Source organism: Methylotenera sp. (assembly GCF_036401095.1).
Lineage (GTDB): Bacteria > Pseudomonadota > Gammaproteobacteria > Burkholderiales > Methylophilaceae > Methylotenera.
The window spans coordinates 173,015-230,685 of sequence record NZ_DASWWA010000003.1 but is presented as its reverse complement, the minus strand read 5'-3'; the positions used below and the strand labels follow the sequence as shown (position 1 = coordinate 230,685).

Here is a 57,671-nt window from a genome sequence, read left to right as displayed (position 1 = left end):
GTGACTTGAGGCTGAATATCTTTTGCATTCAAAGTAACGGTTGCATCAAACTGCGCACCTTCATCACTGTGTAAAGTGTTCCAGTACGCCACCGCAGCATCCCATTGCTCAGCTTTAGGTGCAAATGGACGACCTTTTACATAGTTGATTGTTGTGTCATCTACAGCCACCATACCAGCACGTGCACCGGCTTCAATCGCCATATTGCACAAAGTCATGCGACCTTCCATGCTCATATTGCGAATCACAGACCCAGCAAACTCAATCGCATAGCCATTGCCACCCGCTGTACCAGTTTTTCCAATGATAGCCAGCGCTACATCTTTAGCGGTTACACCCTTACCTAGAGTGCCATTCACCACCACGTGCATGGTTTTAGATTTTTTCTGTACCAAACATTGTGTCGCCATCACATGTTCAACTTCAGAGGTACCAATACCATGCGCCAATGCACCAAACGCACCGTGCGTACTGGTATGAGAATCACCACATACTACAGTCATGCCCGGTAAAGTAGCTCCTTGCTCAGGCCCAACCACGTGCACAATGCCCTGACGAGAATCCATGAACGGAAAGTAAGCTTTTGCACCAAATTCGCGAATGTTGTCGCTCAAAGTTTCTATCTGCAAACGTGCTACTGGGTCTGCAATACCAGACAAACCTTTATCCCAACCATTGGTTGGCGTGTTGTGGTCTGCAGTTGCCACGATAGAGGAAATGCGCCAAGGCTTACGCCCAGCTAAACGCAGGCCTTCAAACGCTTGCGGACTTGTCACTTCATGCACCAAATGACGGTCAATATAAATGAGCGCCGTGCCGTTTTCCTCGGTCACAACGTGGGAATCAAACAATTTGTCGTATAACGTTTTTGCCATAGTTCTCTGCTTTTAAGTACACAATAAATAATGCGCTTACTTAATCCCTAAAATTACCAAACTGCAACGGAAAGTCCGTCACATTCTTTTTCACAAATGCAATCGCATCTTGCAAGATATCTCGCTTGGCGCCATTCACACGCACGGTATCACCCTGAATGCTCGCTTGCACTTTCATACCGGAGTCTTTAATCAGCTTGGTAATACGCTTAGCCAAATCACTATCAATACCAGCGCGGATTTTCATCTCTTGCTTGACTTTATTGCCCGATACTTTTTGGACATCTTTATGATCCAGACGTTTAGATGAGTCAGGCTCTTTCTTTTCCATCGCTGGCAATAAAATGTCTTTAACCTGATCAAGCTGAAAGTCATTGTCGCCAAACAGCGTAATTAGGCTATCTTTTTCGTTCAACTCAACCTTAGCTGAGCTACCTTTAAAGTCATAGCGATTGGTAATTTGCTTACCTGCGGTATCAATCGCATTCTTCAAAGCGACCATATCGACTTCTGAAGAAATATCAAATGAAGGCATACATTATCCCTAATATTATTTTCTAACTAAAGTAAGATTAATCAATTGTACGCAGCCCTTATTAATAGCCACATACAATCAATTTAAATTACTCAAAGTGGCAAACGTAGTCTAACGTTTCCACTGTTTCGATATCAAATGATGAATTACCTGGCACAGTGAACTTCTCGCCTTCACCGTATGTTTTCCAGTCACTTTCGCCTTGCAAGCGCACTTTACACACGCCGGCATTAATTTCCATCAATTCAGGAGCAGCCGTGTTAAATGTAAGTGTGCTAGGGAAAATAACACCAATCGTGCTGCGCGTTCCATTTGGGAACATGACCGTGTGACTAACGCACTTGCCATCAAAATAAACGTTAGCTTTCTTTTTAACACTGACATTATCAAATTGTGCCATTTGCTTTAGCTTTCAGAAAAAAATCAAAACACTATTATCGCAGAAAAGCCTTGCCAAACCAATAAATGACTCGCAAATGCTTACTACGTGTAAGCGCTTTGCTAAGCACCAAGCAAAACAAGCTGCAATTATTGACGATGCGCTTTACCGACACACCCAAACACTGACTATTGGATAAAGTTCTGGAACTTTAGGTTCACTGCCACTTGTACGTAAATTATTAGCCCTTGAAATTTACAACGCCTAAGCTAGGATGGTAGCAATATTATCCATTTCAGCTTTAAGCGCTACTTTATCCCGCTCGAGCGCATCTAGTGGCAATGCAAAAAAAGCTTGGATGCGGGCACGTAAAATACTGTAAGCCTTTATAAAGGCAGCATCAACTTCTTCGTCTGTACCAACTGCATGTGCAGGGTCTTCCACCCCCCAGTGCGTACGAAGTACTGCGCCCAAATAGGCGGGGCACGCTTCACCCGCAGCGCTACCGCACACTGTAATCACAATATCGGGTGTAGCAGGCAAATCTTCCCAAGACTTACTAAAATATCCTGCTGTCGAGATACCTTCACGCGCCAACAGCGCAAGCGAACGTGGATGCACATATCCTGCAGGCTTGCTACCAGCACTCATCGCATGCCAACCGGCTGGCGCAAGATGATTAAAAGTCGCTTCACCCAGAATTGAGCGACATGAATTACCAGTACATAAAAACAACACATTCATTTCAAGATTCCCAGCTTATCAAGCAAAATTACAAAGCCTAGTTAGCCTCATACCAATGACGGCTACGATTAACAATACGCACCACAGACAACATGACTGGCACTTCAATCAGCACCCCCACCACAGTAGCAAGTGCTGCGCCTGAGTTAAAACCAAACAGCGCAATTGCAGTAGCAACCGCCAACTCAAAAAAGTTAGATGCCCCAATCAATGCAGACGGCCCGGCTACACAATGCGCTACTTTAAGCTTCTTATTTAGCCAGTATGCAAGCATAGAGTTAAAGTAAACTTGAATAATAATAGGTACCGCCAGCAAAGCAATGACCAACGGCTGACTCAGTATTTGCTGCCCCTGAAAGCCAAACAACAGCACCAAAGTAACAAACAAAGCAATTAATGAAATAGGATGCAATTGCTTAAGCACCAACGCTAAAGTAGCAGGGCCCTTTGCTAGCAAATATTGACGCATCAACTGACTAACAAAAACTGGCACCAAAATAAAAAGCAGCACAGACAAGAACAAGGTTTCCCATGGGATGCTTATGCTAGACAGCCCCAGCAACAGTGCAACCAAAGGTGCGAACGCAAACAACATGATGACATCATTAATCGCCACTTGAGATAAAGTAAACTTTGGCTCACCGTCACACAAGTTACTCCATACAAACACCATCGCAGTACATGGTGCCGCTGCCAGCAATATCAACCCTGCAATATAGCTATCCAACTGCTCAATTGGCAGATAGCTTGCAAACAAATGGCGTATAAACACCCATGCCAGCAGTGCCATTGAAAATGGCTTTACCACCCAATTAATAAACAAGGTGACGCCAATACCCTTGCTATGCTGCAATACATCACGCATTGCGTAAAAATCCACTTTAAGCAACATAGGGATAATCATCAACCAAATAAGGCCGGCAACGACCAAATTCACTTCCGCCACTTTTACATCACCTACTGCTTGAAACAGCTTTGGACTAAGCTGCCCTAAACCAATACCAACAATGATGCACCCCAACACCCACCAGGTTAAATTACGCTCAAAACTGCCAATTTTGGGGTTAGCGATTAAAACTTTAGACTCTTGTATCATTATGATTTGTTTCTGCGTGATATAAATTGAACCTGTTGCGCAACAGGGGCACAACAGGCTGAATCTGACTGGCTATGCGCATCATTAAAAGTAGGCGCACTATCTAGCGTGTGATAAGTTTCCCAAGCAATGCCGGACGGATCTTGCACCCAATGCTTATCGGATTTTGCGTAACAGCAAGTGGCACCCTCCTGCGTTAGTACGCTTAATTCCGCCGAATCAAACCTAGCCTTCATTTCAGACAATACCTCTTCGCCATCTACTTGAATACCGACATGATCCAAACCTACCTTTGCACCACGCTGACTTATCGCAAAATTTACCAAAGGGTCTTCTAACATCCATTTGGCATAATCAGACTTTATAACCGTCGGCTTTTCACCAAACAAAGTATTATAAAAACTGATACTTTTATTCAGATCTTCTACCGACACATGTAAATGCATACGTTTCATGATTGCAACTCCTTCTCTTCAACACCGCATGCCACATCAAGGCAACACGAAGCCTGCCCTGCGCAACAATTTTCCGTTAAATAGGCCAGCAGCCCATTCATGGCATCATAATTAGCAATGTAATAAACATAACGCCCCTGCTGACGCGAGCTTAAAAGCCCTGCACGACTCAACTCTTTTAAATGAAAAGATAGCGTACTTGCGGGAATTTTTAGCCGCTCCCCCACTGCGCCTGCAGGCAAGCCGCCCGCTCCAGCCTGGACTAAAAGCCTAAAAATATCCAACCGCGCCTCTTGCGCGATAGATGCCAACTGGGTGACTGCTAATTTATTATCCATATTTCTATATTTTCATAAATATAGAAATAATGTCAATTATTTTTAAAACAATACTGTGATAAATCCCGCTTAAATAAATCTATTTAGTAAATCTCAAAATAAACAGATGAGATATTTAAATGGATAAAGGGAAGTTGACCATGTAGCAATCAATATAATTATTAGGTAATATGAACCCGAAATGTGTAAAAACATGGATTCAATTACACCGGAAGCTCAATGACTTGAAAACTCCTAGCCTCCCACACAACGAAGTAAACCGACTTGAATTTCTGAAAAGTCTCAACATTCTCGACTCTCTACCAGAGCAAAGCTTTGACGAACTAACCAGCCTTGCATCAGACATCTGCAAAACGCCAATTGCCATCATTACGCTACTTGATGAAACCCGCCAATGGTTCAAGAGCAAGGTTGGCTTAGCTGCGACAGAAACACCGAGAGACGTTTCATTTTGCGGGCATGCCATACTTGGAGATGGCATATTTGAAATCCCCAATGCTTTAGATGATGATAGATTTAGCGACAACCCCTTAGTAACTGGCGACCCTAACATACGTTTTTATGCTGGCATCCCCCTCATCAGCAGTAACAATTACGCACTTGGGACACTCTGCGTCATTGACCGCAAAGTTCGTGAGCTATCTCAAGAACAGCGCAACTCACTTAAAAAACTAGGTAATTTAGTAGAAACGCTAATCGAGACGCGCATCCAAGCTAAAAAACTGGAAGAAATGAGCGTAGCACTATTTGATAAAACAGCGTTTCTAAACACATTATTATCCAGTGCAGGCGCATCTATCATTTCAACCGACCTTAATGGGCTAATCACCAGCTTTAATCGAGGCGCGGAATACATGCTGGGGTACAAGGCCGAAGAAGTGATCGGCCTAAAAACACCCGCTATATTTCATGATGCCAATGAAATGCATCAACGTGCCAATGAACTAAGCCGGATTTTAAATAAACCGATAGCAACCAGTTTCTATGTGTTTATATCGGAAGCATTACAAAGAAAATCAGAAACTCGTGAATGGACGTACATTCGCAAAGATGGCACCTCGCTACCTGTGAGCCTCACCGTCACCCCCATGTACGATAGTGCAGATGTATTGTTTGGCTACCTAGGTGTTGCGCATGACATTAGTTTGCGCAAACAAGCAGAACAAGCAACCAATTACATGGCCGACATATTGGAGCGCACAGGAGAGCTTGCCAAAGTAGGCGGATGGGAATTAGATATTGCCAGCATGCGAATTACGCACTGGACGACAGAAGTCTTTCGCATCCATGAGCTAGAGCCACCACAACTCCCCTCAGTAGAGCAAGCTATCTCGTTTTATCCGCCAGAATCAAGGCGCGAGTTGGAAGCTACGATTGAGCTTGCTATTAAGACAGGTAAACCATGGGATATGGAATTGCCACTCACTACAGCTAAAGGCCACCAAATTTGGGTGCGCACCCAAGGCTCAGTCGTTATGCAAGACGGAAAAGCCGTTAGCCTGATTGGTGCGTTTCAAGATATTACTGGGCAAAAAACGATTGCAAATGCATTAAAGGCAAGGGAAAAGAGCTTTGATGACATCATTGAGTACGCTCCCATTGGCATGGCTATCTTGTCACTAGAGGGTAGATTCACGCGCATCAATCAAGCACTGTGCAATATCGTTGGTTATAGCAGCACAGAGCTGATGCAACTCACCTTTCAGGAAATCACTTTCCCGGATGATTTAGAAGCTGACTTAGAACGTGTGAGTCAGTTAGTTGAAGATAAAATCAACACCTATCAAATAGAAAAGCGTTACATCCATAAAGATAAAAGAATCGTATGGGTTCAGTTATCGGTGAGCATCTCTAGAGATGAAGACCGCACGCCTAAATACTTAATTGCACAAATTGAAGACATTACCGAACGCAAATATCTGCATGAGGAAGCAGAGCAATTTGCATATCATGACCCGCTGACCAATTTGCCCAATCGCAGAATGTTACTAAGCAGACTGCATCAAGCATTGATGCAAACCGAGCGCTACGATCGATCAATGGCGTTACTGTTTCTAGATTTAGATCACTTTAAGAACATTAATGATTCATTAGGTCATGACGTAGGAGATATGTTGCTGAAAGAGGTAGCCAATCGATTACTAAAATGCGTGCGCTCTCTCGATACGGTTGCGAGACAAGGTGGTGATGAGTTTGTAATTATCCTTTCAGAAATCTCACACATTGAAGATGCTGAGCTGGTGGCAAACAAAATCATCGCAAGCTTTAAAGAGCCTATTTTGGCGAACGGACATGAAATCATCATGAGCACCAGTATTGGCATTGCAGTTGGCGCTCACAACAAGCCAATAAAACCAGATGAGTTAATGAAACACGCAGATAAAGCCATGTATGAGGCTAAAGGCGCTGGTAGAAACAGATATTGTTTTCACACTTAAATTTAATAGCCAACCAGCTATATGCAAAAAACGAACGATATTCAGTCTTTAGTGCAATGAGTGATATAACTACAGTTCAAATATAAAACAAAGTTGTAACAATTTGTAAATTTCGGTAATAATTAGCTCTAATATAACAAAGGGTAATAAGAACTATAATCATAGTTACCCAGAACAAGGGCGAGATGTTTCAACAATGTGCTAATTTATTTGATACAGTTTTTGAAGACGCAAGCATCGGTATCTGTATAGTCAACTCGCAAGGTCAGTTTAAGAAGGTCAACAACTATCTTTGTCAAATTCTAGGTTATGGTCAGTCAGAATTAAATAACATCTCTCTTGATGAGATTACCTCCAACAACTCATCCGATACTAAGTTAGATTTTAATCAACAAGTCGCTAGGTCAAACGCAACCCCATCATCGATTCAAAATGCATATATCCATAAAAACGGTACTACAGTTTTTATGGAAGTAATTATCTCTTCTATCAAAAATCTTAATGAACAACCGCCATACTTTATTGTTCACATGATTGATATTACCGCGCGAAAAACTAACGAAATTAAATTGCTGGAAAGTGACGAAAAGCTGCGCACGCTTTACGATCTATCTCCATTAGGAATTGCGCTAACAGACATAAATGGAAACTTCGTAAACTCCAACAGCGCTTTTAGTCGCATATGTGGATACACTAAAGCTGAGTTAAAAGAAACTAGCTATTGGTCACTTACCCCAAAGCATGATGAACTGAATGATGTCGCTCAACTTGAGTCTTTAAAAAAGACCGGCAAATATGGTCCATATGAAAAAGAGTATATAAGAAAAGATGGAACCCAAGTTTCTGTTCGTCTCAATGGAGTAATGCTAACAGATTCTAAAGGCAATGATTTTATATGGACTTTCATTAAAGATATCACTGAACAAAAAGTCTTGCAAAAGAATCTTTGTCTCGCATTTACAGCTATTGAAAAGAGTAAAAATGCTTTTTTCTGGATTGGGTCTAACGGAGATGTTAGATTAGCAAATGACTCTGCATGCAATAGTCTTGGATATACTAAAGATGAACTGATAGGAAAGTATATTTGGGATTTTGATCCGGATTTCTGTCAAGAAATGCTTGAGCCAGTCTTTGATGAAGTAAAACTAAATGGGTTGGCAACTTTCGAGTCACGCCATCTTCGCAAAGATGGCTCCACTTTTCCTGTAGAAGTAACGGCTAATTACTTTACATTTGAAACAGAAGAATTAGTTTTCTGTTCAGTGCTCGACATTACATGCCGGAAACAAGCAGAACGGAGTCTTTTACTTACGCAGTTCGCCATGGATCATGCTTCTGTTGCGGTGTATCAACTGGATGCAGATAGTAAGATACTGTATGCGAACGCAGAGGCATGTCGAACCTTGGGATACACGGCCGAAGAATTAAGGACGATGACCGTGCCTGACATAGACACTCTTTATAACAAAGATGAATGGCCGGGGCATTGGAGAAGTTTGAGTAACTTAAAATCTCTATCTTTTGAAACAATCCAAAAGCGCAAGGATGGTAGCACTTTCTCTGCTGAAGTTTCAGCAAACTACATTGCATACGATGACATGGAGTATAACTTTGCGTTTGTTCGTGACATCAGCGAGCGAAAACTAATAGAGAAAGAGATTCAATTAGCTGCCACCACATTTGAATCTCAAGAAGCGATTATCGTTACCGACGCAGAAGAAAATATATTACGCGTCAATCAGGCCTTTACTAAGATCACAGGATTTTCCTCAGAAGAAGTCGTAGGCAATAAGCCCTCTATGTTTAGCTCTGGATTTCACGATGAAAAGTTTTATCAGGTCATGCATGAAAAACTCAAGAACGAAGGTTTCTGGCAAGGGGAAGTTTGGGATAAACATAAAAACAATCACATATATCCAAAACTACTTTCAATCTCGGCAGTTAGTGATGTATCAGGGAGTATCAGCCATTATGTAGGAAGTTTTCTCGATATAAGTGAGCGTAAGAAAGCTGAAGATGAGATTTATAAGCTGGCTTATTATGACTCACTCTCACAACTTCCTAATCGACGCTTAATGATTGAAAGGCTGGACCACGCACTAGCAGCAAGCTCCCGCAATGGCCAGCATGGTGGATTGCTCTATCTGGATATCGACAACTTCAAACATCTTAATGACACTAAGGGGCATCATTATGGCGACCTACTCGTGACTCAAATCGCAGATAGACTCAAGGCTTGTTTGCGCGAGGATGATACCGTTGCTCGTTTTGGTGGCGATGAGTTTATCGTCATGATAGAAAACCTCGGTGAGATATCTGATTTGACTGCATTTCATATACAAAAAGTTTGCGACAAAATAGTTGAAGCTTTCAATGCACCATTCTTGCTAGAAGGCTTTGAATATTACACATCAGCAAGCATTGGGATGACTATGTTTCATGGTAGAGACAGCGATCGTAAAGAGTTGCTCACCCAAGCTGATATGGCAATGTATGAGGCCAAAAAATCTGGCCGAAATACACAAAGGTTTTTTGACCCCCTGATGCAGCAAACACTGGATACTCGCGTAGCGTTAGAACACTCATTACTGAAAGCATTACCAAATAATGAATTTAAGCTTTACTACCAACTTCAGGTAGATCATGATGCTCGTCCAATCGGTGTAGAGGCACTAATACGCTGGGTGCATCCGGAACGTGGCCTCGTTCCGCCTATGGAGTTCATTCCGCTTGCAGAAGAGATTCGTCTGATTGTGCCAATTGGAAAATGGGTACTTGAAACAGCATGCTCTCAGCTCAAGGCTTGGGAAAATTCGGATATTACCAATTCTTTATCTATAGCAATCAATGTCAGTGCGTATCATTTTCAGCAGAGTAACTTTGTAGATGAAGTTAGAACCATTTCTAATCGTTATGGTGTTTCTCCAAATAAACTTAAATTGGAACTCACAGAAAGTATAGTGCTTGGAGATATGCAGGATGCAGTTGTTAAAATGGAACAGCTGAAAGCGCTTGGGTTTATTCTATCCATGGATGACTTTGGTACTGGTTACTCTTCTTTAAGTTATTTAAGAAGACTTCCTTTTAATCAACTTAAGATGGACCGCAGCTTTATCATGAACGCACTTGAAAATGCTAATGATAGTTTTCTAATTCAGATGGTGACATCTATGGCTGAGCAATTTGGTATGGATGTGATTGCAGAAGGCGTCGAGACAGAGCAGCAACAGCAACATTTAATAAAACTCGGCTGCAAAGCATTCCAAGGTTACTTTTTTGGCAGACCAATGCCTATTAATGAATTGGAAGCAGCGCTAAAAAGAAATAATTAGCCAAATATTATTTTGAGAGCTACCCAATACTTATAGCTTACGGAACCCATCCGCCAATGAGTAAGTGCTGTGCATAGCACCTTGATGCATACTACGCACAGCAGTCAACGACTCTAAGCCGCGGCACGCAGCGCCTTGGCAGCGGCCACCATATTCCTTAATGCAGGCAACACCTCTACCCACTGCCTAGTTTTCAGACCGCAATCCGGGTTAACCCAGAGCCGCTCGGCAGGCACTCGCTCGGCAGCTTTTCTAATTAACTGAATAATGTGCTCTTGCGTTGGAATATTAGGCGAGTGAATATCGTACACACCAGGACCAATCTCATTCGGGTAGTTAAAGTTGTCAAAAGCATCCAGCAGTTCCATATCGGAACGTGAAGTCTCTATCGTAATTACATCCGCATCCATATCTGCAATCGCCGCGATGATGTCATTGAACTCTGAATAACACATGTGCGTATGAATCTGTGTTTCATCCTGCACACCGTTGGCTGCAATTCGGAATGATTCCACCGCCCAATTCAGATACTCCTTCCATTGTGATTTACGTAGTGGCAAGCCTTCACGCAAAGCCGCTTCATCAATTTGAATCACGTTGATGCCTGCTTTTTCCAAATCTAACACCTCTTCGCGAATCGCCAACGCTAGCTGATAGCAGCTCACCGCGCGTGGCTGGTCATCACGGACAAAAGACCAGTTAAGGATAGTCACCGGGCCGGTCAGCATGCCTTTCATAGGCTTTCTGGTCAATGACTGGGCGTATTTAATCCACGCTACGGTCATGGCTTGCGGGCGGCTAATGTCACCAAACAAAATTGGTGGTTTAACGCATCGTGAACCGTAAGACTGTACCCAGCCAAATTGGCTAAAAGCATAGCCGTTTAATTGCTCACCAAAATACTCCACCATGTCGTTGCGTTCAGCCTCGCCGTGCACCAGAACATCCAACCCCAGCGCCTCCTGCTCTCGAACACTGCGCTCGATTTCCGCTTTCATCGCTAGCTGATAATCAGCATGATTAAGCTCTTGAGCTTTGAATTGGCTGCGTGCCTGACGGATTTCTGCAGTCTGCGGGAATGAGCCGATAGTCGTGGTTGGGTACTTAGGTAAATTGAGCAATGCAGCCTGTTTAGCGGCACGCTGTGCATACACGCTCTGACGCTGACCAAGCTGCGGCGTTAACTTACCTAGTGCCTCTCTAACTGCAGGGTTATGCACAAGTTGTGAATGACGACGTGCTTCAACCGCTGCATGGTTAGTTGCCAATTGCTCTTTAACTGCCTCACGACCCCGATTTAAAGCAATAGATAAAATATACACTTCTTCCAATTTTTGCTTTGCAAACGCCAACCAAGATTGAATTTCAGCATCCAGTTTTTGTTCGCTATCCAGATCTACCGGCACATGCAGCAAAGAACATGATGGTGCAAGCCACAAGCGCTCACCTAAACGCTCTGCCAGCGGCTCCAGCCAATCTAATGTGGCGGTCAGATCAGCTTTCCAAATATTACGGCCATTCACTACGCCTATAGAAAGCACTTTATGAGAAGGCAGCATACCAATCAAAGGCAATATTTCGTGCCGACCATTGATGGCATCCACATGCAGGCCAGCAACCGGTAGATTGGCTGCCAAATACTGGTTATCGGCCAATTGACCGAAATAAGTTGCAACCAGTAATTTAACACGACAGCTCTTTAATTGATGATATGCCAAGTTGAAAGCATGTTGCCAATCAGCATCCAGCTCAGTGACTAAAATAGGCTCATCAATCTGCACCCACTCAATGCCATGTGCCGCTAAAGTTTCTAACAAGGCCACATACACTTGCACCAATTGTGGCAACAAAGCTAAACGGTCGGAGTTATCTTTAGCCTTACCAATAGCGAGATAAGTCACTGGGCCAATAATCACTGGCTTTGCTTTAACATTCTGCTCTTTTGCTTCTGCCAACTGCTCCAGCAAGTTTGTAGCATCCAATTTGAACGTCGTTTCTGCTGTGAACTCAGGCACGATATAGTGATAATTGGTATCAAACCATTTGGTCATTTCACCAGCCGCAACACCACCGCAACACTGTTCGTGATCATGATCATAATGTGCTGAGCGACCACGTGCCAGACGAAAATAATTGTCTAACTGGTCACCATGAAAGCCACTTACACGCTCTGGTAAGTTACCCAGTGTGAAAGACATATCCAACACTTGGTCGTAAAATGAAAAATCCCCTACTGGCGTTAAATCCAACGCAGCTTGCTGTCTCCAGTGACGCTCACGTAGTTCTTTACCAATCCCATTCAATTCATCACGCGTGGATTGACCCTTCCAGTAAGACTCAAGTGCAAACTTCATCTCTCGTTTTGCACCAATGCGCGGAAAACCAAGATTGTGTGTAGATACCATCATAATTCCTATAATTTTGAAAGATGCTGAATTCTATAAAGAGCAATTCATGAAGTAAAATGGTAATATTTCAACAATCTATTAATTTAATTCATACATAAAATGTTAGAACGCATCCATTTAGCCATTATTCGTGAGGTTGATAGACAAGGGTCATTGACTGCTGCTGCCAATACTTTGTGCTTAACACAATCTGCATTAAGCCATTCAATCAAAAAGTTAGAACAGCAGCTAAACACAGATATCTGGTTACGTGAGGGGCGCAGCTTACGACCCACGCAAGCTGGGCAATATTTGCTGGCTGTAGCTAATCGAGTATTACCGCAACTCTCATTAGCGGAGGAACAACTGCGCCAATTTGCCCAAGGCGAACGCGGTACGCTGCGTATTGGCATGGAGTGCCACCCCTGCTATCAATGGCTACTAAAAGTAGTGTCGCCCTACTTAGAAGCTTGGCCAGACGTAGATGTTGACGTCAAACAGAAATTTCAATTTGGCGGCATAGGCGCACTGTTTGGTTATGAAATTGACATGTTAGTCACGCCAGATCCCCTGTATAAACCAGGACTGCATTTCGAGCCGGTATTTGATTATGAACAAGTATTGGTTGTTAGCCGCGACCATAATTTAGCCAAGCAAAGCTATGTAAAACCCGAGCAATTAAGCCATGAAACACTGATTACTTATCCTGTAGAAATCAATCGATTAGACATTTACAACAAATTTCTCCATCCTGCAGGCATTCATCCCAAACGTCATAAAACGATAGAAACCACGGACATTATGCTGCAAATGGTTGCCTCTAACCGTGGCGTTGCAGCTCTGCCGCGATGGCTCGTAGAAAAATATGCGCATGAAATAGCGATTGCACCGGTGCAACTTGGGCAACAAGGTATTGCTAAACAAATTTTTCTAGGTGCACGCGAAGCTGATGTGAATATCGACTACTTGAAAGCGTTCTTTCAAACAGCTCGCACTGCCATTTTTTAAAAAAATTAAATAAAACTCCAAACAGCTAATTACAAACTAATGCTTAAGCCTAGCTGCGCTATGTGCATTTAGTCAACGCCACAAAGCGCAGCGTATCAATTTAAACTTTACTCATATAGAAGAGTCACTTACAAATCTGTTTGCAATTTTCAAAATATATTAATAGAATCAACTGTGTTCGGCTCTAAGCTAGGAATGCAAGGTCATCCTGGCTATGAATAAAAATAAAGGAGGCCTTGGATGAAATGCCCGGCGATACTACCGACAGAGTCAGAGAGACTAACTGCTTTATCGAATCATGGATTAGATAACGAAAGTCTGATTCCAAACTTGGACCCAGTGGTTCAGATTGCAGCACGCATGTTTGACATGCCAGTAGCCGCAGTTAACATCATCGGTAACGACCACGTTTTTTTCGTAGCTCACATCGGTGCTGGCAAATTTGACATGAGCCGCGATGTCTCTTTCTGCGCTCACACCATCAACCAATCGGGCGTGATGGTCGTGCCAGACGCCACCTTGGATGAGCGTTTTCATGACAACCCTTTAGTCGTGGGTGACATTAACCTTCGCTTCTATGCTGGCGTTCCGCTTCGCTCTCCAGAAGGATTGGCACTAGGCGCACTTTGCATTGTAGACAATCAACCACATACCGACTTCTCTGCCAGCGATCAATTAAGATTAGAAGAGCTTGCCAAAATGGCCTCGGACAGGCTGGAATTACGCCGTATTGAAGTAAGCGGTAATAAGTCCAGACCGAACTTTGAAGAATATGCCGGTAACTCCACCACCCCTGTTGTATGGTTTGACCAAACACTCTGCATCACAGCATGGAACAACGCAGCAGCACAATCTCATGGCTATAGTTTAGAGGAAGGTATAGGTAAGCCTGTTGAGCAGCTGATGCCAGAACGCTCTCGCCCTATCTTCCACGAAATCATAAGCCAAGCGATTGCAGCAGGCTCATTAGATGAACTGGTTATACCGACCGAAATAAGTGGGCTTCGTAAAGATGGGTCACAATTCATTTTAGGATTTTCTTTATTCAGCTGGAAAGACGCTGGCCGAATTAAATTTGAGGCTGTACTTAAAGATATTACCGAACAGCGCCTTGAAGAAATTGAGCTCCGCCAGCAAGCTAACATTGACCCATTAACCGGTCTGGAAAATCGCGCCAGTTTTTACCGAGCTATAGAGTCAGCGATGATCACACCATCCCCAATCACCGTGCTGATGATTGACCTAGACGGTTTTAAAGACTTAAACGACACGTTAGGAGATGCAGCTGGCGATAGCATTATCAAAGAAGTATCAAACCGCCTGCTTAAAATGGTAGATACCGTGGGTATAGCTGCAAGACTAGGTGGCGATGAGTTTGCAATCATGTGGCCGCAAATGACAAATCCAGGCCTTGCGATGCAACTCGCAGAGGCCGCAGTTGCAACCATCGCAATACCCATCGTCGTTGATGGGCAGGAAGTGCGAGTTGCCGCAAGCTGCGGTATAGCAATTGCACCTGACCAAGCGCAAGAGGCATTGGAACTGATCGGTAACGCAGACTTAGCCTTATTCAAAGCAAAGAGTATTGGTCGCGGACAAGTTTTTCTTTTTGTCACAGCATTGCGTCTCGAGGCTGTGGTGCGTCGACTTTATGCTTTGGAGCTACACCGTGCAGTGGATGAAGGCGAATTCCTGCTCTTTTATCAACCACAGGTAGATTTAATCACAGGCGAGATCACAGGTGCTGAAGCCTTATTGCGCTGGCACCACCCTGAGAGAGGCATATTGTCGCCAATTGCTTTCCTGCCAGCATTAGAGCGCGGCACCCTGGCCGTAACCGTTGGATCATGGGTTTTGGATGAAGCATGCGCACAAGCTGCATATTGGCGTAGAAACGGCTGCCCTAACCTACGCATGGGCGTTAACCTTTTCGGCGCCCAATTTCATGTCGGCAACCTAGTGACTGAAGTTATAGCAGCACTAAAACGGCATGGCCTGCCGCCAGAAGCTCTAGAGTTGGAGATTACAGAAAATATCGCACCGGACAACGATGACGTCGTCCTTAACTGCCTGCATCAGCTCCATGATTATGGAGTTGGTATCGCCTTGGATGATTTTGGTACAGGATACGCCTCATTAAGCTTACTCAAAACCTATCCACTAACACGTATCAAGATTGACCAATCATTTGTACATGGCATGTTGGAGCACGAACAAGATGCATCTGTGATACGCGCCACTTTAGATATTGCACGCAGTTTTAAATTAGAAACGATTGCAGAAGGAATCGAGACAGAACACCAACGGTCATATTTACTTGAAAAAGAATGCATGGAAGGACAAGGCTACCTGTTCGGTAAGCCTATCCCGGCAGCGCAGTTCTCTGCACTGATTGAATCAAATAAACTTTTAAAAGAAACCGCCTGAAATAGCTGCTCACCTGTGAAAGTTAGCAGCGTTGAATTAGAGAAAAAAGTATCAAAAAACCTAAAATTTAGGCAGGGCTAAAATACCGACTAAAACCACCTCAACTTAAGTTGAAGTATAAAAACTGTATCTATTCCTACCCGAAGCCTTAGACTCATACATAGCTGAATCTGCATACTTCATTAGCTCTCTCATGGTGGTTTTTGTATCGCTATCATGCACTGCAATACCAATACTGGTGCCAATAAATAGCTCACTACCGTTTACATCAATCGGCTCGCTAAACTTATTAAGAATTTTTTCCGCAAGCATTTCGGCATCATGCGCACTAGAAATATCAGTTAGTATAATCACAAACTCATCACCCCCAAGTCGTGAAACTGTATCGCTATTTTGCACACAGGATAACAAACGTGAAGCGGCTTCTTTAAGTATGATATCGCCAGCATCATGGCCTAATGTGTCATTAATTTGCTTGAAATGATCCAAATCTAAAAAGAACAAAGCAAATTTGCGCTGAGAATGTTCAGAGTTAGATATAGCTTGAGAGAGCTTCTCCATCAACATGCGGCGATTAGGCAGCTTGGTCAGCGTGTCAAAATATGCATGTTGATGCACTTCATTATCGCGAATCTTGCGCTCACTAATATCCTCAATTTGCGCAATAAAATATTGAGGCGCTAAATCTTCATCCCTAAAAATACTGGCCGAGAGTTGAACCCACACCAACGATTTATCCTTGCGGATGTATCGCTTCTCCATGCGGTAAGTATCAATTTCGCCATCTAGCAGGCGCTGAACATGCTCAAGGTCGATAGATAAGTCATCTGGATAAGTGATCTCTTGGAAGGTACGTCTAATTAGCTCATCATTGGTATAACCCACGATATTACATAGCGTTTGATTCACAACAGTAAATCGACCATCCAAAGAAACGATACCGATACCAATAGGTGCGTATTCAATAATTTCTTTAAAGCTTTTTTCACTGGCACGTAACGCGAGCTCAATCTTTTTACGGTCAGAAATATCATCAAACACCACCAAAGTGCCGATAATTTCATTATTTCTAAAAAATGGAACAGAGTTTACAGAAACATAAATTGGCGAGCCATTTTTATGCCAGAACACCTCTTCCGTTGATTTATAAGGTTGTTTTGAATGAATCACATTACTGATTAGACAGTTGCGCTCTGAGTTGCCAGACTCTTCACTAGACCTATGGTGAAATAACGAATGTGCATTTTGACCCAACAACTCTGACTCACTACGCCCTAACAGCTCCTGCGCTTTAGGATTGGTGAAAGTAATTACGCCATTGATATCCGTTACATAGATTCCCTCACCTAGCGTAGAGGTAATTTCCTGAAAGCGATAAAAGCTATCTTTTAGCTCCTCAGTTTTCTCCTTAACCAAGTTCTCAATGCGGGCAGTATAGCCAGTGCCTATAAGCAACAATGCCCCCATCAAACCAGTACCAAACAATCCAACTGCGAGCATATTCCAACTCTGCCAGCCACGATGCTGTTGATAGTATAGCGCTGTTGGTGAAGTATCCAGACGGTAATACCTGCCGCCAAAGTTAAAGTCTCTTGTATATAAACCTTCTGTTTGATTATCGGCAAAGTCATTGTATAAATACCTGCCAGACTGAATATCGGTTAACCGTGCATGCACCGTCTGTGCGAATGGTTTGAACAGTTCACCAAAAAAGACATTTGCTCTCAGCACTGTCGATAGCACACCATCTTGGCTTGTTCCGTGTATCGGATAAATTAACATCAAGCCAAGCTCAGTACCATCATTAATAATCAGCCGTGTTGGTGGTGAGGCAATAGCTTTTTTGAGGCTGATAGCACGTTGGATTGCATCTTTCCTGTCTGGGAGCGAGGCTAAATCCACACCCAATATTGCCCGCGTAGACTCCTTAAGCGGCACGATATAGGTAATAGGAAAATAAAAATCTTTGTCACTTGAGGTAACTAATTTCCGTTGCGCATTCAGTTGTTTAATTTCAAAGTCTTTAAACTCTTTTGATAACTGCTTTACGTATGAAGCTCGCTCTCGGTGCATCACTTTAGGCGCCCACTCCATTGCATAAGTCATTGGATAACCGCGCTTAACGGCACTTACAAAATGGTAAAAATCTTGTCTTGTAACTTTCTCACTCGTTCGATAGCTAAACAAAGCACTGGTTTGCTCGATAATAGCCTCTTGCGACTCAAACCGAACACGCAGCTGTTCGGATAACTGGCTGGATAAAGCACTAAACTCTACTAATGACTCTTTGCGCTCCCATCTGCTGACAACCACAAACGTGATAATCAACAATGCAAACGTAATCAGCATCGGCACTGCTATGGTAAGAGCACGCTTTCTCCATATGTCTCTAGGCTTCCCTATTGCTACCAAAGTGAGTGGCAACATGACAATTAGCCCCAAAGTGTCGCCTATCCACCATGATGCCCAGCTTGTAAAGAACAAGGATTCCTCAATCAAGCCTAACGAGAGCAAACCAGTTACAGAGATAGTGGCACTAATCAAACAGATGACGGGTGCAGAAATGAAGAATGTCACAACATCAACAGGACTATCTAAAGTAGTTGGGTAGTGAATCTTATGTTTTAACCACCAACCACCCAGATAAGCTTGTAGCGCAGAAGCAACAGCAATCAACAGCGCCACCTCCACATCAGTCACTTCGACCTGATGACCTGCGCTGTAACCCACTAAAATATTGAGTAGAAGTGACCCTAAAAATATAGCAGGCAGCACTGTCAGCCCTGCTACAAAAACCGCCGCGATTGCTATCCCTGCTGGAGGAAAAATAGCCGAAGCATAACCTGGAGGCAATGCCAACATTAGGCCAAGCTTGCCGGTAATCACATAAACGATTACCAGTAACAGGCTAAAAATTACGGCATTTTTTTGTATTGATAGTGTGTTAATCATCAAACATGTTTTTATTAAAGTTAGAATTTAAAACCATTCGATTACATGATCAACAAGTATGTTGATACACGAAAAAGGAGAAATTGCGATGCTACAAGATTACTGCGCTATTGCATTGTAGGCAAAGCCTGCTCTCCACCCTTAATTTTTTGAATGACTTTTAATATCTCATCACTATTTTCAACTTCGTCTTTAATCACTCTTAAACTGACATCTCTAAAAACATCCTTTAACTTCCACTCAACCTCATTAATGGTGATAAAAAGCTCGTGATTAACTTCCTCATCCAGCTTTATCTGCTCCCACATACCTAGCTCAATACAATCCGTCAGGCCAGACGCATATATAGTCTGACAAATTCTGCTTAGCCTTAAGATCAGATAAGTTGCAAGTTCTTTTAGATTTGGATGTGAACGCTCAAGCGCTTTAAGCAGATCAATCATCTCTTCAATGTTTTTTAATTGTGCTAAGAGATGATCCAATATGGGATTCGTCGCCTTCACGTTTTCAAGTTTTCGCAATGAGGACAACAAGTCAATTAAGGCATTGAATTGTAAAGCAGGAAAATCATGATTCACCAGTTTTAATGTGGTAATCAAATTACTTAAGTCGTATTGTCGCCTAATCATCCCTGAAAATGCTTCAGCAACAATCAATACCTTACCAATATCGCTACAGCGCTCGGCAGGCAAATGATTCGGATACCCTGAACCATCATTTCTTTCATGATGTTCTAATATTGCTTTATGTACACATGCTGGATAGCTCATATGCTGCCTCACCACAGAACTACCAATGATGGGATGAGTCATGATGCTACGCCAATGTTCTAATGAAAGATTTTTAGTATTAGGGATAACACAATACAGTTCACCAACATCATGCAGCAAACTTGCAATCGTTAAGTCGTGAGTTTTGTTGGCATCGTAATTCAGCCTTTTAGCAATTTGCCTTGCAATTAGCATCACCAGTATAGTGTGCCCAAATGCTTCCTTACTGTTATTTCTCTGCACGGTAAGCAATAGCGATGCTAATGGTGCTAACTCTACAAACTTAACGGCAGATATATCTAATTTTAGCTCTGCACTAAAGCTCAGCAAAAAAGGGTTATTGTCAATCAGCCCTTCGGCTTCCAGATAAACATCATGAGAGGTTAACAACGAGTCAGAAGAAATAGAGGTTTCCAGCGGCTTCTTGAGCACGCGATTAATCAATTTATCTTTGATGCTTGGAGTGACCTTATAGCCCTTGCCTAGCAGTTTATTTCCTGCATGATCATAAACATCTTCAGACAAATAAAACTCTGAGCTCGCAGACGCAGAGATGATATTTTCAATAATATTTAGATTTGTATCGCTAGTTTGACTCGTCATCATCGCTATCTTGAGCTAACACCGTTTATTGTTGTATCGACACTATCCAGTTTGATTCTACCGCCAATTAATTACCGTTTCAATTGAGTAATGACCAACAGTTTTGAATATGTAAATAAAATTCAGACGAAAAAAAACCTGCGGTTAAGCAGGCTTTATAAGCATTAAGGGAAAATTATACAACGTACAACTAACCCAAAAAAACTTTTATTTGACACTAAATTTGGTGGAGCAGGCGGGAATCGAACCCGCGTCCGCAAGCCCTCCACAGACAGTTCTACATACTTAGCCTTGTTGTTTAATTTAACGTGCAACACACCAACAGACAAGCAGTTTGCACGCGAGCTACCTAAAGGTTAATGAAGTGCTAAGTAACCCAACACAACACGTATCCCGTGTATATGACACTGCGTATGGGTTACCCCAATCCACCCCACGGGAGAGATGGTGCAGCGTCCAGCCGGGATTAAGCGGCTAGAGAGTAAGTTTCGTCGTTTGCGACTATACTTTTTCTAGTGTATTTACGAGGGTACTAGTCCTCGGTATGCCCTGCACTGCTTTGCAACCCACGTCGAAACCTGGTCAGCCCCATAAGTCTGTTACTAAAAACAGCAGTCACAATCTGACAGATGAAGTCACAAACGGTTCAACCGTTGAAACTTCATAAGCAAACTCGATTATACGCTTTTAAAATAGCCAACAAAACTATTTATTATGTGCGCGCATAATTCTGCCTTTTTCGCGCTCCCAATCACGTTCTTTTTCGGTATCACGTTTATCATGCTGCTTCTTACCCTTAGCAAGGCCGATTTGCACTTTTACCCGCCCTTTAGAAAAATGCATATCAAGCGGCACTAAGGTATAACCCGCACGCTCTACTTTACCAATAAGCTTTGATATTTCCTCACTATGCAACAGTAATTTACGCGTTCTTATTGCATCGGGGCGAATATGTGTAGAAGCAGCACCTAGCGGCGTCACATGGCATCCTATTAAATAGATTTCGCCACGCTGGATAATCACATACGCTTCTTTAATATTGACACGGTTATCTCGTATCGCTTTTACTTCCCAACCCTCTAAAACGATACCGGCTTCATATTTATCTTCGATAAAGTAATCAAAAAAGGCTTTTTTATTTTGTGCGATGCTCATAAAACTAAAAATTTCTTGGCGAATAGCTTAAAATCATTATTTTACTCTACTCTCTTGTTTGTTTGGTTGAACATGTTGAGTAATCAAAAGTAATTTGCTCGTGTTTGAGCCAATCAGATTAAAGGTAATGTTTAAAGGTAAGCATGGCTCATGTTAAAAAAACCGTTTTAGTCAACCACTCTGCAGGTCGTATGTTTCATTTAGTGGATGACGTGGAGCAATATCCAAAGTTTTTACCTTGGTGCGGTGGTGTGGATTTAATTCAACAAGATGATGCTAGTACTATTGCAACACTGCATATAGACTACCATGGATTACGTCAAAACTTTACAACAGAAAACCATAAGACATTCCCGCAAACCATGGAAATCGAGTTAAAAAACGGGCCATTTAAGCACTTAAATGGCTCATGGCATTTTCTAGCGCTTAGCGATGACGCCTGTAAGGTGGAGTTTTCACTCAACTATGAGTTTGAAAATCATTTTCTAGAAAAAATTATTGCACCGGTATTCAACCATATTGCCAATACATTCGTAGATGGCTTTGTGAAACGTGCCAATGCTATCTATGCAAAATAATGGAAGACTGCAATGAGCCTATCAACTGAAATTACCGTAGAAGTTGCTTATGCACTACCTGACGAGCAATTAATCATTCCCATCAAAGTAGCGGTTGGTTCCACCGCAGAAGAAGCAATCAAAGCTTCAGGCATCATAGGCAAGTTCACTGACATTGATTTAAACATCAATAAAATAGGTATTTTCGGCAAACTAACCAAGCTGGATACAAAACTGCGCCATTTAGACCGCGTGGAAATTTATCGCCCACTCATCGCAGACCCTAAAGAAGTAAGAAAACAAAGAGCCGCTGATGGGAAGATAATGAAAAAAGGCGGTGGTGATATCATCACCTAAACTCAGCACCCCTTCAAACCCAACCGGGATTTAAACAAAAAAATGGGCGCATATGCGCCCAAATTGCCAACTAACCAAAACATCAATTGCAGTAAGCATCCACATCCTTTTGTGCGTCAGCTTTACCTCGGGCCAAATCTTCCTCGCCCAGATACTCACGCTCACCGGCATCGTTAATTCTCGAAATTCTGCCGCCCGTCGTATAAATCACTAAATTCTTTTTGGCCGCCATACAATTTTCTTGTTTAACCTTTAGCTCAGCCTGCTTCTGCTGATCGGTTGCTTTTTGTACCTCGGCATCATGTGCGCGCTTTCTTGCGGCCTCATCTTGAGCAGCGCCACTTTCTTTGGCAATATCTGGTGTTTTATTTTTACTAGTCGCTGTTGTGATATCTCCGGCAACCGGGGCCAGAGCTGGCTGACCAGTTGGCTTCACCACTTTTTTACCCTGAATAGACTCTTGTTTGATATTGGAAGGTGGCGGTACATCACTGTAGCGAGTGACGCCATCCTTATCTTTCCACTTGTAAATCTCAGCACTTGCCATCAATGGCAACGTTGCCAAGCACAGCAACAGTAAACGAGCTAACATAAAACATCCCTTTGATTTATAGGTACTCAGTCATATTATTGCTAATCTAAATTACTAGCAAGTAGCACAATTAACGACTATTTGCATTTATAGTTTACAAATAAATGATTGACACTCTCGCTAAGTCGATTATAAGTCTGTATAATTTCGTTTTGGGTACAAGGATTTACGCATGCGTTTATTGCAACAAGCTCTCACTTTTGATGATGTTTTACTAGTGCCGGCCTACTCTAATGTGCTGCCACGCGAAGTTTCGCTCACCACACAACTCTCACGAAACATTCGTTTAAACATCCCTCTCATCTCTGCCGCGATGGATACTGTTACAGAAGCGCCTCTCGCTATTGCATTAGCGCAAGAAGGTGGCTTGGGCTTCATCCACAAAAACATGACTGCCATGAAACAGGCAGCACACGTAGCGCGTGTTAAACGCTTTGAATCTGGTGTTGTGAATGATCCGATTACAATTCAAAGCCACATGACAGTGCGTGATGTATTAAACCTAACTAACACACACAAAATTTCTGGCATCCCTGTTGTTGATCACGGCAAGATTGTCGGCATCGTCACAAATCGTGACCTTCGCTTTGAAACAAACTTAGACCAGCCAATCAAAAACATCATGACGCCTAGAGATAGATTAGTCACAGTTAAAGAAGGCGCGGCTAAAGATGATGTGATTCGCCTACTACACCAACACCGCCTTGAGCGCGTTTTAGTTGTAGATGATGCAGACACATTAAAAGGCTTAATTACTGTTAAAGATATTCAAAAATCAACAGACCACCCTCTAGCTTGCAAAGATGCACATGGCAGACTACGCGTAGGTGCGGCAGTTGGTGTGGGTGACGGCACAGAAGAGCGCGTTGCAGCGCTTGCTGAAGCTGGTGTTGACGTGATTGTTGTTGATACAGCACATGGCCACTCACAAGGCGTTTTAGATCGTGTTACATGGGTAAAAAAACACTTCCCGCAAATTGATGTTATTGGCGGCAATATTGCAACAGCTAGTGCTGCGCTCGCTTTAGTTGATGCAGGTGCAGACGGCGTTAAAGTAGGTATTGGCCCAGGCTCAATTTGTACCACACGTATTGTTGCTGGTGTTGGTGTTCCGCAAATTAGCGCTATTGCTAATGTTGAAGAAGCACTGCGCGGCACTGGCATACCATTTATTGCAGATGGTGGCATTCGATATTCTGGCGACATTTCAAAAGCAATTGCTGCTGGTGCTTACAGTGTGATGCTTGGGGGTATGTTTGCGGGTACTGAAGAAGCGCCTGGTGACATTGAGCTGTTCCAAGGCCGTTCATACAAATCTTACCGCGGCATGGGCTCTATCGGTGCAATGCAAAAAGGCTCTAGCGACCGCTACTTCCAAGATAACAATGGCAATGCTGATAAACTGGTGCCAGAAGGCATTGAAGGTCGCGTACCTTACAAAGGCAGCGTACTTGCAGTGATTCACCAACTCATGGGCGGTTTACGTGCTTCAATGGGTTATGCCGGTTGCGCTACGATTGAAGAAATGCGTTCACGTGCCGAGTTTGTACAAATTACAAGTGCTGGTATGCGTGAATCGCACGTGCATGATGTACAAATTACAAAAGAAGCGCCAAACTACCGCGTTGACTAACTCAATTTAATATTATTTTTTAACATCAGAGAACACAATATCAGGGCACCCTGCCTTGACGTTGTGTTCTCTGTGCATTTTGTGACTAAACAATGACTCATTCCAAAATTTTAATCCTCGACTTTGGCTCTCAAGTTACTCAACTTATCGCTCGCCGCGTGCGTGAAGCACATGTTTATTGTGAAATTCACCCATGCGATGTCTCCGATGACTTTGTACGTAACTTTGGCGCTGATGGCATCATTCTTTCTGGTAGCCATGCAAGCGTGTATGAAGAGGAAACAGATAAAGCCCCACAAGCTGCATTTGAACTTGGCGTGCCTGTCTTAGGCATTTGCTATGGCATGCAAACCATGGCACAACAATTGGGTGGCAAAGTAGAAGCTGGTCACAAACGCGAGTTCGGTTATGCTCAAGTACGAGCACGTGGTCACTCTGCCCTATTCCGCGACATTCAGGACAGCACAAATGCTGAAGGACACGGCCTGATTGACGTATGGATGAGTCATGGCGATAAAGTAACAGAACTGCCATCTGGCTTTAAAGTAATTGCAAGTAACGACACTACGCCTATTGCGGCGATGGCTGATGAAACCCGCAAATTTTACGCAGTACAGTTTCACCCAGAAGTAACGCATACCAAACAAGGCCAGGCCATGCTTAATCGCTTTGTGCTTGAGATTTGCGGCGCAAAACCTGACTGGATTATGGGCGACTATATTTCAGAAGCGGTTGCCAAGATCAAAGCCCAAGTTGGCGATGAAGAGGTTATTTTAGGCTTATCAGGCGGTGTTGATTCTAGCGTTGCAGCGGCACTGATACACCGTGCGATTGGCGACCAACTCACCTGTGTATTCGTAGACCACGGTTTGCTACGCTTAAATGAAGGTGATTTGGTGATGGATATGTTTGCAGGGCGCTTACATGTCAATGTTATCCGCGTGGATGCAACAAATCAATTTATGGCGCATCTAAATGGTGTGAGCGACCCTGAAGCTAAACGTAAAATCATCGGCCGTGAGTTTGTAGAGGTATTTAAGGCTGAAGCCGCGAAGCTCAAGGCTGGCACAGGCGGACACAAAGGTGCAACGTTCTTGGCACAAGGTACGATTTATCCGGACGTGATTGAATCAGGCGGTGCCAAATCTAAAAAGGCGGTCACAATTAAGAGCCACCATAATGTAGGCGGACTGCCTGAGCAATTAGGTCTTAAACTACTAGAACCGCTACGCGACTTATTTAAAGATGAAGTGCGTGAGCTTGGTGTAGCACTAGGCTTACCTTCTGATATGGTTTATCGCCACCCTTTCCCGGGCCCAGGTCTAGGTGTGCGGATTTTAGGCGAAATCAAACAGGAATATGCTGATTTACTGCGCCGTGCAGATGCAATTTTTATTGAAGAGCTACGTAACACTAAAGATGAAGCAACAGGCAAAACTTGGTATGAATTAACAAGCCAGGCTTTCACCGTGTTCTTACCAGTTAAGTCCGTAGGTGTGATGGGTGATGGCCGTACATACGATTACGTGGTTGCTTTGCGCGCTGTCATTACAAGCGACTTTATGACCGCGCACTGGGCAGAACTGCCATACGCATTATTAGGCCGTGTTTCAAACCGCATTATCAATGAGGTTCGTGGTATTAACCGTGTTGTTTATGATGTTTCTGGCAAGCCGCCAGCAACCATCGAGTGGGAATAACAGGAGGTCTGATTATGAGCCGCGCATTCGTTAACGAAGAAAGATTTGAACAAGCTAATGGAAAAGAGCTTGTTGAACGTCCAATTAGTGAGCATCCTAATTACGTGACACCTACCGGTGCACTTGAATTGCAAACATTGGAAGAGTCACTCATCGCGGAGCTTAATCACCTAAAACTAACCGCAGAAAATACGTTTTCAAAAGATAAAGTGGCAGAAATCGAACGAGACCTGCGTTACGTGCGCGCTAGGTTGGATTCTGCGATATTGGTAGACCCAACCAAGCAGAGCCATGAAACCGTATTATTTGGCGCAACAATTGAAGTACAAGATGATGCAGGCACTCAGCATACGTTTCATATCGTAGGCGAAGATGAAGCAAACGCAAGCATCAACAAGGTCAGCTGGGTTTCACCACTTGCAAAATCATTGCTAGGGCAAAAAATTGGTGACACTGTAACTTGGCAGCGCCCAGCAGGTAATATCAATTTAGAAATTCTGGACATTCATTATCAATCATGAAAGTAAGTCAAGCCATTATCGAACGACGCTCAATTAAAGCGTACGACCCACAACACAAAATGAGTGAAGAAGAAATTTCTAAACTCATGTCACTAGCAATCCTTTCTCCAACCGCATTTAATATTCAAAACTGGCGGTTTGTCGTAGTGACAGAACCTACACTACGTCAAAAAATTCGTAGTGTGAGTTGGAATCAAGCGCAAGTTGAAGAAGCGTCACTGCTTATTGTACTGACTGCAGATTTAAACGCATGGGCAAAACAGCCTGAGCGCTACTGGTCTAACGCAGCAAAGCCTGTGCAAGACTTTTTAGTGCCTGCCATTGGTCAATATTACGATGGTAACTCACAAGTACAACGTGATGAAGCCATGCGCTCATGCGGAATGGCAGCAACAACCATCATGCTCGCAGCAAAAGAAATGGGCTACGATACCTGCCCAATGGATGGGTTTGATTTTGATGCAGTAGCGCAACTGTTAAACCTGCCTGACGACCATATCCCAGCGATGTTTGTTGTAGTTGGCAAAGCACTAAAAGAAGCTATGCCACGCGGCGGCCAACTGCCTATGGATGAAGTGGTTATTTATAATCAATTTTAAATATTGCGTAATGCTTAGTACCCACTTACAACGTAGAGGCTAAGCATTAAGCACATATAACGCACTATCTTTTGTAATTAATTTATTTTTAAGGTCTAAATTTTGTTAATTTCTAACAATATCACGATGCAGTTCGGCGCAAAGCCACTCTTTGAAAACATCTCAGTTAAATTTGGCGACGGTAATCGCTATGGTTTAATTGGTGCGAACGGTTGCGGAAAATCAACCTATATGAAAATTCTAGCTAAAGTTTTAGAGCCTACCTCAGGCAATATCTCGCTAGATAACAATGAGCGCATGGCTTTTTTGCGCCAAGATCAGTTCGCTTACGAAGACCAACGCGTGCTTGATGTTGTGATGATGGGCCACGAACAAATGTGGAAAGCTAACGTAGAAAAAAATGCAATCTACGCTAACTTAGAAGCCACTGAAGATGATTACATGCGCGCAGCTGAATTAGAGGCTGTATTTGCTGAATTTGACGGCTACACTGCTGAAGCACGTGCTGGCGAGTTATTACTTGGTGTTGGTATTCCAATTGAACAACACAATGGCCCAATGAGCGCCGTGGCGCCTGGCTGGAAACTGCGCGTACTATTAGTTCAAGCCTTGTTTGCTAACCCAGATATCCTACTGCTGGATGAGCCAACCAACAACTTGGACATCAACACCATCCGCTGGTTAGAGGACGTATTGAATAACCGCAACTGCACCATGATTATTATTTCTCATGACCGCCACTTTTTAAACCAAGTATGTACCCATACCTGTGACATGGACTACGGTAAAATTGCCGTATATCCAGGCAACTATGATGACTACATGGAAGCCAGCACCGCTGCACGTGCTCAGCAGGCAAAAGATAATGCAAAAGCTAAACAGCAAATTGCTGATTTACAAGACTTCGTGCGCCGCTTCTCTGCAAACGCTTCCAAAGCGAAACAGGCAACCAGTCGTGCTAAGCAGATTGATAAAATCAAAATTGAAGAATTTAAGCCTTCTTCACGCCAATATCCGTTTATTCGCTTTGAATATGATGAGCGTGAGAAACTGCATCGTAATGCAGTTGAGTTGAAAAAGCTAAGCCACGGCTTTGATCGTCCTCTGTTCAACGATATCGACCTAATGTTTGAAGCCGGTGAAAAAGTAGCGATTATTGGTGAGAACGGCATTGGTAAAACAACGTTCTTGCGTTGCCTGGCTGGTGACTTAGAACCTAAACATGGTGAAGTAAAATGGGCTGAAAAAGCAAAAATCGGCTATTTCGCACAAGACCATGAATACGAATTTGAAGATGGTGATGAACTGTTCGAATGGATGAGCAAATTCACTCAGCAAGGTGATGATGACCAAACCGTACGCAGCATGCTAGGTCGCCTACTGTTCTCTGGTGACGACACCAAAAAATCTGTGAAAGTACTTTCTGGCGGTGAAAAGGGCCGTATGCTGTATGGCAAATTAATGCTAGGTAAAACCAATGTATTGCTGATGGATGAACCTACCAACCATATGGATATGGAATCTATCGAGGCACTGAACACAGCGCTGGACAAATATAAAGGCACCTTATTCTTTGTCAGCCATGACCGTGAGTTTGTAAGTTCAATCGCCACACGAATCATCGAAATTAAAGCGGATGGCATTGTAGACTTTACTGGCAACTATGAAGACTACCTGTTAAGCCAAGGTGTTGAATAACATCCTAGCCTTAATCTTCCAATCGTCGGCGCAGTTAAATTGCTAAACTCATCGGTACGCCATTTAACTGCCCAAGCCTGCCTACAGGACGTATTTGGTTACAGCTCCTTTCGTGGTGAGCAACAGGATATTGTTGAACATGTGGTTGGAGGCGGCGACGCACTGGTCTTGATGCCAACTGGTGGCGGCAAGTCGCTGTGTTATCAATTGCCAGCCCTGTTACGTAAAGGTGTTGGCGTTGTGGTGTCACCACTTATCGCGCTAATGCAAGACCAAGTGGATGCACTCAAGCAACTTGGGGTAAAAGCGGCCTTTCTAAACTCCAGCTTAAATAGTGATGCCTTTAGCGAGGTTACTGCCGCCTTGCTGCGCGGTGATTTACAAGTGGTGTACGTTGCGCCAGAGCGCTTGCTTATGCCGAACTTTCTTACGCTATTAGAGCAAATTGAAGACAGCATCGGCATCGCGCTATTTGCGATTGATGAGGCGCATTGCGTTTCTCAATGGGGTCATGATTTCAGGCCAGAGTACCGAAAACTCACCGTGCTGCATGAGCGCTTCCCGCGCGTGCCGAGAATTGCACTCACAGCAACGGCTGACGCACCTACCAGAGCCGAAATCATCGAACGGTTAGCGCTTGAAAAAGCACGCCAATTCATCTCCAGCTTTGATCGCCCCAATATTAAATATCGGGTGCTTGCTAAATCAAATGCACGCCAGCAATTAGAGGCGTTTATTGAATCTGAACACCCCAATGACGCTGGCATCATTTACTGCCTATCACGCCGCAAAGTAGAAGAAACCGCAGAGTGGCTTAAGGCAAAAGGCTGGGATGCCCTGCCCTACCACGCTGGACTTGATGCAGATATACGCAACACTAATCAAAAGCGATTTTTACGTGAAGAAGGTGTGATTATGGTGGCTACAGTTGCCTTTGGCATGGGCATAGATAAACCCAATGTACGCTTTGTGGCACACCTAGACTTACCCAAGAGCATGGAAGGTTACTACCAAGAAACAGGCCGTGCCGGCAGAGATGGCCTGCCAGCCAATGCATGGATGACTTATGGCTTAGGTGATGTAGTCAGCATGAAACAAATGCTGGAAAATAGCGACGCACCAGCCGAACGTCAGCATGTGGAACGGCAAAAACTGGATGCGCTGCTAGGCTTTTGCGAATCAACCGCATGCCGCCATCAAACTATCTTGCGTTACTTTGGAGAGCAGCACCCCGGCGACTGCGGGCAATGTGATAACTGCCTTACGCCCACAGACACTTGGGACGGCACCCAGGCAGCACAAATGGCATTATCTTGCGTGTATCGCACCGGGCAAAGATTTGGCGTAGTTCATTTAATTGACGTGCTGCTAGGAAAGCCCAGCCCTAAAGTCATCCAGTTTAACCATCAGGAATTAAGCACTTTTGGCATAGGCAAAGACTTATCACAAACACAATGGAGCAGCGTGTTCAGGCAATTAGTTGCTAGTGGCTACTTGGAAACCGACATGGATGCATTTGGCGGGCTACGCCTCACCGAGGCTGCACGCCCAGTACTACGCAGTGAAGTAATGGTATGGCTACGCCAAGATCAGGAAGCACCTAAACGCGTGAGTAAAGTTGAGCGTAGCGCCCGTGTTAAAGAAGCTTATGCCGGTGTGGCAGACGACCCGCTGTGGCAAGCGCTCAAAGCCAAACGTACTGAGCTGGCAAAAGAGCAAGGTGTACCACCCTACCTGATTTTTCACGACAGCACCCTGCTTGAGATTTTAAATCATCGGCCAGGGAGTCTCACCGAGATGGGCAAGATTAGCGGTATTGGCCAAGCCAAACTGACTCGCTACGGCGATGCATTTTTAGAGGTATTAGAAGGCTAGAATAATAGCGGCTAGTGATGCCAACAATCAGCAAAAAACTAAATAAGTGATTATAAATAACGCTGAAGTTAAACTGAATTTAGATTAACTAGAGAAAATATCCATGCAATTAAAGCTAGTGGATGAGATAGACGTAAAACTATACGATTAAACCAGAACGCGAAGGCCCCTTGGGTTTAGCCTGGCCATCAGGACCATAAACTGCATTGGCATCATTATTACCTTGCAGATGATTCAGTAGCTCTTGATTACGATTAAAGTGCTTGCTAATCAATACGCCATTAAGCCTATTAAGTTCTTTGGCTTGAGCAAGAGACTTCTGGAAGTTTACCCAAGCAGCCTTAATTTCTTTTTTAGCTTGTTTTTCTACCCAAGCAGTCATGCCAGACTCATTAGACTGAAAGCCATTACCCTGCAAGAGTTGATAGCGTGCTTTTGCAGCAAGATTTAAACGCTGCAACAGTAATGATTTTTCTTCCAGAATTGCTTCAATTGCAGCCACATCTGCTTTTACCAGATGCGATTGCTCACGCTCCAGCAAAGCGATCAACTCGGCCACCAGCTGAGTATCTTGCGTAAAGTTAACAGGCTGGTTGGAAGATGTATTAACCATAATTTTGTTAAGCGAAACGGCTGGTGAGTAAATCTTTTACAGTTTCAATCAGGCCTTCAGCCACTTTTTCTGAATTTACTGAAAACTGACCGCCAGCAATGGCTGATTTAATTGCATCCACTTTTTCAGCATCATACACATTACTTGCTTTTACTTTAGTTTCTAAAGTTTGTAATTTAGCTGATAGTGGTGATAACGTCACATTACCTGACGCGCTCTCACTTGATGCTGACTTTCCAGTTTTTTGCTTAGCATCGGCCTCAACTTTTGCAGCATTTGCTTTTTCGATACTGGCTTTATCAAGGCCAAGCCCAGCAGCGTTTTTAATTGTCTCATTGATTTTCATGGCATTTCATCCTTTTTGCTAACCTGCTTAAATGCATATACACGCATCCTTAATGCAAATATCGGCATAGTTTAAGCGAACTTTAGCCTTTTGCCTAAAATAAAACAATGTTTATACATAATTAAAAACGAGCAACTCACTAGCGATAATAACAATACGTTAAAAAACGACTTCAACTTGCCCGCCTTGACGTGCAATCCCGCTAACCACTTGCCCGCTAGCCACTTTAACTTGCACAACTTGACCTTCATTTGCCTTAGCCATTGCTTTACCTTCAGCAGAAACACGGAAGCCTTTACCCGACGAGGTAATCATCACAGTTTGCCCTTGCTGCACGACAGGTGAAACCTTTAACATCTCTTGCCTGAGTACCGTGCCCGCACTCATCGATATATTCACAATACGCCCTTGCGCTTGCGCTACATCGGTAAATATGCCGGCAGGCAACTGGGTTAAGTCTCCAGTCTGAAACAACAAATCTTCAGGTGTAACAACCCTGCCCTGCGCCAGCGGCAGCGCTGCAACCAGATATTGCGCCACCACATTAACGGTAGCTTGTGCGTAGATGGTCCAAGCACTAGGCGTACCACAACGGATACCAACACTGGTTTTACCCCAAGGCCGACTACCAGAGGGTAGAAAAACTTGAACATCCTGACATTGCGTTAATTTCAAATTAGGGTCAATAGCACCAGCCTGTACCGTAACTTTACCAGGGTACCCTACTGTTTGCGTTTGCAAAAACTCAACCACTTTTGTGTTCAATAACGACAAATCCTGCTTAGGATACTGTTTATTCAGTGCCGCCTGATTTGTAGCCGCATTTAGTGTATTGCTTGCGCCTAACACCAAAATAGTTAGCACCATCAGATAATTTAACTGAGCACTTCTCATGCACACTTTCAAGCTTATATTTGCAAAGAATTGCAACGGTAAACGATACTTAACATTAGGCATACTGAATTCCTATGCAGCATACAAAGATTCAACATGCATTCTACGGACGCAGCTGTCTAGCAAAACCAAGAAAAGGGCAATAAATACCCTTCTTCTTATTCAATCAAAGTTAGTGCTTAATCATTAGAATTGCTAACAAGTATGTTATCGGCAATAAAAGTATTTTCTTTTGTTTTTAGGCTTTTAATTAAGTAAATCCTACTACATTAAAAGTCATCAACTTAAGCAGCTAGCAAGGGAAACGATCATGATTAATAAATTAGATGCGGCTTTAAGCTTTCACCAAAATGCTCTTAGGGTGCGTGGTCAGCGCCAGGAACTGATTGCCGCAAATATTGCCAATGCTGATACACCCAATTACAAAGCACGTGATTTAGACTTTAGCAGCGCTATGAAAAGCGCGATGGCTGGCGTAGCAAACAAAGAAGCTTTCAACACTAATAAAACATCAGACAAGCACTTGGATGGCATCCCGTCCAGCATTGGTGGAGGTGCCATGTTTAGACCGATTGTTCAAGGCAGCGTTGATGGCAATACGGTAGATATGGATGTGGAGCGTAATCAGTTTGCAGATAACGCAATTCGCTACGAAGCGAGTATTATCATGATTAACGGGCAGCTCAAAAAAATGCTCGCAGCTATTCAAGGGCAGTAAGCATCAGGGCTTATTGCTAGTGCAGATGCAACAAGTAAGCTGAGCAGGTAGTTAGCCCGGTAAAAGTTTAAGGAGAAATCGATGTCATTATTCAATGTGTTTAATATTTCTGGTTCAGCGATGAGCGCACAAGCGCAGCGCCTAAACACCGTAGCCAGTAATCTTGCAAATGCAGATAGCGCAACTAGCGCCAATGGCACTCCTTATAAATCAAAACAAGTGGTTTTTAGCGCAATGCCTAGCAAATCGCCTGATGTAAGTGGCGTCAAGGTAACAAAAGTAGTTGAAGACAACTCAGCGCCCAGAATGATATACGACCCTAAGCACCCATTAGCCAATGACAAAGGCTATGTAAGTATGCCCAATGTAAATGTTACCGAAGAAATGGTAAATATGATTTCTGCTTCACGTGCTTACCAAAACAATGTAGAAACTATGAATGCAACAAAAACGATGTTGATGAAAACGCTGACTATAGGCCAAGGATAATCATTCAGCAATCGAATGAAACGACGCCAAATCAAGCACATCAAACTAGGAGCCTCTAAATGACAACCGTAAACACCACCAATACCGCATCACAAGCCTTGTTAGACGCTGTGAATAACAAGCAGAGCGCGACTACAACATCAGTAAATGATGCTCAAGATCGTTTTATGAAGTTGCTCGTTACTCAAATGAGGAACCAAGACCCGCTTAATCCAATGGATAATGCGCAAGTAACCAGCCAAATGGCACAGCTTTCTACCGTAACTGGCATCGACAAACTGAACAACACATTGGAAACATTAATCAGCAATGTGCAATTAGGGCAGTCATACCAAGCTTCAAGCATGATAGGTCGCAGCATTCTCACCCCTGGCAATACAATTCAAACCGCTGGTGAAGGTGGTTATTTTGGGGTGGAACTACCTATCGGCGCAGACAAAGTGACAGTAAACATTAAAGACAGCGCAGGCGCTACTGTCAGAACCATAGATTTAGGCAAACAAGACGCTGGCACTGTACCGCTAACATGGGATGGCTTTAAAGATGATGGCACTGTTGCAGCAACCGGCAACTATAAATTTGAAGTAGCCGCGACCATAGGTACCAACGTAGCCGAGTCGACCGCTTTAAGTTTTGCAAAAGTGTTAAGCATTTCCAACTATCCAACAGGCGTTAAGCTGAATTTGAGCAACTTAATGACGGTTGATACTAGCGCAGTAAAAGAAATTTTTTAAGCCCCACATACATTTAAGCGTTAGCAAATAAATAATTTAGCTCCAAGGAGAATAGCATGAGTTTTCAACAAGGTTTAAGCGGTCTTAACGCAGCTTCTAAACAGTTAGAAGTCATTGGCAACAACGTATCAAATGCAAACACTGTAGGCTTTAAACAGTCTAGAGCGGAGTTTGCCGATGTTTTTGCGAACTCCATTACCGGTGGTGGCGGAAGCCAGATTGGTATTGGTACTAACTTAGCTACCGTAGCTCAGCAATTCACTCAGGGCAACATTACATCTACTAACAACTCCCTAGATATTGCAATTAATGGCAATGGCTTTTTCCGCATGTCATCAAACGGTGCTGTTACCTATACGCGTAATGGCCAATTTCAATTAGATAAATTTGGCTATATTGTAGACTCTGCCAGCAAACGATTAACTGGTTACGCTGCGGATACTAACGGCAACATCTTAAGCGGCGCCGCTGTTGACTTACAAATCAATACTGCAGATATTCAACCAGTTGCTACTACAGAGATTGAAGGCACAATTAACCTTGACTCTAGAAACAACCCTTTGCCTGCTGCGCCTGCCTTTGACCCAACCGACCCGACCACTTATAACAGTTCAACAGCAGTTACGGTTTATGACAGTTTAGGTAACTCACATACTCTACAAAACTTCTTCCGTAAAACTGCAGCAAATACTTGGAATGTTTACACAACGGTAGACGGCGTATCTACGCCAGCACTACCTGCGACTACCGCAGTGATGACCTTTACAGGCACTGGCGTTTCTCCAACTATCGTGCCAGCATTACCTTCTGTCACATTTACACCATTAAACAGTGCAACACCTGCAGTTGCCAACGGTGCGGCTAACGTTACCACGACAATCGACTACTCTAAGAGTACACAGTTTGGCTCAGCATTTAGTATCAACAGCTTATCGCAAGATGGATTTACATCTGGTCGTTTATCAGGTTTCAACACATCAAGCGATGGCACTATCGTTGGCCGTTACAGCAATGGTCAATCTAAAAACTTAGGTCGAGTGGTGCTATCAAGCTTTACCAACCCAAATGGTTTGCAATCATTAGGTGGTAACGCATGGGCGGTCAGCGCCAGTTCTGGTCCGGCATTAACAGGTGCACCTGGCAGCGGCTTATTAGGCGTGCTGCAGTCATCTGCAGTAGAAGACTCCAACGTGGACTTAACCGCTGAACTTGTGAATATGATTACAGCGCAGCGTGTTTACCAGGCGAATGCACAGACCATTAAAACGCAAGATCAGGTCTTACAAACGCTAGTTAACCTTCGTTAATAGTTAGCCGCTAAAGGGAGCTCCGCAATGGATCGCATGATATACACCGCAATGACAGGTGCGAAACATATCCTCGAGAAACAAGCAACCACCAGCCACAATCTGGCCAATGCTACGTCTACTGGTTTTAAATCACAGATAGACTCGTTCCGAGCAGTACCTGTGCTGGGTGAAGGCTTACCCACACGCGCTTTTGTAGTGGATGCAACCAGCGGTAGCGACTTTAACTCAGGGGCGATTCAATCAACTAATCGCAGCCTAGATATTGCAGTAAAAGGTGATGGCTGGCTTACGGTACAACGTGCAGACGGCTCAGAAGCCTACACACGTAACGGCTCGCTAAAAACCAGCCCTAACGGCCTTCTGCAAACGGCAACAGGCCTCACCATCATGGGTGATGGTGGCCCAATCACGATTCCACCTGACGTGGCTGTGAGTATCGGTAAAGACGGCACGGTTTCTACCGTGAACAATTTAACCCTGCCCGGCCCGTCCAACATTATTGGCCGTATTAAATTAGTTAACCCGCCGCAGGCAAACCTAGTGCGGGCTGACGATGGTTTATTTACCACCAAAGATGGTAAACCTGCCACCGCAGACGCAAATGTCAGCGTAGTGCAAGGTGCGTTAGAAAGCAGCAATGTAAACGTAGTGGATGCCATGGTCACTATGATTAGCCTGGCTAGACAGTTCGAAACACAAATGAAGTTAATTCAAACTGCTGAGAATAACGCCAATAAAGCAAGTCAACTCCTGCAATTGACTTAACCGTATATCGGTTATGATGAAATTATTGTAACAATCTATCAGTACACTTTAGGCAAAAGCAGTTAACTATTAGCTGTGATTAAAGGGAAACAAAATGATACGCTCACTATGGATATCTAAAACTGGTCTAGATGCTCAACAGACGCAAATGGACGTGATCTCAAATAACTTGGCCAACGTTAGCACCAACGGCTTTAAAAGATCACGCGCAGTGTTTGAAGACCTGTTATATCAAACCATCAGGCAGCCTGGCGCACAAACATCCCAACAAACACAGCTACCTTCTGGCCTACAATTAGGTACTGGTGTTAGGCCTGTGGCCACTGAGCGTATTTTTACGCAAGGTAATTTACAGCAAACTGGTAACGATAAAGACGTAGCTATTCAAGGCGCGGGTTTCTTTCAGGTTTTGCTGCCAGATGGCACAACGGCTTACACAAGAGACGGTGCGTTCCAAGTAGATTTTCAAGGCCAGTTAGTAACTTCTAGCGGATTTTCTGTACAACCACCGATTACCGTACCAACCAACGCACAAACACTGACGGTTGGCCGTGATGGCACAGTATCAGTCACACTAGCTGGCTCTACAGCTGTGACCCAAATCGGGCAATTACAACTATCAACTTTTATCAATCCGGCCGGCTTACAAGGCAACGGTGAAAATTTATACGTTGAAACCGCTGCATCAGGCACCGCTAACGCCAATACACCAGGCACCAACGGCGCTGGCTTACTCACGCAAGGTTTTGTAGAAACATCAAACGTAAATGTGGTAGAAGAGTTAGTGAATATGATTCAAACACAACGTGCTTACGAAATTAACAGTAAAGCAATTACTACATCAGACCAAATGTTGCAGAAACTAACACAGATGTAAGCTTAAACTGGTGATAAAATTAAGGGATAACTTAACAAACTTTAAAAAAGCATATATACAAACCAACATATACAAAGATGCATTTTTAAGGTTTTATTGTCAGAACATCAAGAGGCAATCATGCTGAATACCACGCAAGGTAAATTGCTAAATACGACAATCAAACCGGTAGTGAATACAAAAACATACCTAGTGACTGTACACAGAAAATTTAGCCGTAGTGTTGCCACAATCATTGCTGCAACACTACTCTACGGTTGTGCAGTAACCCCCACCTCTATCGTTAACCAGCCAACTACAGCCAGAGCGCCATCAATCGGCGCTCCAGCAAATAATAATGGTGGTATATATAACGCCGCATCGTATCGCCCAATGTTTGAAGACCACCGCCCACGTTTTATCGGCGACATTGTGACGATAAATATTACAGAAAACACTTCTGCCACCAAAGCAAATGGCAGCGCGGGTAGCAAACAAGGTTCTGTCAGCTTTGATACTAATGCAAAACTGGGGGATAACATCCCGGTAGTTGGCGGCTTAGTATCCAGATTACCATTTGCAAAACTAGGCTCTGCATCAGCTAGCTCAGATAACTCATATACTGACGATGCTGCTGCCAATGCAAAAAATGTATTCAGCGGCTCGTTAACCACAACTGTTGTTGATGTGCTGCCAAACGGCAATTTGGTCGTGAGTGGCGAGAAACAAGTAGCGCTGGATAAAGGTACAGAGTTTATTCGCTTCTCTGGTGTAGTTAATCCAGACACAATCTCTTTAGGCAACACAGTTCCTTCAACAAAAGTTGCAGATGCACGAATCGAATATAGAACCAACAGCAAAATTGATGGCGCGGCGGTTGCATCAATCTTCGCTCGCTTCTTCTTAAGCGTGAGCCCATGGTAGAAATCATATGGCACAACTATCGAACATGAATGTTTCAACAATACAGCCCCTACGCTTGCAAAAAATCGTTAAACGCTTAATGCTGCCGTGCATGCTGCTAATTAGCGCAACGCTATGCGTAACAACAGCTACCGTGGCTCAAGCAGAGCGCCTGAAAGACCTTGCTTCTATTCAGGGGGTACGTACCAACCAGCTTATCGGTTACGGTTTAGTGGTTGGTTTGGATGGTACCGGTGACCAAACCGTACAAACACCATTTACAGTACAAAGCATTATCAGCATGATGCAGCAAATGGGCGTGAATTTGCCTCCGGGCACATCATTGCAGCTTAAAAACGTAGCCGCAGTGATAGTCACTAGCAGCTTGCCTGCCTTCGCCCAGCCTGGCCAAAATTTAGACGTTACAGTGTCATCTATGGGTAACGCTAAAAGTCTCAGGGGCGGTACTTTGCTGATGACCCCACTCAAAGGTGCGGATGGCCAAGTTTATGCAATGGCACAAGGTAGCTTAGTCGTGGGCGGGGTTGGCGCATCGGCCAATGGTGCACAAACCCAAGTCAACCACCTGAGTGTAGGTAGAATTACAGCAGGCGCCACAGTTGAACGTGCGGTTCCGTCCAATATCAGCCAAAACAACACATTTAACCTAGAGTTAAAAGACTCCGACTTTTCTACAGCATCATTAGTGGTTGATGCGGTAAATCGCCAATTTGGTCAAAATACTGCACTGGCACAAAATGGCCGCGTAATTCAAATTAACCCACCAGCGAATTATAGCCGTGTTGCGTTTTTAGCAGCGCTGGAGAGCCTAAACGTAGCACCAGCAGCAAGTTATGCTAAAGTAATTGTCAATGCACGCACTGGCTCTGTAGTAATGAATCAGACCGTGACGCTTGAAAGCTGCGCAGTGTCACACGGCAATTTAACCGTTACGATTAATACAGACCCGGTGATCAGCCAGCCAGGAGCATTAGCGAGTGGCCAGACAGTTGCAACCGCACGTTCTGAAATCGACATCAAGAAAGATCCAGGCCAAGTAGTTAAACTGGATAGCGGTGCCAATCTCTCTGACGTGGTGAAAGCATTAAATGCTATTGGCGCAACACCACAAGACTTACTTGCAATATTGCAGGCAATGAAAGCGGCTGGCTCACTGCGTGCCGAGCTAGAAGTCATTTAATCTCCAGTAAGCTATGACCAACAACATTAACACCAACAATAGCATCGCAAACAAAGCAGATTTGTCAGGTAATCTTGCGATTGATGCAAACAGCTTAAACAACCTGAAACAGGCAGCAAAAGAAAACTCACCTGAGGCAATCAAGGGTGTAGCTAAGCAATTTGAAGCTATTTTCATGAACATGATGCTAAAGAGCATGCGTGATGCAACACCACAGGATAGTTTGTTGGATAACGATCAAAGCCGCACATTTATCAGCATGTTAGACCAGCAACTGACAAGCAATCTCTCCAATAAAGGCTTAGGCTTGGCTGACGTACTGGCAAGGCAATTAAGTAAAAATGGCTACGGCACAAACAGTGTGCTTGAACAGGCAGTGGATAACAATATAGAGCCTGCAGACAAACAATCTGCAGTGAATGAAAACTTAATCGGCAACCCGTTTCTCAATCAAGCCCAGATAGCACTGCAACAAAACCCAAGTCGCTTAGGTCGAACTACTAAAGACACTTCTGAGTTTAAACCACTGAATGACGACAGTAGTGCAGATAGCTTCCAAAGAAAAATGGCACAGCATGCCGAGGCCGCAAGCCGTGTCACAGGCATCCCTGCAAATTTAATGCTAGGTCAAGCGGCACTAGAAAGCGGATGGGGTAAGCGTGAGCTTAGAGGTACCGACGGTACTGCAAGTAACAACCTATTTGGCATTAAAGCGACAGGTAACTGGGGTGGTAAAGTGGTTGAAGCCGTAACCACAGAATACGTAAATGGCATTAAACAAAAGCGCATCGAGAAATTTCGCGCATATGACAGCTACGCAGATTCATTTAAAGACTTTGCCAATCTAATGCGTAATACTCCGCGCTATGAAAACGTAATGGCCAACTTAGATAACGTGCAAGGCTACGCAAAAGCCATGCAAAAAGCAGGCTACGCAACAGATCCAAATTATGCAGAAAAACTCACAAACGTGATTAAAAAAGTGTCATCATCATAAAAACTAATCACCTCCTATGGCCTAAAGTTTTAATATTTAATGCCGTCATACAATATATGAAATTAGTTAAAGTGAGTCGCTAACATGGCCTCTAACATCTTAAATATCGGAAAAAGTGCACTAGCTGCGGCGCAAGTAGGCATCAGCACGACTGGTCACAATATCGCCAACGCCTCTACACCAGGCTACTCAAGACAAGTAGTTGTACAAGCTGCAGCGCAATCACAGAACTTCGGATATGGTTTTGTTGGCCAAGGTACTGAAATTGCTTCTGTCACTAGGATTTTTAATGACATATTAGCGGCACAGGCCGTGCGCAGTCAGTCAAACAGCTCCAGCGCTAATACTTACCTGTCACAGATGACATCTATCAACGATATGCTGTCTAACTCAACCGCTGGCCTGAACCCGGCAATGAGTGATTTTTTTGGTGCAGTGCAAAAATTAAGTGCAAATCCGAGTGACGTTCCTACTCGCCAGTCTATGCTGTCATATGCACAATCGCTCGCGAGCCGCTTCCAGACTACCAACAATCGCTTAAATGAAATCCGCGATAGTGTTAACACCCAGCTGACATCTAGCGTAAGCCTTGTTAATACCTATGCAACCCAAATTGCTGGGCTAAACGATGTAATCGAAAAAGCAGTCAGTGCAAACGGTAGCACACCTAACGACTTAATGGATCAAAGAGATCAACTGGTATTAGAGCTAAGCAAGCAAATCAAAACTACTGTCGTGTCTCAAGGACAAGGTGGCTATAACGTATACGTAGGTAACGGTTTACCATTAGTTGTAGGTAAAGAAACCTTTAACATCCTGACAACTCCCTCGCCCACCGACCCTAGTCGCCTTGAAGTTGCATATCAATCTAACAATAAAACAACGGTACTTGGCACTAACAGTTTACCGGGTGGCGTCATCGGCGGCTTATTGCAATTCCGCGCAGAGTCCTTAGATCCTGTACAAAATCAAATAGGTCAAATTGCGGTTGTGTTAGGCGATACATTCAACTCACAGTTGATGCAGGGTTTTGATTTAGACGGTAACCTTGGGTCAGCGTTATTTAGTATCCCCGACCCTATAGTCAACTCAAATGCCTACAACTCAGGCCCTACCACAACACCAGCAAATGCAACTCCAGCAGAAGTAGCTGCAAAGATAGTAGACGCCAAAGCGCTAACCACCAGTGACTACAAGCTAATGTATGACGGCACTAACTACAGCGTGACAAGGTTGAGTGACAACACAACACAAAACTTTAGCAGCCTGCCTGCCAATATAGATGGTTTAACCATTAGCCAAACTACAGGCACTATGTTGGCTGGCGACAACTTCTTAATTAAACCGACACAAAATGCTGCAACTAAACTTACGCTAGCAATTACGGATGCCAGAAAGCTTGCAGTTGGCGGTAGCATACTGAGTTCAAGCACCAATGTTGCCAATACAGGCTCAGCTAGTATCAGTACGCCAGTTGCTAGCAGTTCATATGCTTCAAGCCCTATCGCCAGCCCATTTAATGTTACTTACAATGCTGGCGCACCAAATACACTGACTGGCTTTATTGCAACAGAACCAGTAACTGTCACTTCTAATGGCACGTCTGTCACCTATGCAGCAGGTGCGCCTGTAACGTTTATTAACGGCGCAACCATTACTACTGCTGGTGTTAGTTTTGTGATTTCAGGAACGCCCAACAATGGTGACCAATTTACAATTACTCCAGGCAGCGCTACTGGCCCAAGTGATAACACTAACGGTTTACTATTAGCCAAGTTACAAAACGCCGACACCATTACCAGCAACAAGAGCTATTCAGAGGCTTTTGGTCAAATGGTCAACGGCGTAGGCAATAAAACGCGTGAACTCAATATATTAAGCGTATCAGAGGGCCAAGTACTGGAGCAAATTAATGCCTCAGTTCAATCTGAGTCTGGTGTGAATCTAGACGAAGAAGCAACTAATCTAATACGATACCAGCAAGCTTATCAAGCTGCAGGGAAAATGATGCAAATTGCGAGTCAACTATTTGATGTGCTATTACAGCTTGGCACTTAGTCAATAGCTTAAGGAGTTACCATGCGAATCAGCACCAATACAATCTATCAATCCGGTATTTCTAAAATATCGAACTTGCAATCAGAGCAAACTAAACTGATGCAACAAATATCTACTGGACAACGAATTGCCTCACCTTCAGATGACCCTGTGGGCGCAGCAAGAGCCTTAGAGATTTCACACGCTAAAAGTGTCAACTCAAAGTTTGCAGATACCAGACAAACGGCTCAGCTCAAACTCAACACACTGGAATCAAACCTTACTAGCGTTACCAACATGATGATTTCAATACAATCATCACTAGTATCAGCAGGTAATTCTACTTACTCTGACTTAGAGCGCGGCTTTATTGCGGCAGATTTAAAAACAACGCTAGATGGTTTGGTTGGTCTAGCAAATACAAAAGATGCATCAGGCAATTATTTATACGCTGGGTTTCAAACTGACACAGCGCCATTTGTTGCCAATGCTACTGGTGCCGCATACGTAGGTGACAGTAACGATCAATTACTACAAGTGGACGCAGAGCGTCAAATGGTAGTAAATGCCACTGGAGATGATGTATTTAAAGCTGGCGGTAACGATGTATTTGCCACCTTGCAAAACTTGATCACCTTACTAAACACACCGTTAACACCTGCAAACCAAGCCGCTTTTAGTACCGGCATTGCTACCGGCCTTAGCAGCATGCGTCAAGGCTTGGATAACGTACTCACTGTACGTGCTAGCATTGGCTCCAGACTGAATGAACTAGACCAACTGGACATTTCTGGCAGTGATTTAGACTTACAATACAGCAAGTCGTTATCTGAAATCCAAGACTTAGACTATGCTGCTGCGTTGTCTGATTTATCTAAAAACCAAACGATTATGGAAGCTGCTCAAAAGTCATTTGTGGCAACCACCAACTTGTCCCTGTTTAACTTCATTTAAGAAGTTGTTTTTATTAACAGCCTAATGCATTTTAGGCTGTTAATAACTGCAATACGACCCACAGCAACAGCACGCACCACTGTTAAAGCAGTAAAAATCCAGCAAGTACTTATTTACTACCACTATGCTTAGGTACAGCGACTTGCATCATATTCTCTGTACCTTGCTCAATAAATTTCACGATAGGCTGAAGCATACTAGTCAGTGATAATGCCACCACCACAAAACCCATGCTTAAGGTAATGGGAAACCCTATCCCAAACAAGTTAAGCTGTGGTGCTGTACGCGTTAATATACCTAATGCCATATTAGTAATCAGCAAAGCGCATACAGCGGGTAAAGCTAGCATTAAACCTGCACTGAATATAGTACTGCCCCACGATGCAATTTGCATGAAATCAATGCCTGCACCACCTAATGTTATCGGCATGGTGACAAAGCTTTGAGCCATCGCTGTCACAATAATTAAATGCCCATCTAAACTCAGAAAAATAAGCATCGCAAGTAGTACTAAAAGCTGGTTAAGCGCTGTTGACTGGCCATTTGTTTGCGGGTCAAAAAACTGGGCAAAACCCAAGCCCATAGTTAAACCGATTAATTGTCCGGCTAAATCAACTGCAGAAAACACCATACGCATACTAAAGCCGATGGCAAATCCAATAATCATCTGCTGGACTAAAACCAGTAAGCCATCAAGCGAGAATACTTCAAATTGGGGAAGTGCTGGTATGGTGGGAGCAATAATAATAGTGAGCAGCACACCCAAACCCAATTTAACGCGATTAGGGATCGTGGTGTGGCTATAAATTGGCACAATTGCGATAACAGCCAAAATACGGGTGAGTGGCCATAATAAGCTGATGACCCAGGTTTGCAGAAACTCACCACTGAATGTAATCATGATTTAAAAGCTATTACTGCTAATCAGCGTTAATTAGCCATTGCCGGTATGCTCGTAAATACCAAATGCATATAATCAACCATCGTACTTAGCATCCATGGGCCAGCAAACATCAGTGCGACAAACACACCCACAAGTTTAGGTATGAAAGACAAGGTTTGTTCATTAATCTGAGTTGCCGCTTGAAAGATACTGACTAACAAGCCTATCACCAGCACGGTAAGCAATATAGGGGCAGCAATCATTAAAGTGATGCCCATTGCATCTCTACCTAACGTCATTACGCTTTCTGGCGTCATTAGATACTCCCAATTTTATCTATATTTAGAACCAACACGACTAGTAAAAACTTTCCACTAGTGAGCCTAGTATTAACTGCCACCCATCCACCAGCACAAAAAGCATAAGCTTAAATGGCAGTGCAACAATAGCAGGAGATACCATCATCATGCCCATAGACATCAGCACACTTGCGACCACCATATCAATAATTAAAAATGGAATAAAGATGGCAAAGCCGATTTGAAACGCTGTTTTTAACTCACTGGTCACAAATGCGGGCACTAGTACTTTAAGTGGCACTTGATCAGGAGTTTCAATTTTGTCGACTTCAGCCATTTTTACAAACAAGGCAAGGTCACCCTCACGCGTTTGTTTGAGCATAAACTCTTTAAGTGGTGCGACACCTTTATCCATCGCTTCCTGCATTGAAATTTGATTTTCAGACAATGGCTTATACGCATCAACATAAATTTTATCGATCACCGGCGACATTACAAAAAATGTAAGAAACAAGGCAAGCCCAATCATAACCTGATTAGGCGGGACGGATTGGGTACCCAAGGCCTGACGTAACAGTGAAAGCACGATGATAATACGCGTGAAACCCGTCATCATTAACACAATGGCAGGTATGAAGGTAAGCGATGTGAGTAGGATTAAAGTTTGTAAACTTAATGTATAGTCTTGACCGCCACCAGCGCTTGGCGTTGCATTAACTAACGGTAAGGCATTTGCGGCTAATACTGAAAATGGTAATAACACCAAGCCTAAAACAAACAAACCCTTTAACCAGACAGCCCAACTTTTAACCATTAGTTTTCTCAGTAAATTTACTTGCCGAATTCTTTAAAATTTTTCCAAACGATGTGGCAAGCGCCCCTACAGGGCCAGTCTGTGCAGCAGCATCAACATTTGCACTATCAACTTCTACGCCATCTGTAGTAACGCCCTTTTCTAAATTAGCAATAGCACTTACATGCCCAGGGGCCACCCCCACTACCAGCCACCTACCATTAATTTCTAACACCACCACACGTTCACGTGTACCCACACTTGCACTACCCACTACGTGAATTGTAGACTGCTGATGACCAATACCAGGGAACATACGCCTCACTAGGTATGCAACCCCCGCCATAATGCCTAATACCAATATCAGCCCAAGCATCATTTTAAGTAGGCCGCCCGTAGGTGAAGCGCGAGTTACCGGTTCTGCAGCATATGCAACGCTTGTAACCCAATAAAGCATGGGGGTAAATAATAATTTAAACTTCATTGGATTTAGCAGTTTTTTAGATTGGTCTTAATAAAAAGCTATTAACGGTTAATTTTTCGTATACGTTCCGCAGGCGTAATAATATCTGTTAAACGGATACCAAACTTGTCATTAACCACCACCACCTCACCCTGCGCAATCAAACAACCATTCACTAGCACATCCATCGGTTCACCAGCCATGCCGTCTAACTCGACAACCGAACCCTGAGCCAGTTGCAGTAAGTTCTTAATCGCAATTTTAGTACGCCCTAATTCCACGGTAAGTTGTACCGGAATATCCAAAATGAAGTCGATGTCGTTCTGTGTTTCGTGCAATTTATTTTTCGCTGTAAATTCTGTAAATACCTGAGCCTTCTCAGCTTTTTCGGCCTGTAATGCTGATGCCTGCTCATTCATAGCATCACCCCAGTCATCTGCCGCACTCTCAGAAGATGCCTGCTCCGCCATTGCCGCGCCCCAATCATCCTCAGCGATGCTGTCTGTACTGCTCTCATCCACTGGATCAGTCGCCATAAGGTTCTCCTTTTATATATTCTGTAGAATTTGATCTCAAAAGTTTTTCAACGCGCAATGCATATTGCCCATTAAACAGTCCGTACTTACAAAGCATGACAGGCACCCCATCTACTTTAGCCTCAATGGAGTCCTCCATACTTATTGGGATCACATCCCCAACTTTCATGTTGAGCACTTCACCCAAGCGCATATCGGTTGTCGCTAAGTCTGCAACGATTTCAATTTCAGCAGCCTGCACCTGTTGAGTCATGAGCTTAACCCAACGCTTATCGGCACCAAGCACCTCGCCTTGTAATGGCGATGTTAATAAATCACGAATAGGCTCTACCATAGAATATGGCATACAAAAATGAATTTCACCGCTCGCAGGGCCAAGCTCCACATTGAAAGTGGTCACTACAACTACCTCATTGGGCGTGGCAATATTGGCAAACTGCGTATTCATTTCTGAACGTAAATATTCAAACTCTATGGGGTATACTGGCTCCCATGATTTTGCGTATGTTTCAAAAACAATCGCCAAAATACGCTGAATAATCCGCTGTTCGGTCTGGGTAAAATCTCTACCTTCTACACGCGTGTGGAACCTACCATCACCGCCAAACATATTATCAACAACCAAAAAGACTAAGGTTGGATCAAATACCATTAACGCAGTACCGCGTAATGGCTTCATTTGCACGAGATTTAGATTGGTAGGAACGACTAAATTACGAATAAAGTCGCTATATTTGGTAATCCTTACAGGGCCAACTGAGACTTCAACTGTTCGCCTTAAAAAGTTAAACAACTCGATACGCACAAGACGGGCAAAGCGCTCATTAATAATCTCTAGCGTAGGCATACGCCCGCGCACAATACGCTCTTGCGTGGCTAAGTTATAGTCACGAACACCCTCGGCTTCAGAGGCGGTCTTATCATCGTCCTGATCCCCTCCTACACCTTTTAACAGTGCATCTACTTCGTCTTGTGATAGAAACTTATCGGCCATAATTTAAATTTACAGTAGATTACTGAACCACAAAGGAAGTAAAAAATACGTCTAAGACCTCTTGTGGCTTAGCGTTAGGTGCAAAAGGTTTTTTCACCTCTGCAATAATTTCATTGCTTAAATCCTGCTTACCTTCAACTGTAGATATTTCTGCTGCACTTTTGCTGGTTAACAACAACAATAAACGGTTTTTTACTGCCGGCATATGCAGCTTAATTGCTTCAGCGGCCTCGGCACTGGCAACTTGTAGTGAAATGTCTACTTGCAAAAACTTCTCATCTGGGTCTGGCTGCAAATTAACGGTGAATGTATCCAGAGTTAAAAAAACAGGTGCTTTTGCTGGCTCTTCTTTTTTTACTTCTTCTTTTTTTGCATGTGATTTTTGTTGGGTAAAAAACCATGCGGCACCACCGCCACCTAAAGCTAGGACAACAGCTGCAATGATAATGATAAGCTTTTTCTTGGAGGCTGGAGCAGCTTCTTCTGGTGCTTGTACTGGATCTTGAGCCATGAACTTTTCCTTTTATTTAACTTAGGTTGCATATTATGCAATCATAGTCATATTCTGGCTACATTATGCTAAAAAATTAAACTACAAAATACAGGAATAAAAGGTGAAAAAACGTTTTAGATTGCCATTTAGCTGAATACAGCCAAGATGGGCAAATATTACCCTTAAGCAAAGGTATCAACCAACCCATCTGACACGCGCACAGTCACTTTGGCATGATTGTCATTTTCCACAACGTTTGTACTAGCTTGATTTTTTACACCATCAAATACTCTGTCCTGCGCAGCTTGCTGAAACTCTTGCTGCGATTGCTGGCTGGTGCTTACATTGGCTTGACCCAACTGAATCCCAGACTCACTCATTTTGTCACGCAAGTGTGCCATCCCACTCTCAAGCGCCTTCCTTACCTCATCATTATCCGAGATAAATGTAGTATCTGCTTGATCGTTATGAACACTAATCACAACTTTTAATGGGCCTAAATCTGGTGGATTTAACGTAAGTGAAGCTGACTGTTGTCCAGCCCCTACCATCCATACAACTTTTTGACTAATTGCTTGATCCCATCCGGTTTTGCCTGGGTACACATTAATAACGTTTGAACTCGCTAATTGCTGTGCAGCAACATTGCTATTATTTTGAGGGGCATTAGTAGACGCCGCCTGCACCTGCACTGTATTAGGCAGAGCATCCTTGACTGGCAAATCTTTAGCCAATAAATCTTTTGCTGCATTAGCTATCGTTTTACCAAAGGCAGACTCTTCAGCAGTCGCTTTCATATCAGGCTTAGCGGTCAACACATCCGCCAAACTTTCGCCTTGAGGCTTAGCATTAATATCGGTAGTAGGCTGCTGTACTTGCGATTGAGCTGATGCGGCAACATTACTAAATGCAGCCATAAGATTTTTTTGCTGCATAGCCGCATCTGTGCTGGTCAATACAGCACCGCTGGCATCTGCCGCAGCGGATACCTGCCCATTATTTGCAGAATTAGGTAAACCTTGCACTGGCGCAATACCTAATGACGAAATCAACTCAGTGACAATCGCTTCTTTATTTTCAGTGCCTGTGGTCACCACAGTAGCTGACTGATTTTTAGCATCACTCAAACTAGCTTGGTTAGCCATATCGCGTGCTGCGTCTAACTGTTTATTTAAGTCGGCTAAAAAAGAGGAATCAGGCGATACGCTGTTTGAGTCTTTACTTGCCTGAGCTGTTTGATCGACCTCAGATGAGTCTTTTGCAGACGAGCTTTGCTGCGCCGAACTTTTTACAGACTCGGTATTTTTATCCTGCTTAGCTTGGGTCTGGGCTTGTTTAGCTTTAACCTGCTTATTTAGCTCAGCCTGAAAAGCTGCTTTGGCATTTTCTGCTGATGACTTATTTGCAGGCGATCCATTTTTGCTCGCGACATCAGCCAAATTAAGCGCTTTTGTTTGCGTGACTGGTATTGGTAATGACTGCATGACAATTCATCCATTAGATAATAGTTACATATTAAACTTAAGCACCATGATTCAATTCACCGATATGAACACTAAATCATTGCCAGTTCCACAAATTTAACACCAAACTTAGCGCTTGGTACGCGTCATCCGAGTTGCAAATTCATCCATTAACTTCTGATCTCTTTTTTGCTCGACTTTAGCGATTCGCTTATCTGAGCGTGAAATCAACACATCATAAGACAGCTTTTTGCGTTGGCTTTCTTGCCACAACGTACGGTGCACCTTCACCTGCTGCTCCGCAATCAACACGACATCCCTCTGTCCCGCGATGGCATGATCAAGTTTTTTAAAGAAGTTTTGGAAATTTTGATACGCCTCAGCCGTCATTCCTTTAGTAAGGTTGGCTGCCAAATTATCTTGATAGCCTTTACGATACTCCAGCAACATATCATATTTACCCTGCGCCTCATCTACAGCCTTCATGGCTTTAGCTAACGCCTCAGTTGCTAACTCAACTTCTTTAGCTGCAATTTCTTCCAACATTTTCAACACGTTGCTAGATTTTGTGGTCATAAGAGGCTCCTAATAGCGCTCATTTAGGGTCGTGTCTAACAATCAACCCAATGGAACGCCATGCATTACTGCTGCTAAAAATTGTAAACTCTCTTCCCAATCAGAACGCTCTGCAACATCTTGCTGCAAAAGCCTCTCTATTAATTCATGCTTAGAAATTGCCATATCCAGTACCGCGTCGCTGCCTGCTTCATAAGCACCTACGTTAATTAAATCCACACTACGCGCATAACGTGAATTTAGCTGTTTTAATTTACGTGCTAACTTCTGATGCTCTGGGCTCGTAATATTATGCATCGCACGGCTAATCGATTGCTCAACATCAATCGCAGGATAATGCCCACTCTCAGCCAAACTACGGCTTAATACAATATGGCCATCCAAAATCGCGCGCGCAGCATCTGCAATTGGGTCTTGTTGATCATCGCCTTCTGTCAGCACTGTGTAAAAAGCGGTAATTGAGCCCTCACCCCTACGGCCATTGCCAGCACGTTCAACCAATGCCGGTAGCTTGGCAAATACTGAAGGCGGATAACCTTTAGTAGCAGGTGGCTCACCAATCGCCAGTGCAATCTCACGTTGTGCCATGGCATAACGCGTTAATGAATCCATAATCAGCAGTACATTTTTACCTTCGTTACGAAAGCTTTCTGCAATGGTGGTTGCATAACTCGCACCCTGTAAGCGCATCAAGGCCGGAGCATCCGCAGGCGCGGCCACCACCACAGAGCGCGCCAGGCCTTCTGGACCTAAAATCTGCTCGATGAACTCCTGAACCTCGCGTCCACGCTCACCAATCAAGCCCACTACAATCACATCAGCTGTGGTATAGCGTGCCATCATGCCAAGCAGCACACTTTTACCAACGCCAGACCCTGCAAAGAGCCCCATACGTTGACCGCGCCCCACCGTTAGCATGCTATTGATAGCACGGACGCCAACATCCAAAACATCTTCTATAGGTGCGCGCATTAATGGATTCATTGGTCGCGCATTTAATGCAGAACTTTGGCTTGAGTTAATATCGCCCAAATCATCTAACGGGTTACCGGCACCATCGACTACCCTACCGAGCAAGTCAGCGCCTACCGGCAAATGTCGCGCCCTATCTGTGGCTCGACGACGGGGTGGCTGACCATGGTGTGGTTTGGGCAAGCTCTCTGCGATTTCCAATGCAAACACTTTTGCGCCAGGCGTAATACCATCTACACTACTTTGTGGCATTAATAACATGCGCTCACCGTCGAAACCAACCACCTCAGCTTCCACACGCCTGCCTTCTGCCAGCGGAACATAGCAAGCACTGCCGATTGGTAATTTAATTCCCACTGCTTCCATTACAAGCCCTGTAAGCTTGACAATACGCCCGGCGATCTCTAGCGGCTCAACGATACGCAGAATCTCTTTACAATCACGAATGTGGTTACGCCAACGCTGCTGATGCACATTTAGTTGCTTGCTATCAGCATGCTCTAGCCCCGCATCACTCATGGCAATAACCAATCATTATTTTGTGCCAATGCCTCGGTAATTCGTTTCCAGCGTGTAGCATTAGTCGCATCCACCTGATTTGCACCAGTCTCAACCAAGCAGCCACCACGCTCTATACTGCTGTCCTCATGTATTTGCCAGTGATCATTAGCAATTTCATCTGCCATGTGCGCTCGCAATAAGTGCATGTCGTCATGGTGAACTAAAATTCTAGCTGGCCGCTGAATTTGCGGTAGATAATGAATTGCATCCAAGACAACTGGAAGCAAAACTTTTTCATCTACATTCAACTTAACTTTCAACATTGACTTTGCTATATCTAGCGCCAGAGAAAGCACGTCCTCAGCAATTTGCTCGTCTGAGCTTTCCAGTGCATTACTAAATGCATTCATGAGCGTTAAAAACTGTTCTCTTTCGACTTGTGCCAACTCTCTAGCCTGAGCCATCCCGGCGGCGAAGCCTTCTTGCATGCCTTTGTTGTAGGCATCTTTACGGGTCGCTTCAAAAACCAGCGCTATATCTGCAGGATTAGCAGATGGCACTTCTTTTTTCTTAGGCAAACCAGTTGCAACCATGCCCCTGCCGCGATGGTCAAGGTCTGAGAATGAAGCCATTTCCCAGCGTTCATAGGCACTCTGCTGTTCTTTAGGTATATTGCTATTAGCCATGTGAGGCTGCCTTATACATATTGATCATCGCCACCTTTACCTGCCAACTGAATTTGCCCCTCATCGGCGAGCCTACGCACAATTTGCAGTATTTGCTTTTGCTGCGCCTCAACCTCTGAAAGTTTGACAGGGCCTTTTGATTCCAAATCTTCACGCATCATTTCAGCTGCACGAGATGACATATTTTTGAATATTTTCTCTCGCATTTCATCGGTGGTCCCTTTCAACGCAATGATAAGCGTTTCGGACTGCACCTCTCTCAATATAACCTGAATGCCCTTGTCGTCAATATCCATGATGTTATCAAACACAAACATCTCATCCATAATGCGCTGAGCCATCTCATCATCATAATTCTTAAGGCCTTCCAGCACGACAGCCTCGGTTTCGCCATTCATGAAGTTCATGATATTCGCAGCGACTTTCACGCCACCCATGGTTTGTTTCTTGATATTTTCATTGCCTGTTAACAATTTCGTCATCACGTCATTCAATTCACGCAAGGCGACTGGCTTAACGCCATCGAGCGTCGCAATGCGCAGCATCACATCTTGGCGCAAACGATCAGTAAAATGACCAAAAATCTCAGCCACTTGATCAGGCTCTAAATGCACTAAAATTGTAGCAATAATCTGTGGGTGTTCATTCTTGATAAACTCTGCCACAGTATGCGCATCCATCCATTTTAAACTCTCAATACCACTGGCATCTCGTGTTTGTAGAATGCGGTTAAGCAAACTGGACGCTTTATCATCGCCCAGCGCTTTTGTTAACACAGAGCGAATATACTCATCAGAATCTAAGCCCAAATTACTGCTCATCTCTGCCTCTGCAAGAAACTCGTTCACCACAGTCTCAACTTGCTCACGTCCCACAGACTTCAAGGTTGCCATCGCGGCACCTAACTTTTGCACTTCTTTAGGACTAAGAAACTTCATTACTTCTGCAGCTTCATCCTCACCCAAGGCCAGCATTAACACTGCACTTCTCATTACACCTGCATCACTCATCGTTTGTTACTCGTTTCCGTTGGTCCAGTTAGCCACCACACTCGCCACCATTCTAGGGTTATCTTTTGCGATCTGCTTTGCTGTTTCTATTTTCTGCGTATAGGCTGGCTTTTCAGCTGCGCTGCTACCATCAGCACTAATACTTACTACTGCATCGGGCGCTTCGCCCTGTTTAGCAGCAGCTTTAGGTGGTGAGGTTAGTTTAGTTAACAGCGGTTTTAAAACTTTGCGGTAGATAATAAACAACGCGATTACACCAACCAAAAAGCGCAGCACATCTTTCACATTTTCGATCACGCGTGGATTTTCCCAAAGCGGAATTGCTGGCAATACTTCCTGTGGCTCACCTGCAAATGGCGTGTTTACAATAGCAAGTGAGTCTCCGCGCTCTTTATTAAAGCCCATTGCCTGCATTGCAAGGTCATTAATCTGCGTTTTTTCTGCCGCAGTCAGCGCCCTATAACTCACCTTGCCCGTTTTTTTATCAACCACTGGCATGTTATTAACAACAACGGCAACATTTAGGCGCTTAACACCACCCATCGGCTGCTGCCTATAACTAACTGTTTTATCCACTTCATAGTTGGTGGTCAGGTTCTTCTCAGTATTAGTTGGCGGTGCACTATTGGTAGGCTGGCCGTTGGCATCAGCATTGGTCGCTTCTGTTGTAATTGGCGCGGTAGCGGCTGGTGGAGGCTGATTAGAAAGTGCACCAGGAACTCCAGCAGCCTCTCCATTAGCAGATTTGGTTTCATTACTTTGCATACTACGAACAGCTGCTGCATCTGGCTGCTGATTTGGCTTATAAGTCTCGGCAGCTTGCTCTTGAACAGAAAAATCAATTTCCGCGCTAGCTTCTGCGCGCACATTTTTAGGCCCAACAATTGGGCTGATAATTGACTCAACTCGCTTCACTATGCTTTGCTGAATCTCTTCAACATACTTTAACTGCTCTGGGTCTAAGTTCTTTGCACCCATTTTTTTAGTGGTATCTGAAAGTAAGTTACCATTTTGATCAACAACGGTAACATTTGTTGTAGGTAGATTAGGAACACTGCTGGCAACCAAATGCACGACAGCGCTCACTTGCTGCGCGTCTAATGTTCTGCCAGGACGTAGATTTAATAATACAGAAGCAGTAGGTTTTTGCTGATCGCGAACAAACACAGAAGGCTTAGGTATTGCTAAATGAATTCTGGCGACATCGACTGCTGCGATAGATTGAATACTGCGTTCGAGTTCACCTTCCAGACCACGCTGAAAATTCACTTGCTCAACAAACTGTGACACACCAAACTTTTGATTCTCTAACAGCTCAAAGCCGATATTACCGCCTTTAGGCAAGCCATCTGCTGCCAGCTTCAATCGCACCTGATGTACCTGCGCGGCTGGGACCATGATTGCGGTACCGCTATCAGAAAACTTATAAGGTATATTCAATTTCTCTAGTGCAGCAACAATCGCCCCACCATCTTTATCAGAGTAGTTAGAGAATAACACCCGATAATCTGGTTGCTGGCTCCACAACCAAAACACGACCATCACAGCAACGACTGCAGCAATCCCTGCTACTAAGAGCAATTTACCCCCCATCTGGGCGAATACACCAGTACTACCTTCATTCGCCAGGGCGGCGTCAGCTGCTGCCATTTAATTTCTCCATTAGACTTCTAAACACATTATTACAAATCAACGCGGTTTAACCACTAGTTAAACCACATTATGCCAATTCCATATTACATCTAACCCACGAATAGAGTGATTTTACTCTTCTTATTTACCAACTTGGTATTTGAATTAAATGTTACATTAGCAATGAGAAATTTTAGGTTAGATATTAACAGGAGGTCAATCATGAAGGCAGGTGGTATTGATTCAAGCCGAATAGAGTCTATGCTTGCGCAAATGAGGGCTGCGGCACAGCGTCCGCAAACAGAAGGTATCGCAAATTTAGCATCCCCCATCGCTGCAGATAAAAGCACTGGAAAACTGGATTTTGCAGATGCATTGAAAGCATCGCTAAATCAAGTAAACGAAGTACAGAAAAATGCTGAAACACTAGGCAAAAATTTTGCTCTAGGTGACGATAGCGTCAGCTTGTCTGACGTGATGATTGCCGGCCAGAAAGCCAACATTTCATTCCAAGCAACCATCCAAGTGCGCAACAAGTTAGTTTCCGCTTATCAGGATATTATGAGTATGCAGATTTAACCCTTAAGCAACTCATCATTGTTTTCGCCAGCTTTACCCTCTTCTAAACGATAGAGCCAAGACAAAATCTCCGCAATTGCCTGATAAAGTGCAGGGGGGATATGATCATCCAAGTCCACCTGCATAAGTAGTGCAACCAAGTCTTTAGATTCGTGCACAAAAACATCATGCTGTTTTGCTCTAGCAATAATTTGCTCCGCAATTAACCCTCGCCCTTTGGCAACAACACGCGGCGCGTAATCACCAGTAGCATATGTGAGTGCAATAGCCTGCTGATTCGGATTATGCGGCGCCTGCCGATTAGGTGCCAAGCCCAGAGTCGGATTCAAGCGTTTATTTTCATCAGCTTTATTCATATGCTGAAATAATCAAACCGTCTAATTTCAAGCCAGTACTATTAATCGCCTGAGTTAAAGCACGGCTTTTACTCCTAAGCTCATCCATGGTTGCATCTTGCTCTGCCCGTAGATTAATAGAAACGTATCCATTGATAATGGTTAATTTGGCAGCAACTACACCCAAATTTGGGAAGTCCAACTTCAGCTCGCTTACCACAGACCTTGAATCATCCCCATGCTGTTCATCAGTTCGCTCACTGCTATCTTCACCACGCGGCTCAGCATAAACATCCCAATCCATCATCTGCCCCGGCCACACCTCACCATGCCAATTGACGCGATTTTGCTCTAAAACTGCCAACTGCTGTGAAGTCAGCGCAGCTATCTGCGTCAAATTCTGATGTTGATTTTGGGGTTCTTGCATGATAGCGGCCACTGAGCGCCCGCCTTGCAGCATTTCACTTAAGTGAGACTCATAAAACAAACCGCTATTACTAATGGCTTGCTTTAATCCTTGTGCCACCATTAGTGGCTCTCTGGGACTATGCGTGACGATTGCCGTCGCTTCATACTTATTTGACACGCCATTTTTCTCGGCTTCTTGCAAATATTGTCCGATTAAACGTGCGGCTTGACTAAGCTCAGGCGCACCATCTGCGGGTACGCTGGCTTGAGGCATAAAAAAGAAAGTAGGAGCTGGCCCATCTTTGATATAACGCAGATTAATGGATTGACCAGCCTGCGCCGTATCACCCAACTCCATCTTTAACACTGCATTATCTATTTTTACCAGGTATGCTTTGTCATCTACTTTAGAAACAACTTGTGCCGCATATTCGCGGCCGATAACAAACTGCGTAGCTCTGGCACTTAACTCTTGTAATGTAGCCCCGATATTATCAGCGGCTAATACGGGTATTACTCTACCAACCGGCGCTGGACCAGGACTAATGCTTAGATTGTCTGGTAGCTTAAGCATAAGAATTACCGTTACTGACTATATGCTTGCGTCAGCCTTCTTTCTGTTTGATTAGTATTCATTAAGGCATTTAATTTTGCCATCCAAGGCGAAATTAAATTACGAATCTCACGATCATCTGCCAAAATACTTTTGATACTTGCCACTTTGCGCTTCAATGCATCCTTTGGCAAAGGCTGCGCATCTTCGATCGTTTTCAGTGTTGCAATGTGTTGCGCGCAAAAAGCCTCTAGTTCTGTAAGCGTGTCCCAATCTTCCATCTTTGCGGCATGCAGCATTTGTTGCATAATTTTAGCAACCGTCTCATAAAGCTGAATAGTATTTTGATATTCCATTACTTTAATCCCTCACTAAACTTTAGCCTGATGCGCATACCCTTGCGCAGCACCTAACCCTTGCTGGTTATTTTTTGCTTGATTCAACACCTGAGCCGTTGCTTTATTATTATCAATCGCCTCCCATGCACCCTTTAAATCTAACAACAATTTAATCACTTCCTGCACTTGCGCCGGCTCATTACGTACATTGGCAGACGCCAATTTACTGCTCATATAGGCGTAAAGTGCGTCCAGGTTTTCAGCAATCTCACCGCCAGCTTTTCTATCCAAGCTCAGTCGTAAGCCGCTTTCAA

General features: G+C 43.8%; 56 protein-coding genes and 1 other RNA gene (2 of these 57 running past the window's edge). 24 read left to right on the top strand and 33 right to left on the bottom strand.

The window, feature by feature from the left end; all coding sequences use genetic code 11:
* The 7 genes from leuC to VGD82_RS02850 form a co-directional block, all read right to left on the bottom strand.
* Window positions 1–875, bottom strand: the 5' portion of a protein-coding gene (gene leuC, locus VGD82_RS02880) for a 3-isopropylmalate dehydratase large subunit (RefSeq protein ID WP_331018955.1). 538 nt of this gene lie to the left of the window's left edge; the window shows 875 of its 1,413 coding nt (coding positions 1–875); its start codon is at window positions 873–875; its stop codon lies beyond the left edge, outside the window.
* Window positions 876–915: 40 nt separating this feature from the next.
* On the bottom strand, window positions 916–1,410 hold the full coding sequence (locus VGD82_RS02875; RefSeq protein ID WP_331018954.1) for a YajQ family cyclic di-GMP-binding protein: 495 nt from the start codon (window positions 1,408–1,410) through the stop codon (window positions 916–918).
* Between the two features lie 88 nt (window positions 1,411–1,498).
* Window positions 1,499–1,810 (bottom strand): pyrimidine/purine nucleoside phosphorylase, encoded by a 312-nt coding sequence (locus VGD82_RS02870; RefSeq protein ID WP_331018953.1) that lies wholly within the window; start codon window positions 1,808–1,810, stop codon window positions 1,499–1,501.
* Window positions 1,811–2,053: 243 nt separating this feature from the next.
* On the bottom strand, window positions 2,054–2,533 hold the full coding sequence (locus VGD82_RS02865) for an arsenate reductase ArsC (protein ID WP_331018952.1): 480 nt from the start codon (window positions 2,531–2,533) through the stop codon (window positions 2,054–2,056).
* A gap of 37 nt (window positions 2,534–2,570) precedes the next feature.
* Window positions 2,571–3,629, bottom strand: coding sequence for an ACR3 family arsenite efflux transporter (arsB, locus tag VGD82_RS02860; RefSeq protein WP_331018951.1), 1,059 nt, complete (start codon window positions 3,627–3,629; stop codon window positions 2,571–2,573).
* Window positions 3,629–4,084 carry an ArsI/CadI family heavy metal resistance metalloenzyme gene (locus VGD82_RS02855; protein ID WP_331018950.1) on the bottom strand — a complete coding sequence of 152 codons (456 nt, stop codon included), beginning with the start codon at window positions 4,082–4,084 and terminating at the stop codon, window positions 3,629–3,631. The genes arsB and VGD82_RS02855 overlap by 1 nt, the downstream gene beginning before the upstream one ends.
* Window positions 4,081–4,422 (bottom strand): metalloregulator ArsR/SmtB family transcription factor, encoded by a 342-nt coding sequence (locus VGD82_RS02850; RefSeq protein WP_331018949.1) that lies wholly within the window; start codon window positions 4,420–4,422, stop codon window positions 4,081–4,083. Before VGD82_RS02850 ends, VGD82_RS02855 begins: the two co-directional genes overlap by 4 nt.
* A 170-nt stretch (window positions 4,423–4,592) precedes the next feature.
* Here VGD82_RS02850 and VGD82_RS02845 point away from each other — a divergent pair, with 170 nt between their 5' ends.
* Together VGD82_RS02845 and VGD82_RS02840 are read left to right on the top strand one after the other, a co-directional pair.
* Complete coding sequence (locus tag VGD82_RS02845; protein ID WP_331018948.1) at window positions 4,593–6,860, top strand: PAS domain S-box protein; 2,268 nt, start codon at window positions 4,593–4,595, stop codon at window positions 6,858–6,860.
* 185 nt (window positions 6,861–7,045) lie between these two features.
* Window positions 7,046–10,192, top strand: a complete 3,147-nt coding sequence (locus tag VGD82_RS02840; RefSeq protein ID WP_331018947.1) for a PAS domain S-box protein — start codon at window positions 7,046–7,048, stop codon at window positions 10,190–10,192.
* 113 nt (window positions 10,193–10,305) lie between these two features.
* On the opposite strand, the gene metE is transcribed toward VGD82_RS02840, so the two are convergent.
* Window positions 10,306–12,597 (bottom strand): 5-methyltetrahydropteroyltriglutamate--homocysteine S-methyltransferase, encoded by a 2,292-nt coding sequence (gene metE, locus VGD82_RS02835; RefSeq protein WP_331019275.1) that lies wholly within the window; start codon window positions 12,595–12,597, stop codon window positions 10,306–10,308.
* Between the two features lie 102 nt (window positions 12,598–12,699).
* Here metE and VGD82_RS02830 point away from each other — a divergent pair, with 102 nt between their 5' ends.
* Window positions 12,700–13,587 (top strand): LysR family transcriptional regulator, encoded by an 888-nt coding sequence (locus tag VGD82_RS02830; RefSeq protein WP_331018946.1) that lies wholly within the window; start codon window positions 12,700–12,702, stop codon window positions 13,585–13,587.
* Between the two features lie 240 nt (window positions 13,588–13,827).
* Window positions 13,828–16,014, top strand: a complete 2,187-nt coding sequence (locus VGD82_RS02825; RefSeq protein WP_331018945.1) for a putative bifunctional diguanylate cyclase/phosphodiesterase — start codon at window positions 13,828–13,830, stop codon at window positions 16,012–16,014.
* Window positions 16,015–16,119: 105 nt separating this feature from the next.
* On the opposite strand, the gene VGD82_RS02820 is transcribed toward VGD82_RS02825, so the two are convergent.
* From VGD82_RS02820 to smpB, 4 genes are all read right to left on the bottom strand, one after another.
* Window positions 16,120–18,966 (bottom strand): sensor domain-containing diguanylate cyclase, encoded by a 2,847-nt coding sequence (locus VGD82_RS02820; protein WP_331018944.1) that lies wholly within the window; start codon window positions 18,964–18,966, stop codon window positions 16,120–16,122.
* 107 nt (window positions 18,967–19,073) lie between these two features.
* Complete coding sequence (locus VGD82_RS02815) at window positions 19,074–20,342, bottom strand: HD-GYP domain-containing protein (RefSeq protein ID WP_331018943.1); 1,269 nt, start codon at window positions 20,340–20,342, stop codon at window positions 19,074–19,076.
* Between the two features lie 221 nt (window positions 20,343–20,563).
* Window positions 20,564–20,929, bottom strand: a transfer-messenger RNA (tmRNA) gene (gene ssrA / locus VGD82_RS02810).
* 115 nt (window positions 20,930–21,044) lie between these two features.
* Window positions 21,045–21,494, bottom strand: coding sequence for an SsrA-binding protein SmpB (smpB, locus tag VGD82_RS02805; protein ID WP_331018942.1), 450 nt, complete (start codon window positions 21,492–21,494; stop codon window positions 21,045–21,047).
* 143 nt (window positions 21,495–21,637) lie between these two features.
* Here smpB and VGD82_RS02800 point away from each other — a divergent pair, with 143 nt between their 5' ends.
* Both VGD82_RS02800 and VGD82_RS02795 read left to right on the top strand, forming a co-directional pair.
* The gene (locus VGD82_RS02800; protein ID WP_331018941.1) at window positions 21,638–22,072 is read left to right on the top strand and encodes a type II toxin-antitoxin system RatA family toxin; all 435 of its coding nucleotides are present in this window, start codon (window positions 21,638–21,640) and stop codon (window positions 22,070–22,072) included.
* Between the two features lie 12 nt (window positions 22,073–22,084).
* A complete protein-coding gene (locus VGD82_RS02795) occupies window positions 22,085–22,408 on the top strand; it encodes an RnfH family protein (protein ID WP_331018940.1) in 324 nt (107 codons plus the stop codon).
* An 82-nt stretch (window positions 22,409–22,490) separates the two neighbouring features.
* Here the strand turns inward: VGD82_RS02795 and VGD82_RS02790 are convergent, their stop codons facing one another.
* Window positions 22,491–23,000, bottom strand: coding sequence for a DUF4124 domain-containing protein (locus VGD82_RS02790; RefSeq protein WP_331018939.1), 510 nt, complete (start codon window positions 22,998–23,000; stop codon window positions 22,491–22,493).
* A gap of 172 nt (window positions 23,001–23,172) precedes the next feature.
* On the opposite strand from VGD82_RS02790, the gene guaB reads away from it, so the two are divergent.
* The 6 genes from guaB (at window position 23,173) to recQ (ending at window position 31,026) form a co-directional block, all read left to right on the top strand.
* Entirely contained in the window at window positions 23,173–24,633 is a 1,461-nt protein-coding gene (gene guaB / locus VGD82_RS02785; protein WP_331018938.1) for an IMP dehydrogenase, read from the top strand.
* A 92-nt stretch (window positions 24,634–24,725) separates the two neighbouring features.
* A complete protein-coding gene (gene guaA / locus VGD82_RS02780; protein ID WP_331018937.1) occupies window positions 24,726–26,333 on the top strand; it encodes a glutamine-hydrolyzing GMP synthase in 1,608 nt (535 codons plus the stop codon).
* Window positions 26,334–26,347: 14 nt separating this feature from the next.
* The gene (locus tag VGD82_RS02775; RefSeq protein WP_331018936.1) at window positions 26,348–26,854 is read left to right on the top strand and encodes a GreA/GreB family elongation factor; all 507 of its coding nucleotides are present in this window, start codon (window positions 26,348–26,350) and stop codon (window positions 26,852–26,854) included.
* Window positions 26,851–27,453: a nitroreductase family protein gene (locus tag VGD82_RS02770; RefSeq protein WP_331018935.1), complete on the top strand. Its 603-nt coding sequence runs from the start codon at window positions 26,851–26,853 to the stop codon at window positions 27,451–27,453. The genes VGD82_RS02775 and VGD82_RS02770 overlap by 4 nt, the downstream gene beginning before the upstream one ends.
* 102 nt (window positions 27,454–27,555) lie before the next feature.
* Entirely contained in the window at window positions 27,556–29,151 is a 1,596-nt protein-coding gene (locus VGD82_RS02765; RefSeq protein ID WP_331018934.1) for an ABC-F family ATPase, read from the top strand.
* 39 nt (window positions 29,152–29,190) lie between these two features.
* A complete protein-coding gene (gene recQ / locus VGD82_RS02760; RefSeq protein WP_331018933.1) occupies window positions 29,191–31,026 on the top strand; it encodes a DNA helicase RecQ in 1,836 nt (611 codons plus the stop codon).
* Window positions 31,027–31,165: 139 nt separating this feature from the next.
* Here recQ and VGD82_RS02755 read toward each other — a convergent pair whose 3' ends face one another.
* The 3 genes from VGD82_RS02755 to flgA all read right to left on the bottom strand — a co-directional run bounded on the left by VGD82_RS02755 (window position 31,166) and on the right by flgA (window position 32,942).
* Window positions 31,166–31,639, bottom strand: coding sequence for a flagellar protein FlgN (locus VGD82_RS02755; protein WP_331018932.1), 474 nt, complete (start codon window positions 31,637–31,639; stop codon window positions 31,166–31,168).
* Window positions 31,640–31,646: 7 nt separating this feature from the next.
* Window positions 31,647–31,985, bottom strand: a complete 339-nt coding sequence (flgM, locus tag VGD82_RS02750; protein WP_331018931.1) for a flagellar biosynthesis anti-sigma factor FlgM — start codon at window positions 31,983–31,985, stop codon at window positions 31,647–31,649.
* Window positions 31,986–32,144: 159 nt separating this feature from the next.
* The gene (gene flgA, locus VGD82_RS02745) at window positions 32,145–32,942 is read right to left on the bottom strand and encodes a flagellar basal body P-ring formation chaperone FlgA (RefSeq protein WP_331018930.1); all 798 of its coding nucleotides are present in this window, start codon (window positions 32,940–32,942) and stop codon (window positions 32,145–32,147) included.
* Window positions 32,943–33,189: 247 nt separating this feature from the next.
* Here flgA and flgB point away from each other — a divergent pair, with 247 nt between their 5' ends.
* The 11 genes from flgB (at window position 33,190) to flgL (ending at window position 43,843) form a co-directional block, all read left to right on the top strand.
* Complete coding sequence (flgB, locus tag VGD82_RS02740; protein WP_331018929.1) at window positions 33,190–33,597, top strand: flagellar basal body rod protein FlgB; 408 nt, start codon at window positions 33,190–33,192, stop codon at window positions 33,595–33,597.
* 81 nt (window positions 33,598–33,678) lie between these two features.
* A complete protein-coding gene (gene flgC, locus VGD82_RS02735) occupies window positions 33,679–34,086 on the top strand; it encodes a flagellar basal body rod protein FlgC (RefSeq protein ID WP_331018928.1) in 408 nt (135 codons plus the stop codon).
* A 59-nt stretch (window positions 34,087–34,145) separates the two neighbouring features.
* On the top strand, window positions 34,146–34,820 hold the full coding sequence (locus tag VGD82_RS02730) for a flagellar hook assembly protein FlgD (RefSeq protein ID WP_331018927.1): 675 nt from the start codon (window positions 34,146–34,148) through the stop codon (window positions 34,818–34,820).
* A gap of 56 nt (window positions 34,821–34,876) precedes the next feature.
* Window positions 34,877–36,127 (top strand): flagellar hook protein FlgE, encoded by a 1,251-nt coding sequence (gene flgE, locus VGD82_RS02725; RefSeq protein ID WP_331018926.1) that lies wholly within the window; start codon window positions 34,877–34,879, stop codon window positions 36,125–36,127.
* Window positions 36,128–36,154: 27 nt separating this feature from the next.
* Window positions 36,155–36,895, top strand: coding sequence for a flagellar basal-body rod protein FlgF (flgF, locus tag VGD82_RS02720; RefSeq protein WP_331018925.1), 741 nt, complete (start codon window positions 36,155–36,157; stop codon window positions 36,893–36,895).
* Window positions 36,896–36,989: 94 nt separating this feature from the next.
* A complete protein-coding gene (gene flgG, locus VGD82_RS02715) occupies window positions 36,990–37,772 on the top strand; it encodes a flagellar basal-body rod protein FlgG (RefSeq protein ID WP_331018924.1) in 783 nt (260 codons plus the stop codon).
* Window positions 37,773–37,892: 120 nt separating this feature from the next.
* On the top strand, window positions 37,893–38,675 hold the full coding sequence (locus VGD82_RS02710) for a flagellar basal body L-ring protein FlgH (protein WP_331018923.1): 783 nt from the start codon (window positions 37,893–37,895) through the stop codon (window positions 38,673–38,675).
* A gap of 7 nt (window positions 38,676–38,682) precedes the next feature.
* A complete protein-coding gene (locus VGD82_RS02705) occupies window positions 38,683–39,855 on the top strand; it encodes a flagellar basal body P-ring protein FlgI (protein ID WP_414684452.1) in 1,173 nt (390 codons plus the stop codon).
* 13 nt (window positions 39,856–39,868) lie between these two features.
* Window positions 39,869–40,852 (top strand): flagellar assembly peptidoglycan hydrolase FlgJ, encoded by a 984-nt coding sequence (gene flgJ, locus VGD82_RS02700; RefSeq protein WP_331018922.1) that lies wholly within the window; start codon window positions 39,869–39,871, stop codon window positions 40,850–40,852.
* Between the two features lie 84 nt (window positions 40,853–40,936).
* Window positions 40,937–42,910, top strand: coding sequence for a flagellar hook-associated protein FlgK (flgK, locus tag VGD82_RS02695; RefSeq protein WP_331018921.1), 1,974 nt, complete (start codon window positions 40,937–40,939; stop codon window positions 42,908–42,910).
* 21 nt (window positions 42,911–42,931) lie between these two features.
* Window positions 42,932–43,843, top strand: a complete 912-nt coding sequence (gene flgL, locus VGD82_RS02690; protein ID WP_331018920.1) for a flagellar hook-associated protein FlgL — start codon at window positions 42,932–42,934, stop codon at window positions 43,841–43,843.
* 109 nt (window positions 43,844–43,952) lie between these two features.
* Here the strand turns inward: flgL and fliR are convergent, their stop codons facing one another.
* From fliR to fliF, 13 genes are all read right to left on the bottom strand, one after another.
* The gene (fliR, locus tag VGD82_RS02685) at window positions 43,953–44,744 is read right to left on the bottom strand and encodes a flagellar biosynthetic protein FliR (RefSeq protein ID WP_331018919.1); all 792 of its coding nucleotides are present in this window, start codon (window positions 44,742–44,744) and stop codon (window positions 43,953–43,955) included.
* A gap of 29 nt (window positions 44,745–44,773) precedes the next feature.
* On the bottom strand, window positions 44,774–45,043 hold the full coding sequence (fliQ, locus tag VGD82_RS02680) for a flagellar biosynthesis protein FliQ (protein ID WP_331018918.1): 270 nt from the start codon (window positions 45,041–45,043) through the stop codon (window positions 44,774–44,776).
* A gap of 40 nt (window positions 45,044–45,083) precedes the next feature.
* Entirely contained in the window at window positions 45,084–45,839 is a 756-nt protein-coding gene (gene fliP, locus VGD82_RS02675; protein ID WP_331018917.1) for a flagellar type III secretion system pore protein FliP, read from the bottom strand.
* Complete coding sequence (fliO, locus tag VGD82_RS02670; RefSeq protein WP_331018916.1) at window positions 45,832–46,302, bottom strand: flagellar biosynthetic protein FliO; 471 nt, start codon at window positions 46,300–46,302, stop codon at window positions 45,832–45,834. Before fliO ends, fliP begins: the two co-directional genes overlap by 8 nt.
* A gap of 41 nt (window positions 46,303–46,343) precedes the next feature.
* Window positions 46,344–46,817, bottom strand: a complete 474-nt coding sequence (fliN, locus tag VGD82_RS02665) for a flagellar motor switch protein FliN (protein ID WP_331018915.1) — start codon at window positions 46,815–46,817, stop codon at window positions 46,344–46,346.
* Window positions 46,807–47,811, bottom strand: a complete 1,005-nt coding sequence (fliM, locus tag VGD82_RS02660) for a flagellar motor switch protein FliM (protein ID WP_331018914.1) — start codon at window positions 47,809–47,811, stop codon at window positions 46,807–46,809. Before fliM ends, fliN begins: the two co-directional genes overlap by 11 nt.
* Before the next feature lie 19 nt (window positions 47,812–47,830).
* Window positions 47,831–48,322 (bottom strand): flagellar basal body-associated protein FliL, encoded by a 492-nt coding sequence (gene fliL, locus VGD82_RS02655; RefSeq protein ID WP_135277418.1) that lies wholly within the window; start codon window positions 48,320–48,322, stop codon window positions 47,831–47,833.
* A gap of 164 nt (window positions 48,323–48,486) precedes the next feature.
* Window positions 48,487–49,788, bottom strand: a complete 1,302-nt coding sequence (locus VGD82_RS02650; RefSeq protein ID WP_331018913.1) for a flagellar hook-length control protein FliK — start codon at window positions 49,786–49,788, stop codon at window positions 48,487–48,489.
* Between the two features lie 108 nt (window positions 49,789–49,896).
* The gene (gene fliJ / locus VGD82_RS02645) at window positions 49,897–50,343 is read right to left on the bottom strand and encodes a flagellar export protein FliJ (protein ID WP_331018912.1); all 447 of its coding nucleotides are present in this window, start codon (window positions 50,341–50,343) and stop codon (window positions 49,897–49,899) included.
* Window positions 50,344–50,385: 42 nt separating this feature from the next.
* Window positions 50,386–51,834: a flagellar protein export ATPase FliI gene (fliI, locus tag VGD82_RS02640; RefSeq protein WP_331018911.1), complete on the bottom strand. Its 1,449-nt coding sequence runs from the start codon at window positions 51,832–51,834 to the stop codon at window positions 50,386–50,388.
* Entirely contained in the window at window positions 51,831–52,502 is a 672-nt protein-coding gene (locus VGD82_RS02635) for a flagellar assembly protein FliH (RefSeq protein ID WP_331018910.1), read from the bottom strand. Before VGD82_RS02635 ends, fliI begins: the two co-directional genes overlap by 4 nt.
* A gap of 11 nt (window positions 52,503–52,513) precedes the next feature.
* Window positions 52,514–53,512, bottom strand: a complete 999-nt coding sequence (gene fliG / locus VGD82_RS02630; RefSeq protein ID WP_331018909.1) for a flagellar motor switch protein FliG — start codon at window positions 53,510–53,512, stop codon at window positions 52,514–52,516.
* 6 nt (window positions 53,513–53,518) lie between these two features.
* Complete coding sequence (gene fliF / locus VGD82_RS02625; protein ID WP_331018908.1) at window positions 53,519–55,162, bottom strand: flagellar basal-body MS-ring/collar protein FliF; 1,644 nt, start codon at window positions 55,160–55,162, stop codon at window positions 53,519–53,521.
* Window positions 55,163–55,366: 204 nt separating this feature from the next.
* Here fliF and fliE point away from each other — a divergent pair, with 204 nt between their 5' ends.
* A complete protein-coding gene (gene fliE / locus VGD82_RS02620; protein ID WP_331018907.1) occupies window positions 55,367–55,723 on the top strand; it encodes a flagellar hook-basal body complex protein FliE in 357 nt (118 codons plus the stop codon).
* Here the strand turns inward: fliE and VGD82_RS02615 are convergent.
* The 4 genes in view from VGD82_RS02615 to fliS are tightly spaced (at most 15 nt apart) and all read right to left on the bottom strand, a layout consistent with a single transcriptional unit that may run on beyond the window.
* A complete protein-coding gene (locus VGD82_RS02615) occupies window positions 55,720–56,079 on the bottom strand; it encodes an EscU/YscU/HrcU family type III secretion system export apparatus switch protein (RefSeq protein ID WP_331018906.1) in 360 nt (119 codons plus the stop codon). The genes fliE and VGD82_RS02615 overlap by 4 nt on opposite strands.
* Window positions 56,072–57,040, bottom strand: coding sequence for a flagellar hook-length control protein FliK (locus VGD82_RS02610; RefSeq protein WP_331018905.1), 969 nt, complete (start codon window positions 57,038–57,040; stop codon window positions 56,072–56,074). The genes VGD82_RS02615 and VGD82_RS02610 overlap by 8 nt, the downstream gene beginning before the upstream one ends.
* Window positions 57,041–57,051: 11 nt before the next feature.
* Window positions 57,052–57,375 carry a flagellar protein FliT gene (locus VGD82_RS02605; protein ID WP_331018904.1) on the bottom strand — a complete coding sequence of 108 codons (324 nt, stop codon included), beginning with the start codon at window positions 57,373–57,375 and terminating at the stop codon, window positions 57,052–57,054.
* Between the two features lie 15 nt (window positions 57,376–57,390).
* A protein-coding gene (fliS, locus tag VGD82_RS02600; RefSeq protein ID WP_331018903.1) for a flagellar export chaperone FliS crosses the window boundary here: on the bottom strand, window positions 57,391–57,671 show its 3' portion. Its footprint extends 199 nt past the window's final position; the window shows 281 of its 480 coding nt (coding positions 200–480); the start codon falls outside the window, past its right edge; its stop codon occupies window positions 57,391–57,393.

Bases quoted from the DNA above. Each gene is read 5' to 3' on its own strand.
- VGD82_RS02705 (WP_414684452.1), top strand. From the start codon at position 38,683: ATGGCACAACTATCGAACATGAATGTTTCAACAATACAGCCCCTACGC.
- VGD82_RS02825 (WP_331018945.1), top strand. From the start codon at position 13,828: ATGAAATGCCCGGCGATACTACCGACAGAGTCAGAGAGACTAACTGCT.
- fliR (WP_331018919.1), bottom strand. From the start codon at position 44,744: ATGATTACATTCAGTGGTGAGTTTCTGCAAACCTGGGTCATCAGCTTA.
- flgM (WP_331018931.1), bottom strand. From the start codon at position 31,985: ATGAAAATCAATGAGACAATTAAAAACGCTGCTGGGCTTGGCCTTGAT.
- VGD82_RS02650 (WP_331018913.1), bottom strand. From the start codon at position 49,788: ATGCAGTCATTACCAATACCAGTCACGCAAACAAAAGCGCTTAATTTG.
- fliJ (WP_331018912.1), bottom strand. From the start codon at position 50,343: ATGACCACAAAATCTAGCAACGTGTTGAAAATGTTGGAAGAAATTGCA.
- flgC (WP_331018928.1), top strand. From the start codon at position 33,679: ATGTCATTATTCAATGTGTTTAATATTTCTGGTTCAGCGATGAGCGCA.
- fliM (WP_331018914.1), bottom strand. From the start codon at position 47,811: ATGGCCGATAAGTTTCTATCACAAGACGAAGTAGATGCACTGTTAAAA.
- VGD82_RS02710 (WP_331018923.1), top strand. From the start codon at position 37,893: ATGCTGAATACCACGCAAGGTAAATTGCTAAATACGACAATCAAACCG.
- VGD82_RS02770 (WP_331018935.1), top strand. From the start codon at position 26,851: ATGAAAGTAAGTCAAGCCATTATCGAACGACGCTCAATTAAAGCGTAC.
- fliE (WP_331018907.1), top strand. From the start codon at position 55,367: ATGAAGGCAGGTGGTATTGATTCAAGCCGAATAGAGTCTATGCTTGCG.
- VGD82_RS02870 (WP_331018953.1), bottom strand. From the start codon at position 1,810: ATGGCACAATTTGATAATGTCAGTGTTAAAAAGAAAGCTAACGTTTAT.
- VGD82_RS02615 (WP_331018906.1), bottom strand. From the start codon at position 56,079: ATGAATAAAGCTGATGAAAATAAACGCTTGAATCCGACTCTGGGCTTG.
- VGD82_RS02830 (WP_331018946.1), top strand. From the start codon at position 12,700: ATGTTAGAACGCATCCATTTAGCCATTATTCGTGAGGTTGATAGACAA.
- VGD82_RS02755 (WP_331018932.1), bottom strand. From the start codon at position 31,639: ATGGTTAATACATCTTCCAACCAGCCTGTTAACTTTACGCAAGATACT.
- flgF (WP_331018925.1), top strand. From the start codon at position 36,155: ATGGATCGCATGATATACACCGCAATGACAGGTGCGAAACATATCCTC.
- VGD82_RS02635 (WP_331018910.1), bottom strand. From the start codon at position 52,502: ATGGCTAATAGCAATATACCTAAAGAACAGCAGAGTGCCTATGAACGC.
- smpB (WP_331018942.1), bottom strand. From the start codon at position 21,494: ATGAGCATCGCACAAAATAAAAAAGCCTTTTTTGATTACTTTATCGAA.
- guaA (WP_331018937.1), top strand. From the start codon at position 24,726: ATGACTCATTCCAAAATTTTAATCCTCGACTTTGGCTCTCAAGTTACT.
- flgE (WP_331018926.1), top strand. From the start codon at position 34,877: ATGAGTTTTCAACAAGGTTTAAGCGGTCTTAACGCAGCTTCTAAACAG.
- guaB (WP_331018938.1), top strand. From the start codon at position 23,173: ATGCGTTTATTGCAACAAGCTCTCACTTTTGATGATGTTTTACTAGTG.
- fliP (WP_331018917.1), bottom strand. From the start codon at position 45,839: ATGGTTAAAAGTTGGGCTGTCTGGTTAAAGGGTTTGTTTGTTTTAGGC.
- flgG (WP_331018924.1), top strand. From the start codon at position 36,990: ATGATACGCTCACTATGGATATCTAAAACTGGTCTAGATGCTCAACAG.
- VGD82_RS02845 (WP_331018948.1), top strand. From the start codon at position 4,593: ATGAACCCGAAATGTGTAAAAACATGGATTCAATTACACCGGAAGCTC.
- VGD82_RS02730 (WP_331018927.1), top strand. From the start codon at position 34,146: ATGACAACCGTAAACACCACCAATACCGCATCACAAGCCTTGTTAGAC.
- VGD82_RS02815 (WP_331018943.1), bottom strand. From the start codon at position 20,342: ATGATGACGAGTCAAACTAGCGATACAAATCTAAATATTATTGAAAAT.
- arsB (WP_331018951.1), bottom strand. From the start codon at position 3,629: ATGATACAAGAGTCTAAAGTTTTAATCGCTAACCCCAAAATTGGCAGT.
- VGD82_RS02795 (WP_331018940.1), top strand. From the start codon at position 22,085: ATGAGCCTATCAACTGAAATTACCGTAGAAGTTGCTTATGCACTACCT.
- VGD82_RS02790 (WP_331018939.1), bottom strand. From the start codon at position 23,000: ATGTTAGCTCGTTTACTGTTGCTGTGCTTGGCAACGTTGCCATTGATG.
- VGD82_RS02800 (WP_331018941.1), top strand. From the start codon at position 21,638: ATGGCTCATGTTAAAAAAACCGTTTTAGTCAACCACTCTGCAGGTCGT.
- fliG (WP_331018909.1), bottom strand. From the start codon at position 53,512: ATGAGTGATGCAGGTGTAATGAGAAGTGCAGTGTTAATGCTGGCCTTG.
- VGD82_RS02840 (WP_331018947.1), top strand. From the start codon at position 7,046: ATGTTTCAACAATGTGCTAATTTATTTGATACAGTTTTTGAAGACGCA.
- VGD82_RS02610 (WP_331018905.1), bottom strand. From the start codon at position 57,040: ATGCTTAAGCTACCAGACAATCTAAGCATTAGTCCTGGTCCAGCGCCG.
- flgJ (WP_331018922.1), top strand. From the start codon at position 39,869: ATGACCAACAACATTAACACCAACAATAGCATCGCAAACAAAGCAGAT.
- VGD82_RS02605 (WP_331018904.1), bottom strand. From the start codon at position 57,375: ATGGAATATCAAAATACTATTCAGCTTTATGAGACGGTTGCTAAAATT.
- VGD82_RS02855 (WP_331018950.1), bottom strand. From the start codon at position 4,084: ATGAAACGTATGCATTTACATGTGTCGGTAGAAGATCTGAATAAAAGT.
- fliN (WP_331018915.1), bottom strand. From the start codon at position 46,817: ATGGCGACTGATCCAGTGGATGAGAGCAGTACAGACAGCATCGCTGAG.
- flgA (WP_331018930.1), bottom strand. From the start codon at position 32,942: ATGCCTAATGTTAAGTATCGTTTACCGTTGCAATTCTTTGCAAATATA.
- flgL (WP_331018920.1), top strand. From the start codon at position 42,932: ATGCGAATCAGCACCAATACAATCTATCAATCCGGTATTTCTAAAATA.
- fliI (WP_331018911.1), bottom strand. From the start codon at position 51,834: ATGAGTGATGCGGGGCTAGAGCATGCTGATAGCAAGCAACTAAATGTG.
- VGD82_RS02775 (WP_331018936.1), top strand. From the start codon at position 26,348: ATGAGCCGCGCATTCGTTAACGAAGAAAGATTTGAACAAGCTAATGGA.
- VGD82_RS02850 (WP_331018949.1), bottom strand. From the start codon at position 4,422: ATGGATAATAAATTAGCAGTCACCCAGTTGGCATCTATCGCGCAAGAG.
- fliQ (WP_331018918.1), bottom strand. From the start codon at position 45,043: ATGACGCCAGAAAGCGTAATGACGTTAGGTAGAGATGCAATGGGCATC.
- VGD82_RS02865 (WP_331018952.1), bottom strand. From the start codon at position 2,533: ATGAATGTGTTGTTTTTATGTACTGGTAATTCATGTCGCTCAATTCTG.
- metE (WP_331019275.1), bottom strand. From the start codon at position 12,597: ATGGTATCTACACACAATCTTGGTTTTCCGCGCATTGGTGCAAAACGA.
- flgK (WP_331018921.1), top strand. From the start codon at position 40,937: ATGGCCTCTAACATCTTAAATATCGGAAAAAGTGCACTAGCTGCGGCG.
- VGD82_RS02875 (WP_331018954.1), bottom strand. From the start codon at position 1,410: ATGCCTTCATTTGATATTTCTTCAGAAGTCGATATGGTCGCTTTGAAG.
- flgB (WP_331018929.1), top strand. From the start codon at position 33,190: ATGATTAATAAATTAGATGCGGCTTTAAGCTTTCACCAAAATGCTCTT.
- fliO (WP_331018916.1), bottom strand. From the start codon at position 46,302: ATGAAGTTTAAATTATTATTTACCCCCATGCTTTATTGGGTTACAAGC.
- fliL (WP_135277418.1), bottom strand. From the start codon at position 48,322: ATGGCTCAAGATCCAGTACAAGCACCAGAAGAAGCTGCTCCAGCCTCC.
- fliF (WP_331018908.1), bottom strand. From the start codon at position 55,162: ATGGCAGCAGCTGACGCCGCCCTGGCGAATGAAGGTAGTACTGGTGTA.
- VGD82_RS02820 (WP_331018944.1), bottom strand. From the start codon at position 18,966: ATGATTAACACACTATCAATACAAAAAAATGCCGTAATTTTTAGCCTG.